General features: G+C 68.8%; 56 protein-coding genes. 32 read left to right on the top strand and 24 right to left on the bottom strand.

Annotation, left to right across the window (positions count from 1 at the left end; all coding sequences use genetic code 11):
• Positions 1-93: 93 nt before the first annotated feature.
• From E0H73_RS37865 to E0H73_RS37880, 4 genes are read left to right on the top strand one after another with little or no spacing between them, the layout of a single operon-like run.
• The gene (locus E0H73_RS37865) at positions 94-1,560 is read left to right on the top strand and encodes an NAD-dependent succinate-semialdehyde dehydrogenase (RefSeq protein WP_131364786.1); all 1,467 of its coding nucleotides are present in this window, start codon (positions 94-96) and stop codon (positions 1,558-1,560) included.
• Between the two features lie 49 nt (positions 1,561-1,609).
• Positions 1,610-2,458 carry a phosphotransferase gene (locus E0H73_RS37870; protein ID WP_165555973.1) on the top strand — a complete coding sequence of 283 codons (849 nt, stop codon included), beginning with the start codon at positions 1,610-1,612 and terminating at the stop codon, positions 2,456-2,458.
• A 5-nt stretch (positions 2,459-2,463) separates the two neighbouring features.
• Positions 2,464-3,225 (top strand): class I SAM-dependent methyltransferase, encoded by a 762-nt coding sequence (locus tag E0H73_RS37875; RefSeq protein WP_131364791.1) that lies wholly within the window; start codon positions 2,464-2,466, stop codon positions 3,223-3,225.
• Positions 3,226-3,234: 9 nt separating this feature from the next.
• Positions 3,235-3,924, top strand: a complete 690-nt coding sequence (locus E0H73_RS37880; RefSeq protein WP_131364793.1) for a dienelactone hydrolase family protein — start codon at positions 3,235-3,237, stop codon at positions 3,922-3,924.
• A 1-nt stretch (position 3,925) separates the two neighbouring features.
• Here E0H73_RS37880 and E0H73_RS37885 read toward each other — a convergent pair whose 3' ends face one another.
• Positions 3,926-4,858 carry an AraC family transcriptional regulator gene (locus E0H73_RS37885; RefSeq protein ID WP_131364795.1) on the bottom strand — a complete coding sequence of 311 codons (933 nt, stop codon included), beginning with the start codon at positions 4,856-4,858 and terminating at the stop codon, positions 3,926-3,928.
• A 90-nt stretch (positions 4,859-4,948) separates the two neighbouring features.
• Between E0H73_RS37885 and E0H73_RS37890 the strand changes: the two genes are divergently transcribed.
• A complete protein-coding gene (locus tag E0H73_RS37890; protein ID WP_131364797.1) occupies positions 4,949-5,794 on the top strand; it encodes an NAD(P)H-binding protein in 846 nt (281 codons plus the stop codon).
• A 91-nt stretch (positions 5,795-5,885) separates the two neighbouring features.
• Here E0H73_RS37890 and E0H73_RS37895 read toward each other — a convergent pair whose 3' ends face one another.
• From E0H73_RS37895 to E0H73_RS37905, 3 genes are all read right to left on the bottom strand, one after another.
• Positions 5,886-7,049, bottom strand: a complete 1,164-nt coding sequence (locus E0H73_RS37895) for a zinc metalloprotease (RefSeq protein WP_131364799.1) — start codon at positions 7,047-7,049, stop codon at positions 5,886-5,888.
• 93 nt (positions 7,050-7,142) lie between these two features.
• Positions 7,143-7,958, bottom strand: a complete 816-nt coding sequence (locus E0H73_RS37900) for an ABC transporter permease (protein ID WP_131364801.1) — start codon at positions 7,956-7,958, stop codon at positions 7,143-7,145.
• Positions 7,958-8,929, bottom strand: a complete 972-nt coding sequence (locus tag E0H73_RS37905; protein WP_131364803.1) for an ATP-binding cassette domain-containing protein — start codon at positions 8,927-8,929, stop codon at positions 7,958-7,960. Before E0H73_RS37905 ends, E0H73_RS37900 begins: the two co-directional genes overlap by 1 nt.
• 88 nt (positions 8,930-9,017) lie before the next feature.
• On the opposite strand from E0H73_RS37905, the gene E0H73_RS37910 reads away from it, so the two are divergent.
• Together E0H73_RS37910 and E0H73_RS37915 are read left to right on the top strand one after the other, a co-directional pair.
• Positions 9,018-9,983: a helix-turn-helix transcriptional regulator gene (locus E0H73_RS37910; protein WP_131364805.1), complete on the top strand. Its 966-nt coding sequence runs from the start codon at positions 9,018-9,020 to the stop codon at positions 9,981-9,983.
• Complete coding sequence (locus E0H73_RS37915; protein WP_131364807.1) at positions 9,980-10,564, top strand: YdeI/OmpD-associated family protein; 585 nt, start codon at positions 9,980-9,982, stop codon at positions 10,562-10,564. The genes E0H73_RS37910 and E0H73_RS37915 overlap by 4 nt, the downstream gene beginning before the upstream one ends.
• Here E0H73_RS37915 and E0H73_RS37920 read toward each other — a convergent pair.
• The 3 genes from E0H73_RS37920 to pip all read right to left on the bottom strand — a co-directional run bounded on the left by E0H73_RS37920 (position 10,561) and on the right by pip (position 13,341).
• On the bottom strand, positions 10,561-11,280 hold the full coding sequence (locus E0H73_RS37920; RefSeq protein WP_131364809.1) for a cupin domain-containing protein: 720 nt from the start codon (positions 11,278-11,280) through the stop codon (positions 10,561-10,563). The genes E0H73_RS37915 and E0H73_RS37920 overlap by 4 nt on opposite strands.
• Positions 11,281-11,348: 68 nt before the next feature.
• Positions 11,349-12,158 (bottom strand): phytanoyl-CoA dioxygenase family protein, encoded by an 810-nt coding sequence (locus E0H73_RS37925; RefSeq protein ID WP_131364811.1) that lies wholly within the window; start codon positions 12,156-12,158, stop codon positions 11,349-11,351.
• Positions 12,159-12,390: 232 nt separating this feature from the next.
• Entirely contained in the window at positions 12,391-13,341 is a 951-nt protein-coding gene (pip, locus tag E0H73_RS37930) for a prolyl aminopeptidase (protein WP_131364813.1), read from the bottom strand.
• Between the two features lie 419 nt (positions 13,342-13,760).
• Here pip and E0H73_RS37935 point away from each other — a divergent pair, with 419 nt between their 5' ends.
• Positions 13,761-14,588 (top strand): UbiA prenyltransferase family protein, encoded by an 828-nt coding sequence (locus E0H73_RS37935; RefSeq protein ID WP_238164539.1) that lies wholly within the window; start codon positions 13,761-13,763, stop codon positions 14,586-14,588.
• Here E0H73_RS37935 and E0H73_RS37940 read toward each other — a convergent pair.
• On the bottom strand, positions 14,570-15,433 hold the full coding sequence (locus tag E0H73_RS37940; protein ID WP_131364817.1) for a Vgb family protein: 864 nt from the start codon (positions 15,431-15,433) through the stop codon (positions 14,570-14,572). The genes E0H73_RS37935 and E0H73_RS37940 overlap by 19 nt on opposite strands.
• Positions 15,420-16,997: an ABC-F family ATP-binding cassette domain-containing protein gene (locus E0H73_RS37945; RefSeq protein WP_131364819.1), complete on the bottom strand. Its 1,578-nt coding sequence runs from the start codon at positions 16,995-16,997 to the stop codon at positions 15,420-15,422. The genes E0H73_RS37940 and E0H73_RS37945 overlap by 14 nt, the downstream gene beginning before the upstream one ends.
• A gap of 105 nt (positions 16,998-17,102) precedes the next feature.
• Between E0H73_RS37945 and E0H73_RS37950 the strand changes: the two genes are divergently transcribed.
• Both E0H73_RS37950 and E0H73_RS37955 read left to right on the top strand, forming a co-directional pair.
• Positions 17,103-17,690 (top strand): TetR/AcrR family transcriptional regulator, encoded by a 588-nt coding sequence (locus tag E0H73_RS37950; RefSeq protein WP_131364821.1) that lies wholly within the window; start codon positions 17,103-17,105, stop codon positions 17,688-17,690.
• Positions 17,691-17,720: 30 nt separating this feature from the next.
• Positions 17,721-18,491, top strand: a complete 771-nt coding sequence (locus E0H73_RS37955; protein ID WP_238164540.1) for an SDR family NAD(P)-dependent oxidoreductase — start codon at positions 17,721-17,723, stop codon at positions 18,489-18,491.
• Positions 18,492-18,500: 9 nt separating this feature from the next.
• Here E0H73_RS37955 and E0H73_RS37960 read toward each other — a convergent pair whose 3' ends face one another.
• Positions 18,501-20,024 (bottom strand): LCP family protein, encoded by a 1,524-nt coding sequence (locus E0H73_RS37960; protein WP_131364825.1) that lies wholly within the window; start codon positions 20,022-20,024, stop codon positions 18,501-18,503.
• Between the two features lie 104 nt (positions 20,025-20,128).
• On the opposite strand from E0H73_RS37960, the gene E0H73_RS37965 reads away from it, so the two are divergent.
• The gene (locus E0H73_RS37965; RefSeq protein WP_238164541.1) at positions 20,129-20,611 is read left to right on the top strand and encodes a GNAT family N-acetyltransferase; all 483 of its coding nucleotides are present in this window, start codon (positions 20,129-20,131) and stop codon (positions 20,609-20,611) included.
• Here the strand turns inward: E0H73_RS37965 and E0H73_RS37970 are convergent.
• Positions 20,565-22,385 carry a protein-arginine deiminase family protein gene (locus E0H73_RS37970; protein ID WP_165555974.1) on the bottom strand — a complete coding sequence of 607 codons (1,821 nt, stop codon included), beginning with the start codon at positions 22,383-22,385 and terminating at the stop codon, positions 20,565-20,567. The two genes, E0H73_RS37965 and E0H73_RS37970, sit on opposite strands and share 47 nt — an antisense overlap.
• Positions 22,386-22,557: 172 nt before the next feature.
• Between E0H73_RS37970 and E0H73_RS37975 the strand changes: the two genes are divergently transcribed.
• Positions 22,558-23,373 carry a DUF3152 domain-containing protein gene (locus E0H73_RS37975; RefSeq protein WP_238164542.1) on the top strand — a complete coding sequence of 272 codons (816 nt, stop codon included), beginning with the start codon at positions 22,558-22,560 and terminating at the stop codon, positions 23,371-23,373.
• Here the strand turns inward: E0H73_RS37975 and E0H73_RS37980 are convergent.
• Positions 23,364-23,729 carry a VOC family protein gene (locus E0H73_RS37980; protein WP_131364830.1) on the bottom strand — a complete coding sequence of 122 codons (366 nt, stop codon included), beginning with the start codon at positions 23,727-23,729 and terminating at the stop codon, positions 23,364-23,366. The two genes, E0H73_RS37975 and E0H73_RS37980, sit on opposite strands and share 10 nt — an antisense overlap.
• A 74-nt stretch (positions 23,730-23,803) precedes the next feature.
• Positions 23,804-24,385 (bottom strand): MarR family transcriptional regulator, encoded by a 582-nt coding sequence (locus E0H73_RS37985; RefSeq protein WP_131364832.1) that lies wholly within the window; start codon positions 24,383-24,385, stop codon positions 23,804-23,806.
• A 94-nt stretch (positions 24,386-24,479) separates the two neighbouring features.
• Here E0H73_RS37985 and E0H73_RS37990 point away from each other — a divergent pair, with 94 nt between their 5' ends.
• Both E0H73_RS37990 and E0H73_RS37995 read left to right on the top strand, forming a co-directional pair.
• Positions 24,480-25,244 carry an SDR family NAD(P)-dependent oxidoreductase gene (locus tag E0H73_RS37990; RefSeq protein ID WP_131364834.1) on the top strand — a complete coding sequence of 255 codons (765 nt, stop codon included), beginning with the start codon at positions 24,480-24,482 and terminating at the stop codon, positions 25,242-25,244.
• 211 nt (positions 25,245-25,455) lie between these two features.
• Positions 25,456-25,686: a hypothetical protein gene (locus E0H73_RS37995; protein ID WP_012924486.1), complete on the top strand. Its 231-nt coding sequence runs from the start codon at positions 25,456-25,458 to the stop codon at positions 25,684-25,686.
• Between the two features lie 410 nt (positions 25,687-26,096).
• Here the strand turns inward: E0H73_RS37995 and E0H73_RS38000 are convergent, their stop codons facing one another.
• Entirely contained in the window at positions 26,097-26,462 is a 366-nt protein-coding gene (locus tag E0H73_RS38000) for a VOC family protein (RefSeq protein ID WP_238164543.1), read from the bottom strand.
• A gap of 34 nt (positions 26,463-26,496) precedes the next feature.
• Entirely contained in the window at positions 26,497-29,181 is a 2,685-nt protein-coding gene (locus tag E0H73_RS38005; RefSeq protein WP_131364836.1) for an alpha/beta fold hydrolase, read from the bottom strand.
• A gap of 59 nt (positions 29,182-29,240) precedes the next feature.
• Between E0H73_RS38005 and E0H73_RS38010 the strand changes: the two genes are divergently transcribed.
• From E0H73_RS38010 to E0H73_RS38040, 7 genes are all read left to right on the top strand, one after another.
• Positions 29,241-29,882 carry a DUF998 domain-containing protein gene (locus tag E0H73_RS38010; RefSeq protein ID WP_131364838.1) on the top strand — a complete coding sequence of 214 codons (642 nt, stop codon included), beginning with the start codon at positions 29,241-29,243 and terminating at the stop codon, positions 29,880-29,882.
• The gene (locus E0H73_RS38015; RefSeq protein ID WP_131364840.1) at positions 29,879-30,328 is read left to right on the top strand and encodes a YdeI/OmpD-associated family protein; all 450 of its coding nucleotides are present in this window, start codon (positions 29,879-29,881) and stop codon (positions 30,326-30,328) included. The genes E0H73_RS38010 and E0H73_RS38015 overlap by 4 nt, the downstream gene beginning before the upstream one ends.
• Positions 30,328-30,684, top strand: a complete 357-nt coding sequence (locus E0H73_RS38020) for a YciI family protein (protein WP_131364842.1) — start codon at positions 30,328-30,330, stop codon at positions 30,682-30,684. Before E0H73_RS38015 ends, E0H73_RS38020 begins: the two co-directional genes overlap by 1 nt.
• A 17-nt stretch (positions 30,685-30,701) precedes the next feature.
• A complete protein-coding gene (locus tag E0H73_RS38025; protein WP_131364844.1) occupies positions 30,702-31,658 on the top strand; it encodes a GNAT family N-acetyltransferase in 957 nt (318 codons plus the stop codon).
• Between the two features lie 52 nt (positions 31,659-31,710).
• Positions 31,711-32,823 (top strand): sensor histidine kinase, encoded by a 1,113-nt coding sequence (locus E0H73_RS38030; RefSeq protein WP_131364846.1) that lies wholly within the window; start codon positions 31,711-31,713, stop codon positions 32,821-32,823.
• The gene (locus E0H73_RS38035) at positions 32,820-33,473 is read left to right on the top strand and encodes a response regulator (RefSeq protein WP_131364848.1); all 654 of its coding nucleotides are present in this window, start codon (positions 32,820-32,822) and stop codon (positions 33,471-33,473) included. The genes E0H73_RS38030 and E0H73_RS38035 overlap by 4 nt, the downstream gene beginning before the upstream one ends.
• Before the next feature lie 61 nt (positions 33,474-33,534).
• The gene (locus tag E0H73_RS38040; RefSeq protein WP_131364850.1) at positions 33,535-34,143 is read left to right on the top strand and encodes a hypothetical protein; all 609 of its coding nucleotides are present in this window, start codon (positions 33,535-33,537) and stop codon (positions 34,141-34,143) included.
• On the opposite strand, the gene E0H73_RS48490 is transcribed toward E0H73_RS38040, so the two are convergent.
• From E0H73_RS48490 to E0H73_RS38055, 3 genes are all read right to left on the bottom strand, one after another.
• On the bottom strand, positions 34,072-34,959 hold the full coding sequence (locus E0H73_RS48490; protein WP_420323447.1) for a M23 family metallopeptidase: 888 nt from the start codon (positions 34,957-34,959) through the stop codon (positions 34,072-34,074). The two genes, E0H73_RS38040 and E0H73_RS48490, sit on opposite strands and share 72 nt — an antisense overlap.
• A complete protein-coding gene (locus E0H73_RS38050; protein ID WP_131364852.1) occupies positions 34,857-35,528 on the bottom strand; it encodes an excalibur calcium-binding domain-containing protein in 672 nt (223 codons plus the stop codon). The genes E0H73_RS48490 and E0H73_RS38050 overlap by 103 nt, the downstream gene beginning before the upstream one ends.
• A gap of 331 nt (positions 35,529-35,859) precedes the next feature.
• Positions 35,860-38,109, bottom strand: coding sequence for a HelD family protein (locus E0H73_RS38055; RefSeq protein ID WP_131364854.1), 2,250 nt, complete (start codon positions 38,107-38,109; stop codon positions 35,860-35,862).
• Positions 38,110-38,280: 171 nt separating this feature from the next.
• Between E0H73_RS38055 and E0H73_RS38060 the strand changes: the two genes are divergently transcribed.
• The 3 genes from E0H73_RS38060 to E0H73_RS38070 are packed head-to-tail and all read left to right on the top strand — an operon-like array spanning position 38,281 to position 41,079.
• On the top strand, positions 38,281-39,456 hold the full coding sequence (locus tag E0H73_RS38060) for a M4 family metallopeptidase (RefSeq protein ID WP_131364856.1): 1,176 nt from the start codon (positions 38,281-38,283) through the stop codon (positions 39,454-39,456).
• 46 nt (positions 39,457-39,502) lie between these two features.
• Complete coding sequence (locus E0H73_RS38065; protein ID WP_131364858.1) at positions 39,503-40,030, top strand: NADPH-dependent FMN reductase; 528 nt, start codon at positions 39,503-39,505, stop codon at positions 40,028-40,030.
• A 44-nt stretch (positions 40,031-40,074) separates the two neighbouring features.
• Entirely contained in the window at positions 40,075-41,079 is a 1,005-nt protein-coding gene (locus E0H73_RS38070; protein ID WP_131364860.1) for an LLM class flavin-dependent oxidoreductase, read from the top strand.
• A 31-nt stretch (positions 41,080-41,110) separates the two neighbouring features.
• On the opposite strand, the gene E0H73_RS38075 is transcribed toward E0H73_RS38070, so the two are convergent.
• Positions 41,111-41,686 (bottom strand): Lrp/AsnC family transcriptional regulator, encoded by a 576-nt coding sequence (locus E0H73_RS38075; protein ID WP_131364862.1) that lies wholly within the window; start codon positions 41,684-41,686, stop codon positions 41,111-41,113.
• Between the two features lie 132 nt (positions 41,687-41,818).
• On the opposite strand from E0H73_RS38075, the gene E0H73_RS38080 reads away from it, so the two are divergent.
• Complete coding sequence (locus tag E0H73_RS38080; RefSeq protein ID WP_131364864.1) at positions 41,819-42,988, top strand: trans-sulfuration enzyme family protein; 1,170 nt, start codon at positions 41,819-41,821, stop codon at positions 42,986-42,988.
• Here the strand turns inward: E0H73_RS38080 and E0H73_RS38085 are convergent.
• The gene (locus E0H73_RS38085) at positions 42,960-43,538 is read right to left on the bottom strand and encodes a ClpP family protease (protein WP_131364866.1); all 579 of its coding nucleotides are present in this window, start codon (positions 43,536-43,538) and stop codon (positions 42,960-42,962) included. The genes E0H73_RS38080 and E0H73_RS38085 overlap by 29 nt on opposite strands.
• Before the next feature lie 126 nt (positions 43,539-43,664).
• Here E0H73_RS38085 and E0H73_RS38090 point away from each other — a divergent pair, with 126 nt between their 5' ends.
• The 4 genes from E0H73_RS38090 to E0H73_RS38105 are packed head-to-tail and all read left to right on the top strand — an operon-like array spanning position 43,665 to position 46,220.
• Positions 43,665-44,021, top strand: coding sequence for a helix-turn-helix domain-containing protein (locus E0H73_RS38090; protein WP_131364868.1), 357 nt, complete (start codon positions 43,665-43,667; stop codon positions 44,019-44,021).
• 3 nt (positions 44,022-44,024) lie between these two features.
• Complete coding sequence (locus E0H73_RS38095; RefSeq protein ID WP_238164544.1) at positions 44,025-45,008, top strand: pyridoxal-phosphate dependent enzyme; 984 nt, start codon at positions 44,025-44,027, stop codon at positions 45,006-45,008.
• A 40-nt stretch (positions 45,009-45,048) separates the two neighbouring features.
• Positions 45,049-45,822: a phosphotransferase family protein gene (locus E0H73_RS38100; protein WP_131364870.1), complete on the top strand. Its 774-nt coding sequence runs from the start codon at positions 45,049-45,051 to the stop codon at positions 45,820-45,822.
• Positions 45,823-45,833: 11 nt separating this feature from the next.
• Positions 45,834-46,220 (top strand): GNAT family N-acetyltransferase, encoded by a 387-nt coding sequence (locus tag E0H73_RS38105; protein ID WP_202867759.1) that lies wholly within the window; start codon positions 45,834-45,836, stop codon positions 46,218-46,220.
• Here E0H73_RS38105 and E0H73_RS38110 read toward each other — a convergent pair.
• Positions 46,204-47,085, bottom strand: a complete 882-nt coding sequence (locus tag E0H73_RS38110; RefSeq protein ID WP_238164545.1) for a hypothetical protein — start codon at positions 47,083-47,085, stop codon at positions 46,204-46,206. The genes E0H73_RS38105 and E0H73_RS38110 overlap by 17 nt on opposite strands.
• Before the next feature lie 222 nt (positions 47,086-47,307).
• Between E0H73_RS38110 and E0H73_RS38115 the strand changes: the two genes are divergently transcribed.
• Both E0H73_RS38115 and E0H73_RS38120 read left to right on the top strand, forming a co-directional pair.
• Positions 47,308-48,462: an MFS transporter gene (locus E0H73_RS38115; RefSeq protein ID WP_272949184.1), complete on the top strand. Its 1,155-nt coding sequence runs from the start codon at positions 47,308-47,310 to the stop codon at positions 48,460-48,462.
• Between the two features lie 10 nt (positions 48,463-48,472).
• Positions 48,473-49,399, top strand: a complete 927-nt coding sequence (locus E0H73_RS38120; protein WP_131364876.1) for a DMT family transporter — start codon at positions 48,473-48,475, stop codon at positions 49,397-49,399.
• On the opposite strand, the gene E0H73_RS38125 is transcribed toward E0H73_RS38120, so the two are convergent.
• Entirely contained in the window at positions 49,324-50,013 is a 690-nt protein-coding gene (locus E0H73_RS38125; protein ID WP_131364878.1) for a TetR/AcrR family transcriptional regulator C-terminal domain-containing protein, read from the bottom strand. The two genes, E0H73_RS38120 and E0H73_RS38125, sit on opposite strands and share 76 nt — an antisense overlap.
• Positions 50,014-50,063: 50 nt before the next feature.
• Here E0H73_RS38125 and E0H73_RS38130 point away from each other — a divergent pair, with 50 nt between their 5' ends.
• Positions 50,064-50,975, top strand: coding sequence for an SDR family oxidoreductase (locus E0H73_RS38130; RefSeq protein WP_131364880.1), 912 nt, complete (start codon positions 50,064-50,066; stop codon positions 50,973-50,975).
• On the opposite strand, the gene E0H73_RS38135 is transcribed toward E0H73_RS38130, so the two are convergent.
• Both E0H73_RS38135 and E0H73_RS38140 read right to left on the bottom strand, forming a co-directional pair.
• Positions 50,972-51,772: an MBL fold metallo-hydrolase gene (locus E0H73_RS38135; protein ID WP_131364882.1), complete on the bottom strand. Its 801-nt coding sequence runs from the start codon at positions 51,770-51,772 to the stop codon at positions 50,972-50,974. The two genes, E0H73_RS38130 and E0H73_RS38135, sit on opposite strands and share 4 nt — an antisense overlap.
• A gap of 41 nt (positions 51,773-51,813) precedes the next feature.
• Positions 51,814-55,071, bottom strand: a complete 3,258-nt coding sequence (locus tag E0H73_RS38140; protein ID WP_131364884.1) for a S8 family serine peptidase — start codon at positions 55,069-55,071, stop codon at positions 51,814-51,816.
• Between the last annotated feature and the right edge of the window lie 13 nt (positions 55,072-55,084).

Consider the following 55,084-nt stretch of genomic DNA (forward strand, 5'->3'; position numbering starts at 1 on the left):
GCGCCCTCGGCGGTCAGCCACCGGCCAGCGGTTCAACAAGAAGCCTCACCACACACTCCCCGAACTGGCTACTACTGAGGGGATGGTGCACCAGTGAGCTCACTGACGAACCACGAGCGGTCTGTCGTTTCGGCCGTACCGACCGGGCTGTGGATCGGCGGCGACGTCGAACCGGGGTCGCGCGGCACTCTCGACGTACACGACCCGGCGACTGGCGACGTACTCGCGGAGGTCGCCGACGCGGGCGTGGACGACGCCGTGGCTGCACTCTCCTCGGCCGTCGCGGTGCAGACCGACTGGGCGCGGACCTCTCCCCGGGAGCGCGGTGAGATCTTGCGGCGGGCGTACGAGTTGATGACAGCGCGGGCCGATGCGCTGGCGCTGTTGATGACGGTGGAGATGGGCAAGCCGCTGGCCGATGCCCGGGCGGAGGTGGCGTACGCGGCCGAGTTCCTGCGCTGGTACAGCGAGGAGGCGGTGCGCATCGCCGGTCGTTGGTCGGTGGCGCCCGATGGGAACAGCCGGTTGCTGACCATGAAGCAGCCGGTCGGTCCTTGTCTGATGATCACGCCGTGGAACTTCCCGTTGGCGATGGGCACCCGCAAGGTCGGGCCCGCGGTCGCGGCCGGCTGCACGATGGTGGTGAAGCCGGCCGCGCAGACGCCGTTGTCCATGTACGCCTTCGCAGCGCTGATGAAGGAGGCGGGACTACCGGACGGCGTACTGAACGTTGTGACCGCATCGCGTAGCGGTGAGGTGATGGAACCGCTGATCCGGGATCCTCGGCTGCGCAAACTCACCTTCACCGGATCGACTGCCGTCGGACGGCGGTTGGTCGAGCAGTCGGCCACTCAGTTGCTGCGGGTCTCCATGGAGCTGGGCGGCAACGCGCCGTTCCTCGTGCTCGCCGATGCCGACCTCGACGCGGCCGTCGAGGGGGCCATGGTGGCGAAGATGCGCAACATGGGCGAGGCCTGCACCGCCGCCAACCGTTTCCTCGTCCACGAGTCCGTCGCCGACGAATTCGCCGGCCGACTGGCGAACCGGATGGCGGCGCTCCGCGTTGGCCGCGGCACCGAGCCCGGCGTACAGGTCGGACCGTTGATCGACGAACCCGCGCAGGACAAGGTCGATGAGCTTGTCCAGGAAGCCGTCGACGGCGGCGCGAAGGTCCTCACCGGCGGCGGCCCGACGACACCACCCGGCTGGTTCTACCAACCGACCGTCCTCACCGACGTGGCGCCAGACGCGCTCTGCCTCCGCGAGGAGATCTTCGGTCCCGTTGCTCCGGTCACCCGCTTCGCCACCACCGACGAAGCGCTCGCCTTGGCCAACGACACGGAGTACGGCCTGGTCGCCTACGCCTGCACCCGCGACCTGTCCACCGCCCTTCGCCTCTCCGAGGAACTGGACACCGGCATGGTCGGCATCAACCGCGGCGTCATCTCGAACGCCGCCGCCCCCTTCGGCGGCGTCAAACACTCCGGCTACGGCCGAGAAGGAGGCCCCGAAGGAATCCACGAATACCTCGAAACCAAATACGTCGGCCTGGACACCTGAGCGAAAAAGTCGGCTGACAGGTGGGTGTCGGGGCTGCATGCTTTGGGGCATGGTGCGGGTGGCGGATGTGGAGAGGGACTACGGGGTCGTGGTCTCTGGGCTGCGGCCGCATGAGGGTGGGTTCGAGAGTGACTGCTGGGTGGCGGACGACACCTGGTTTGTCAAGATGTGGAAGCAGGCGGGCGTACCTACAGGATTGAGGATGCTGCATGAGCTGCGCGGGCTCGGGCTGCCGGTGCCGGAGGCGATTCCGGCGGTGTCGGGGGAGCTGTACGCAGTCTGCGCGGGCCGGCCGTACGCCGTGTTTCCCTACGTCCACGGTCGAGTCGGGACGGTGGACGATTGGCAGACGACCGCGCAGGCGCTGCGGCAGCTCCATGAGCTTGACGTTCGGGTGGAGCTGCCGCCGTTCAGCATGGACGAGCGACACGTCCGGAAGCTCGCCCAGCGGCTCGATCACCCATGGATCGCGGATCGGCGGGACGAGGTGGCTGCGGCCGTACGCCGGATGGACGCCGCGGTCGAGCGGGCGCAGGCCAAGACGGTGCCCGAGATCATCTGCCACCTCGACTTCGGTGTGCACAACCTGATCCTGGACGACGACGGTCAGGTCGCGGCCGTCCTCGACTGGGAACAGGCCGTCATCGGTCCCCGGGAACACGACCTGTGGATCGCGGGCGACCTGCCGGAGCTCGAGTCCTTCCTCGACGAGTACGGCGCGTACGACCTCGACATCGATCACCTCGAGTACGCCCTCCTGGCCCGCGGCCTCCGGGACATGGCCGCCCGCGTCCTCAACGACGTCGACCGGCCGGGAGTCGACACGTGGGGGTTCGACCGAATCGCCAGGCTGGACAGCGATCTGAAGCGCTTCCGCCCGTACTGCAGAGCAGCTTGAGAGACATGAGCGTCGACCGGGAGGAGCTGCTGGCGGCGTGGCGCGTCGAGGAGGAGCGGCACCGCGAGGGCTGGGATTTCTCCTACCTGCAAGGGCGGCTCACCGAAGAGGAACCGCCGTGGGACTTCGACACCTCCTGCCGTACGGCGCTGAGGGAAGCCGAACACGTTCTGGACCTGGGGACGGGCGGTGGTGAGCGCCTGCTGAGTCTGGCGGACGATCTGCCGGCGGATGTGATCGCGACCGAGGGATGGGAGCCGAACGTCCCGATCGCGGCCGCCCGGTTGGCGCCGCGCGGGATCCCGGTGGTGCGGTATGACCCGGAGACGCCCGACGAGGCGATGCCGTTCGAGGCCGGCCAGTTCGACCTGGTGCTCAACCGGCACGAGGCCCTCGATGCGCGCGAGCTGTACCGCGTGCTCGCACCCGGCGGCGTCTTCCTCACCCAGCAGGTCGGTGGCGACGACTTCACCGAAGCACACGAGATCTTCGGTAGCCCAGCGTCGTACCCGGACCACACCCTCGACAACATCGCGACCAGCCTCCGCGAAGCAGGCTTCCTGATCGAGGACAGCGCCGAGTGGAAGGGCCGCATGGTCTTCCACGACATCGGCGCCCTCGTCTACTACTTCAACCTCGTCCCCTGGGACGTCCCCAACGACTTCGCGGTCGACCGGTACGCCGACACTCTCCTCGATCTCCACCAGCGCCCACCCACGTTCACCAAATCCCGCTTCTGGCTCCGAGCGGTGAAGCCAGAGCCCTAGAATCCGCGCATGGGTGTCAGCGTGGAGGTTGGCGAGCAGAGCGCGTATCTGGCTCGGGTGGGGCACGCCGGGATGTTGTTGCTGCCAATGATCACCGGGATCGGGGAGCAGGTCCGGGCCTGGGCGGACGAGTTGGCGGGGGAGGGGATCACCGCGCTGGCGTGGGATCCGTTCAAAGGGCGCAGTACGGACAACTCGACCCGGCCGGAGCTCAGTGCGCTGTTGCAGGAGATGGACGACGACCAAGCGTTGGCCGAGCAGCGGGAGTTGCTCGACTACCTGTTCGGGGAGCTCGGCTGCACCAAGGTCGGCGTGATCGGCTGGTGCCTGGGTGGGCGGTTCGCGTTCCTGCTGGCTGCGCGGGACCAGCGGGTGGCGAGTGTGGTCGCGTTCCACCCGACGGTCCCGTCGGACATGCCGCCGCATCACACGTACGACGCGATCGCCGAAGCCGGTGGGATCACGGCGCCGGTGCTGGTGAGCTACCCGAGCGCGGACACCGCCGTACCGAATGCTGACTTCGAGGCGTTGCAGACGGTCCTGCAGGCGCGACCGGCCGGCGCGACCTTCGCGCAGTACTTCCCGGGCGCGGACCACGGCTTCTCGGACAAGGGCCGCCACGACAAACCCGTCAACGCCGACGCGTTCCGGCTGGCCTGGCCACAGGCCCTCGCCTTCATGCGAACGACGACCAGCTGACTCAAGCCGCGCGGCGGTGCGCGGTCGGCGTCGTACCGCGGACGCGTTTGAAGGCGACGCTCAGAGCGAATGCGTTCGCGTAGCCGACTCGCCGGGCGATGGTCTCGACCGTGTCCTTGGTCGCGCGCAGCTGATCGGCGGCCAGCGTGATGCGCCACCCGGTCAGGTAGCTCATCGGCGCCTCACCCACGAGTGCGGTGAACCGTCGAGCCAGCGAGGCCCGCGACACCCCGACCCGATCCGCGAGCTCGGTGACGTTCCACGGGTACGCCGGATCCTCGTGCAGTAACCGCAACGCCGTACCGGCCACCGGATCGGTCTGCGCCTGGTACCACCCCGGCGCATGGGACTCCGGCCGCGCGAACCACGCGCGCAACGTGGTGATCAGCGCAAGGTCGAGCCACCGATCCAGCACACTCTGCTGGCCTGGCGCATCCCGCTGGATCTCCCCGATCACCATGTCCGTGACGGGACCCGCGATCTCGGCGGCCGGTACGACGAGCACCGGCGGAAGCGCCGTGACGAGCCGCCGACTGACATCCCCCGCCAGCTGGTAGGTGCCGCTAGCAACCATCACCGCACCGGACGCGCGACTGCCGTACGTCCGCACGCCAAGCCGGGCGGAGTAGTCAGCCGGTGCCCCAGGCAACGGTTCGCACACGCCGCCGGGATGGATCCGCAACTGTGGCGCGGTCTCGACAGTGTCGCCCACGACGTACGGTGATGATCCGGTGAAGATCGCGACATCGCCCTCGTCCATCCGCACCGGCTCGACCCCGTTGCGCGTGACCCAACCCGACCCGCGAACCAGGGTGGCCAGCGCGAGCGGAGCCTCGTCGCGGATCTCGATCGCCCACGGCGGATCCAGGATCGTCAGGTTGAACACCCCGTCCCGGGCGCGGGTCCCGGCCAGCAGGTCGTCGAGCACGTCCATGTCCGCAGCGTACGGCATGTGAGCGTCTCGGACATTGAATTGCGCCGAACAACCATGGTTCGTCTCATCGAATCCGGCTGAACTAGAGCCATGACAACAACACCGATTCTCATCCTGGGTGGTAAGGGCAAGACCGGTCGCCGCGTCGTCGAGCAACTCGAGGCCCGTGGCGTCCCGTACCGGCTGGCGTCCCGGTCGAGCGAGCAGCGCTTCGACTGGTACGACGACAGCACCTGGCCGGCAACGATCGCCGGTGCCGACACGGCGTACCTGGCGCCGCCCGTCGGCCCGACCGGACTTGCGCAGGCCGGCCGGTTCATCAAGGAAGCTGCGGCCCAAGGTCTTCGCCGAGTGGTCCTGCTGTCCGGCCGCGGCGTCGGCAGCCCCGGTCGCGACTTCGCCGTGTACGACGGACAGCTCGACCTGGAGCACGCGGTGCAGGCGAGCGGCGCGGACTGGACCATCGTCCAGCCGGCCTGGTTCGCGCAGGGCTTCAGCGAGGACTTCCTCCGGGCTCACGTCCAGGCCAGCGAGATCCGCGTCTCCGCGGGCACTGGTGGCGAGGCCTGGATCGACACCAACGACGTCGGCGACGTGATGGCCGCCGCGCTGCTCGACGAGGCGTACACGGGCCAGGTGATCGCGGTGTCGGGCCCGCGCCCGCTCACCATGACCGAGGTTGCCGCCGAGATCTCGGCCGCCGTCGGCCGCACGATCGAGTACGTCGATGTCGAGCCGGAGGTCCACGTCGAGGAACTCCGCGAAGACGGTCTGCCCCAGGAGGAGGCCGAGGCTGTTCGCGACCTGTTCGCCGTGATCCGCAACCACCGCTCGGAGTACGTCTCCGACGGAGTCCAGCGGGTCCTCGGCCGGCCGCCGCGCGACTTCGCCGACTGGGCCCGCGAGACCGCCGCGACCGGCGTCTGGGCGGAGTGAACCTCAGGCACTCAACAACCCATGCTTCGCGGGTGGTCGCACGCTCACGCGACCACCCGCGAAGTCAGTTGATGAGTGCCGGCGGTCCGGGTCAGTGCTGCATCGCGGTCCACTCGTCGTGGGTCAGATCCTTGATCTCGCCCGTGCCGGCCTTGGGTTGGACCGTCGTACCACCACCGACGGCTCCGCCGCCGAAGATGAGGCTGGCCCAGTTGTTCTGGGCGGTCAGCGACGTCCTGGCGTTGTCGTCGTTGATGTCGGCCCTGGCTGTGTCCGCGGTGTCACCGTCACAGTTCCAGTCGATCGGGCCGCTGGCCGCACCGGACGTCGTACGGTTCGAACCGTTCGGGCACTTCCACATCGTCTTGAAGGCCGCCGCTGAGCTGCCGAGACCGGCGGACTCCTTCAGGCCGGCCTCGTTCAGCGCCGGCGGGGCGACGTTCGAATAGCCCCAGTAGAGGCTGCCGTCGGACTTCAGTACGCCGCCGAGCTGGAAGAAGTAGTTCATCACGCTCAGGTAGTTCGGCTTGTAGTTCACGTTGTCGGTGCCGCCGTGCTTCAGGCCGATGTTGTGGCCGAACTCGTGCACGAACGTGCCGACGTTGTAGTTGTCGGTCGCGTTCCAGCTGCACTTCGGGCCGACCGTGACGATGAACGTGTCGTTCGGGATGTTGAAGGCCTGGCCGCTGCTGCAGCCGCCGTCGTAGCTGTCGCCCCAGATCATGTAGTAGAAGACGGCCTTGCGCACCGAGGCGAAGTTGGCGGCCTTGATCGCGTTGGTCTGGGTGGCCGACGGGTTGAGGTCGGCGTCGTACGGGACCTGGTTGCCGCCGCCGAGGTCGTACTTCGTTCCGCGGGCGGAGCCGGCGTCGAGGTGGACCCGGATGCCGGTGCTGCCGTCCGGGTTACTGACGGGGGCGGTGGCGTAGACCTGCACGATCCGGTCGAGCGCGGCGGTGCTGGCGAGCCGGCCGTCCATGTAGTCCATCTCGACGAACAGGTCCTTCTTGTTCGGCGTCGCGCCCATCGCGGGCAGGTCCACGTCGACCACGCCGTCGCCGTTGGCGTCGTACCCGTTGGTCTCCCAGGCGTCGGGGAGTGCGTCCCCGTCGGAGTCGGTCGCGGCCACGACCTGAGGGCTGCGGGCAGACGGTTCGTCGGAAGACCGGGGTACGGCCGCCGCCGCGCTCGTGGCGGCGAGCGCGGCGACGGCCAGGGAACTGAACAGGGTGAGAAGCGCAGGGCGGGGCCTCATCAGATCTCCTTGTGGGCGGTGGGTGATCTGCCCGCTACCGTAGGTGATCCACTTCGCCTTGCGCGGCCCAGCAGAGCCAGTGGCCCAATTGGGTCAGCCGGCCGAGCGGAGCATCGACCGGATGCCGACGCTCAGCCCGAGGGCGGCTGTGACGATCGCCGCGACCCAGCCCCAGAGCACCGCGGTGGTCAGTACGTCGCCGGAGAACAGCGCTCGTTCCGCGTCGACGACGTACGAGAGCGGGTCGAACTTCGCCGCGACCTTCATCCAGCCCGGCCCGGTCTCCAGCGGCAGCAGCATCCCCGACAGGATCATCACCGGGAACAGGAACGTCTGCTGCACCACCCAGAACATCCAGTCCTGCTTGCGGACCGCGATCGCCAGCGCATAGCTGAACGAGCCAAGGCCGATGCCGAACAGCGCGAGCAACGCCATCCCGACCACCGCGCCACCGAGGTGCAGGTCGAACGCGAACGGCGTCATCACCGCGATCACGATGACCGCCTGGCCGAACAGCGGCACCATCTCCTTCAGTGCCCGTCCGATCAGCAGCGAGGACCGCGACAGCGGCGTGACCAGCATCCGTTCGTGCGCGCCGGTCTGGAACTCGAACAACAGGTTCGCGCCGGTGGTCGACGTACCGAACAGCGTCGTCATCACCAGGATCGACGGGACGAACCACTGCCAGACGCCGTCGCCGAACGCACCGCCCATCGATCCGGACAGCAGCGGCCCGAACAGGACCAGGAACACCAGCGGCTGGATCATCCCGAACAGCAACGAGAACGGATCCCGCAATACCGGCTTGAGCTCGCGCATCATCACGATCTTGATGTCGCGCACCAGACTGCGCCTCGGCTGGTCCTGGGTCGCGGTGAGGTTGACGGGGGACAGGGTGAGCGTGGTCATCAGGCGGCCTTTCCGTTGGTGTCGGCCTCGCGCAGGCTGCGGCCGGTCAGGTTCAGGAACACGTCGTCGAGGGTCGGGCGATGCACCTGCGCCGCCGCGACCGGTAGGCCGTACTGCTGGGCTGCGGTGATCAGTTCGGGCAGTGCTGCCGGTCCGTCCGCGACCCGGACACTGAGCTCGTCGCCGACGGCAACCACTTCACGGGCACCGGGCAACTTCTCGGCGAGCTCGGCCAGCTTCGGAAGGTTGCTTGGAGCAACGGCGATGGCGAGCCGGTCGCCGGCCAGCTTGGCCTTGAGCGCGTTCGCGGTGTCGTCCGCGATCACCTCGCCGTGGTCCACCACGACCACCCGCTCGGCCATCGAGTCGGCCTCGTCCAGGTAGTGCGTGGTCAGCACGATCGTCATCGAGTACTGCTCGCGCATCCGCAGGATGTGGTCCCACAGGTTGGCCCGGTTCTGTGGGTCGAGACCGGTCGATGGCTCGTCCAGGAACAGCAGCTTCGGAGCGTGCACGAGTCCCATTGCGACATCGAGCCGGCGACGCTGACCTCCGGACAGTTCGGACACCTTGCGGCCGGCGAGTTCGGTCAGCTCGAGCGCATCCAGCAGTTCGCCCGTACGCCGCTTGGCTGCGCGCCGGTCGAGTCCGTAGATGACGCCTTGACCGACCAGTTCGTCGCCGGCCCGCTGGTTGTGGCCCGCGCCGTTGCCCTGGCCGACGTACCCGATCCGGCGGCGTACGTGGCTGGGGTCCGCGGTCACGTCGTACCCGGCGACCGTCGCCGTCCCCGACGTCGGGGTGATCAGGGTGGTGAGCATCCGCAGCGTGGTGGTCTTGCCGGCGCCGTTCGGGCCGAGGACGGCGACGAGCTCGCCGGGCTCGACGTCCAGGCTGATGCCGCGGACCGCGTGCACTGTCTCGGTACGGCTCACCACGAAGTCGCGGGTGAGATGTCGGGTGCTGATCACGATGTCTCCTTCGGTCTTGGCTTGATGCCTCAGACATTTCCAGCAGTAGCGGACAGATTCTGGCCGCTTCTTCTGGCAATCTGGAGTCATGTCCGAAACCTCGGCCCGACTCCTCTCGCTGCTGTCTCTGCTACAGGCTCGCCGCGACTGGCCGGGCGCACTGCTGGCCGAACGACTCGAGGTCAGCCCGCGCACGGTCCGCCGTGACGTCGACCGGTTGCGCGACCTCGGCTACCCCGTGCGCGCCTCCAAGGGACCGGACGGCGGCTATCGCCTCGATGCGGGGGCGGATCTGCCTCCGCTGCTGTTCGACGACGACCAGGCGATCGCCGTCGCGGTCGCACTACAGACCGCGACCACCACGGTCACCGGGATCGAGGAGGGCGCGTTGCGCGCACTGGCCACGGTCCGCCAGGTGATGCCGGCCCGGCTGCGCCAACGGGTCGACGCACTCCAGGTCACGACGGTCGACAAGTACGCCGACAGACGTCGTACTGCGGTTGATTCGGACCAGTTGATCGCGATCGGGATGGCGGTCCGGGCGCACGAGGTACTGCGCTTCGACTATGCCTCACCGGGTGCGTCGGACGAGTTCGTCCCGCCGCGGAAGGTCGAGCCGCATCATCTCGTGACGTGGGGTGGGCGGTGGTACCTGGTCGGCTGGGACCTCGACCGGAAGGACTGGCGGACGTTCCGGGTGGATCGGATGACGCCGAAGACGCCGACCGGTCCGCGGTTCACCCCGCGTGAGCTGCCCGCGCCGGACGTCGCGACGTACATCTCCAGCAAGTTCAAGGGCCGGGATCAGTTGCCGTGCACGGGCCAGGCGATCCTGCAGGCGAAGGCGTCCGACATCGTCCAGTGGGCCGGCGGTGGGGCGATCGTCGAGGAGGTCACGGCGTCGAGTTGCCGGCTGACCCTGAGCAGCTGGTCGTGGACCGGCCTGGCCGCAACCTTCGGCATGTTCGAGCGCGACCTCGAGTTCGTCGGGCCGCAGGAGCTGATCGACGCCGCCCACCACCTCGCCGCCCGCTACACCGCGGCCGCCTCATGACGGCCGAGCTGATCGTCGCGGACGCGGCCGGGTGGCATGCGTGGCTCGTCGAACATCATCGGGAACCCGAGGGCGTCTGGCTGGTGCTGGCGAAGAAGAACGTGACCACGCCGACGAGCCTCACCTACGACCAGGCGCTCGAGGAGGCGCTGTGCCACGGCTGGATCGACGGTCAGCGCAAGGGTCGCGACGAGCACACGTTCATCCAGCGGTACACGCCCCGGCGGTCGCGCAGCATGTGGTCGCAGCGGAACGTCGACCTCGTCGCCCGGATGGAACGCGATGGTCGAATGCTTCCAGCGGGCCGCGCCGAGGTCGAGCGAGCGAAGACGGACGGGCGCTGGGACAAGGCGTACGGCGGTTCGAGCGCGCTGGAGATCCCCGCGGACCTGGTCGAGGCGTTGGCCGCGGAGCCCCGGGCGCAGGCGATGTTCGAGATCCTCACCAGTGCGAACCGGTTCGCGGTCGTCCACCGGGTCAACGAGGCGAAGCGGGCCGACACCAGGGCGAAGCGGATCGCGCTGTACGTCGAGCAGTTGGCGCGTGGCGAGACGATCTATCCGCAGAAGCGGACGCTCTAGAGCATGTCGAGCGTTGCCTCCTGGCCGGAGGCGAGTGGGAAGTAGGCCAGGAACGTCACGCCCTGCTCTTGGGCGTCGAAGTGAGAGATGCGGTCACGAGCCGGCTCGTAGAACACGTCGCCCGGCTGGAGAATGCGCGGTTCGTCGTCGTCGCCGGCCTGGTACTTGACCGAGCCGGTCTCGATGCTGCCGAACACCGGTCCGTTGTGGACGTGCGCGCCCGCGACGCCGTTCGGCTCGATGGTGATCCGGCGTACCTCGACCCGCCGTACGGCGAGATCGTCCGGCAACTCCTGGTCGAGCACGATGACCCGGCTGACCGGTGCCACCTCGCCTGACAGTTCTACTGGTTCACCCAACTCCGCGCAGTCGCCCTCGTGCGGGAGCTGCTCGATCGCGAGATGGGTCATCGAGGTCGTCGTGCCTGCGCCATGCCAGTGCCACTCGCCGGGCTTGATCCGGACGCGATCGCCCGTCCGGATCGCCTCCACGGGGCCGCCTTCGCACTGCACGAGCCCTACGCCTGCGGTCACCACCAGCACCTGCTCGCCGTCGTGGCGATGCCAGCGGGTGCGCGCGCCCGGGGCGAACGTGACGCTGTCGATCTGCGTCGACGGCGACGGGCCGGGTGGTACGACGCTCTCGATCCAGGCCGGGCCGGTGGTCCAGGCGTCGGAGGCGACGGTGCGGGCGAATGGTGGGCGATCGATGTCCATGCCGGGATCGTACATACCAATAGGTACAGAGCGCACGCGCTTTCTCCGGCCGGCTTCCGAGGGACCTGTCAGTACAGGACGGGGTTCAGGGGTGAGGAGACCGGTTCACCGGGTTCGTTGCCGGGCATCCAGGTGGCGAGGTCGGCCTCCTGGAAGCTGTTGACCGGCGGCGCGATCTCCATGGCGGCATCGACGTAGATGATCGTCATCACCCGTCGCGGCACGTCGGTCGTGTTCGGCGGAGCGTGGTGGAAAGTCCAGCCGAGGTGGTAGCTGACCTCGCCCAGCTCGTACGGCTCGGAGACCTCGGTGAAGTCCTGCTCGGCCAGTGCCTGCTGCAGAACCTGCTCGGACTCGTCGCTGATCGGCAGGTCCCGGCCGTGCTCGAACACATGACTGCCCGCGGCGAACGACAGCGGGCCCATCTCCATCGGCGTCTCCTGCAGCGGCACCCACACCGTCACGCACCGGTCGGTCGCGAACGGCCAGTAGTACTGATCCGCATGCCAGGGCGTGACCCCACCGCCGGACTCCTTGTAGAGCGCCTGGTCGTGGTACAGCCGGACCGACTGCACACCCAGCAGTTGCGCCGCGATCCGCGCCAGCCGCGGTGACGACACGAAGTCCAGCACCTGTTCGCTGTCCTGCCACAGGTTCATCACCTGCAGGAACGCCTTGCCGTAGGTGTCGCGCTCGTCCAGCGGCAGGTCCTGCGTGTTCAGTTCGATCACCTTGCCGGTGATCTCCGGCTCGTACGCCGCGATGGTCTCGGGGCTGACCACGTTCTTCAGCTTGACGAAGCCGTGCTCGGCGAAGTGCGCGATGTCGGACCGGCTGAGGGTGTAGTCGGTCACGAGCTCCGGGCGGGTCAGAGTCATGCCACCCAAGGGTTCCGGGGCGAGTAATCGTTGTAAAGATCAGTGATCAAATCTTTGCCCTGTCGTGTTAGCGACCCAGCGGGGTGCTGCACGCTCGGCGGCGGTACTGAGGAGAGCGGCTCGCGCTGATCGGTCACGGCGCCGAGGAGAGCGGCTCGCGCTGATCGGTGGCGGCGGTCTGGCGAGCTCGATGCCGACTCCGATTGCGGACCGGCTGCTGTCCCGACCGCGGTCAGGATTGGGCAAACCGGTCCAGCGCCGCCAGGATCAGCTCCCGCATGCCCACTCCGCCGGCGCCATGGCCGGCTTGTTCGAGCAGGTGCAGCTCGGCGTCCCGCCAGGCTTGCGCCATCCGCCAGGCGATGTCCGGCGGGCTGCTGATGTCGAGCCGCCCATGGATCAGCACCCCGGGAATACCGGCCAGCTTCCCCGCCTTGCGAACCAGCACATCCTCCTCCAACCAGGCCGCATGACCCCAGTAGTGGGTAACGAGCCGAGCAAACCGCATCCGGAAGACAGGGTCGTCGTACCGCGAGTCCGGCTTGTAGTTCGGATGCGTCGCGATGTGGGTGTCCTCCCAGTCGCACCACGCCCGGGCGGCCCTTTCCCGTATGGCGGGATCTGCGTCGTGCAGCATCCGGCTGTAGGCGAGCGCAAGGTTCCCGTCCCGCTGGTCCGCAGGTACGACGTCGCGGAACCTCTCCCACTCCTCCGGGAAGACGCGGCCCATGTTGCGGGTAACCCAGTCGACCTCACGCCGGGTCGTGTTCGTGACGCTGAACAACACGATCTCGGACACCGCCTCCGGGTGCTGCTCGGCGTACGCGAGCCCGAGCGTCGCACCCCAGGACGCACCGAGCAGCAGCCACTTCCCGATCCCGAGCTGTTGCCGGAGCTGCTCGAGGTCCGCGATCAGGTGCGCGGTGGTGTTGGTGCTGAGGTCCACGTCCGGCTCAGCAGCGTCCGGCGTACTGCGACCGCAGTTCCGCTGGTCCATGAGCACGACCTTGTACTTGGCCGGGTCGAAGTACCGCCGCCACCAGGACCCGGCACCGGAGCCTGGACCGCCGTGGATAACGACCGCCGGCTTGCCGTCCGGATTGCCGCAGACCTCCCAGTAGACGCGATGCCCGTCGCCAACGTCGAGCATCCCTTCGTCGTAGGGGTCCGTCTCGGGATACATGCACGCGTTCCTTCCCCAGATACAACAGCACTGTTGTATCAAACATCACCGGCTCTCAGGTCATAGCTGCCGGTGGTCTGAGCGCGGCCCGCGATGCCAGGACCGGACGGGTGGGCATTTGGACAGGAGGTGTCGGGCAGTCCGCAGTACACCTGAGCCCGAAACGCCCGCGCGTACGGTGTATCGCCGGTGCACTACCTGTCCGTGTGCACATCAACGGCCACGGTCGGCTGCGTGGGGAAGAACCGCGTGGGATCCGACACAGTCACCCGTAGGCGTGAGGGGGTTCACTCCTCGGGTGGAGGTGTGGTGGGCCGGGGTGGGTGGACAGTGAAGGTGTGACCACGTCGGTGGCGGTTCGGACGGTTGGGCCCAGGGTTCGGGATGTCATTGCGGTGGGCCGGCCCGCCTTCTGGGCGGTGTCAGTGGTTCCGTACTACGTGGGCATCCTGCTCGCGACCCACCGCCTGGTGCCACCGCTCGAGGAATGGCCGCGCCTGATCGTCGGTGCGGTGGTCATGGGCCCGCTGGTCTGGCTGGCAGTGCTCGCGGTGAACGATGCGTACGACCTCCCCAGCGACCGCCTCAACCCACGCAAGGCGAACTCCCCACTCCTCAACGGACGCATCACGCTGCGAGCGGCCAAGCGTCTCGCCTTCGCCGCCGCGGTCGCGGCCGTTGGGGTCAGCCTGCATGTCGGCATCGTGTTCGCGCTCGGGGTCCTGCTCGCAGTGCTCCTCGGGTACGCCTACAGCGTCCCGCCGATCCGGCTGAAGACCCGCGCCGGCTTCGACGTCGCGGTCAACGCCCTCGCCCTCGGCGCGTTCGGGCCGCTCGCCGGCTGGGCCGCGATCAACCCCGACCTCGGCGACTTCCCCTGGCTGATGGGCCTGCAGGGAACACTTGCCGCGGTCGGCCTCTACCTCCCCACGACCCTCGCCGACCTGGACGCGGACCGAGCCGCCGGCTATCACACGATCGCGGTCCGCTTCGGCGCGCGGACGACGTACCTGATCGGGTACGGCGCCTGGATCGCAGCCGCGTCGCTCTCGGTGGTGCTGGCCGCGACCGGCACGATCATTCCGCGCAGCATGCTTCCGCTGGAGTTGGTGATGGTGCCGGTCCTGGTGGCGGCGTACCCGAAGCTGATCGGCCCGCGGCAGTCGTTCAAGGGGATCATCGTGCTCGCGTCACTGTTCCTCTTCCCGTGCGGCGCATTCGCCCTGACCTACACAGGCGTTCTCTGAAAGTGGGCGAGCGCGCCCGTCTCCAGAGCTGTCCAGACCGAGCCGTCGTCATCGACTGCCAAACCGTGCGGCTCGGAGCCCTCACTTAAAGGGACCTGAGCGATGAGGTTGCCGTTGGCATCGAGTTGGGCCAGGGCGGATGCACCCCACAGGGTGATCCAGCAACCGCCGTCGTCGGTCGCCACGACTGCATGGGGCTTGGATCCTTCGGGGAGCGGGAACTCCTCGATCGTCCCGTCGGCTGAGATCCGCCCGGCCTGGTCGGCGAGGATCTCGACGAACCACACTGCGTCGGGTCCGGCACTGATCCCGACCGGTCCAGCCGCGGTGGTGGGCAGGGGATACGTGGTGACGGAGCCATCCGTGGTCATCCGGCCGATCGCGTTGCCTTGGTTGAGCGTGAACCACAGCTCGTCGTTCGCGGTGATCATCGCCGGGAATCCGCCACTGCTTCCGATCGGGTGCGTCGTGACGTCGCCGTCGACCGTGATGCGCGCCAGCTGATCCGTGTTCATCAACGTGCACCACAAGGCGTCGTCCGGTCCCACACACAGCCCGTACGGCGCTCCGCCAGCCGCGACTGCCGAAATGTTGCCCACAGCATCAATCCGGCCGATCTGGTCGTCGCCGTTGCGAGTGAACCAGACCGCGCCGTCAGGCCCCGGCACGATCACACTCGGCCGCGACCCAGGTGCATCGAGATCGAATCTGGCCGGTGCCTGTTCCGAAGAAAGACGCGCGACCACGCCGGCGTGGACCAGCGTCGTCCACACCGCGCCGTCGACGACAGCGACGCCGTACGGGCCCTCGTTCGGGCCGGCGACGGTGACCTCAGTGAGTGACAAGGCAGGTCTCCTTCAGGTCGAGGACGGCTCCGCGCCAGCGCGAGATGAACCGGCGGTCGTGACTGACCACGACGAGCGCGCCGGCGTACCGGTCGAGTGCCGCCTCCAGCTCCTCCACCAGCACGAGCGACAGGTGGTTGGTGGGTTCGTCGAGCAGCAGTACGTCGTACGGCGTGGTCAGCAGGCGGGCCAGCGCCAGTCGGCGGCGTTGACCGGTCGACAGGGCGTCGATCCGGGTCTGCAACTGGTCCTGGCGGAACAATCCCAGGCCGGCGGAGCCCGGGTGGCGAGCCAATGCGGACCGGAGGGTGTCGTCGGGCCGCGGCTCGATGACCTCTTGGCGGAGGTAGCCAATCCGGCCGTGGCGTTCGACGTACCCGGAGTCCGGCTGCAGCTCCCCGGCGAGGACGTCGAGCAAGGTGGACTTGCCGACGCCGTTCGGGCCGGTGATCAGCAAGCGCCCGCCGGCCGGGACCTCTGCCGACATGGGCAGCAGCCGGTCCTCGACCGAGGCACCGACCGCGTCCAGACCGGCGGCCGAACCCGTCGTACGGACGGATGCGGTGAACCTCAACGGTTTCGCCGGCACGGGTGGCGGAGCCTCTTCCAGGCGCCGTAGGCGTTCCTTGGCGTTGCGGATCTTGCTCCGCTCGGCCTCGTTCACCCGGCCGGTTGCCCGGTCGTACGCGACCTTGTTGTTGTCCTTGATCGCGCCGTGGTGTGAGACCCGGTCGGCCGTGGTACGGACGGTGACGCGCATCGCCGCGACCTCGTCCTCCCACTGCTGGCGGGCCTGCTCGAGGCGGGCTCGCTCCGCCGCCTTCTCCGTGAGGTAGCCCTGGTAGCCGTTGCCGTACCGCGTGACCTGATGCGTATCGCCGTCGACCTCGAACAGCGTCGACGCGACCCGCTCGAGGAAGGCGCGGTCGTGAGAGACGACGACCGTCGTACTGCGTCTCGCTCGGAGGTGGTCTTCCAGCCAAGTGGCGGCCGAGACGTCCAGGTGGTTCGTCGGCTCGTCCAGCAGGAGGATCTCCGGTGAGGAGGCGAGTACTGCGGCCAGGTGCAGCCGGGCGAGTTCGCCGCCGGACAGCTCCGACAGGCGGCGATCGCCTGGGATCGTGCTCAGCCCGAGGCCGTGGGTCGCGCGGGCGAATCGCGCATCCGCGTCGTACCCCTCGCGGAGCTCGAACACGGTCTGGAGTTCGCCGTACTCGTCCAGGACGCCGGTGCGGCCCTCGGCGAGGAGGTGCTCCAGTTCGCGCAAGCGTGACTCGATCCGGCGCAGGTCGGCCAGGGCGTGGTCGGCGAGCGCGTTCACGTCGAGGTCGAGCGGGAGCGGGTTGTCCTGGGCCAGGTAGCCGATGCTGCCGGCCGCGGTGACCGTGCCGTCCGTGGGCGGCTCGAGGCCGGCCAGGATCCGCAGCATCGTCGACTTGCCGGAACCGTTCTCGCCGATCAGGCCGCTGACCTGGCCCGGTGGGAACGCGCAGGTCACCTGGTCGAGCACGACTCGGTGGTCGTAGGACTTGGTGACGTCGTGCAGGGACAGTTGGGTAGACATAAGGATCTCCTGACGTTCTCGCGGGTTCGTTGGACTGCGAACGGCGGGTCAGAAGATCACTGGCGTCCTCCACTAATGCGACGGATGTTGCATTAAGATGATGCCATGACGGATGCGGAACGCGCAAGCAGGCCGGGTGGGCGGACGGCGCGGGTGCGGGCCGACGTGCTCGCGGCGGTCGAGATCGAGCTGGCCGAGCACGGGTACGACGGGTTGACGATCGATGCGGTCGCGGCGCGGTCCGGCGTACACCGGACGACCGTCTATCGCCGCTGGAAGACCGTCGCGGGCCTGCTCGTCGATCTGCTCGAAGCCGGCGCGGACGATGCGTGGGCGCCGGCCGACACAGGCTCACTCGAGGGCGATCTGATCGCGATCAACCGCGAGGTGTTCGCCGCGCTCACCGCCCGACCGTCCGTCACTCAAGCGGTGATCGCAGCCTCCTTCCGTACGTCGGAAGCCGCCGAAGCGCTCACCAACTTCTGGATCGACCGCTACATCCGCACGGAGACCGTCGTACGCCGAGCCATCACCCGAGGCGAGATCCCCCCATCAACCGACCCCCACCAGGTCGTCATGACCGCAACCGCCCCCCTCTACCACCAACTGGTCCTCCTCCGGCAACCCATGCGCCAACCCATGGCTGTCCACTATGCGCAGGTAGCCGCCGCGTCCGCCCGGCGCGCGGATTAGGGTCGGGGGACGGGACAGCGTGAGGAGACTGTGTTGACTGGACGGTTGGCGAACGAAGTTGTGCTGGTGACGGGGGCTGCTCGGGGGATCGGGCGGGCTGTGGCCGTGAAGGCGGCTGCGGAGGGTGCGGCCGTGGGGCTGGTCGACGTACTGGCGGATCAGTTGACCGCGACCACGGCGGAGTTGCAGGAGTCCGGGGCGAAGGCCGCGGCCGCGGTCGGGGACATCACCGACGAGGCCTCCGTGCGCCAAGCGGTGGACAAGTTGACGAACGACCTCGGGCAGCCGGTCACCGTGCTGGTCAACAACGCGGGCAAGAACGCGTACGCCGATGCGACCAAGATGACAGTGGACGAGTGGGACAGCGTGTTCGACGTGGACCTGAAGGGCGCCTGGCTGATGGCGCGACAGGTGCTGCCGGCAATGATCGCGGACCGGCACGGGTCGATCGTCAACATCGCGTCGATCCACTCGCAGCTCACCACCGCGGGGATGTTCCCGTACGCCGCGGCGAAGTCCGGTCTGGTCGGGATGACCCGGTCACTCGCGCTGGATGTTGCCGAGCACAACGTCCGGGTGAACGCGGTCAGCCCGGGCTACATCGGCACCGACCTGCTCGAGGAGTTCTTCGACACGATCCCGGGCGAACGCGAGAAGGCTCTCGGCGTCCACCCGCTCGGCCGGATCGGTACGCCGGAGAACGTCGCCGAGGTGGTCTGCTTCCTCGCCTCCGAAGCCGCCGCCTTCGTCACCGGCGCCAACTGGGCCGTCGACGGCGGTCTCGGCGTCCGCTACGCCTGACCCCCGGCCTCAGTTGGTCGGGTGGTAGGCGCAGTCGTCCGCCAGATCCCCAGGAGTGGTCTTGGTGGTCGTCGGCTTGCCGGTCGGCTTGCGAGTCGTTGCCGTGGTCGTCGGCAGCGGCTTGGGCACCGCCGCCGGGTTCAGGGCGCGCTTGATGATCTCGCGCATCCCGGCGTAGTTCGGGTTGCGCCCGTTCGGGAAGTTCTTCTTCTTGTCCAGGTCGATGTTGGTGATCTTCGCCGACTTCACCCGCTGGCCGAGGGTGACGAACGCCGGCAGCAGGTTCTGCGGAATGTCGGTCCGGATCAACTGCTCGCCGGCCTTCGCGATCGACTGGTAGTTGGCGAGCACGTTCTGCGGGGTCGCCCGCTCGACGATCGCCTTGATCGTGCAGCGCTGCCGGGCCTGCCGGGCGAGGTCCGCGCCCGGCACCCGGTAGCGGCCGCGGGCGAACCACATCGCGTCGAAGCCGCTCAGCTCGCGGTCCGGGCCGGGCTGCAGGTAGCGGCTCGGCGGGATGTCCTTGTCGTCGTCGCCCCCGACCGGGACCGGGTAGTTGATGTTGACCTTGATCCCACCGAGCGCCTGCACGAGTTGCGAGAACCCGATCACGTTGATCTGCACGTAGTAGTGCAGCTTCAGCCCGACCGCCTCGCCCACCGACACCTTCAGGATGTCGGCTCCTTCGTTGTCCGACGGACCGAGGATGCCGGGGTACTTCTGCGGGATCATCCGGTACATCGCGTCCAGGTAGAAGTTCGGCTGCTCCTTGTCGGGGCTGACCTTCGGATCCCAGAACCCGGTCGGATACTTCTCGTGCAGCGGCGAGTCTTCCGGGAACGGCATCCGCATGAAGTTCCGGGTCAGCGAGATCAGCGCGGTGTCACCGGTCTTGGTGTCGATGCTGGCCACGATGACGGTGTCGGTCCGCGCGCCGTCGCGGTCCGCGCCGTCGTCCGCGCCGAGCAGCAGTACGTTCAGCCGCGGCAACTGGTCCCAGACGTCCTTCTTCGCGGTGATCGTCGGCCGGGTCTGACTCTTCGACTCCTCCCCGCCGAACACCTTCTGGACCAGGCTGCGCTGCGCCATCAGTGTCTCCGCGCCCATCGCCGTGCTGGCCGCCATCCCGAAGCACACCAGCCCGATCACCAGCGACCCGAACATCCGCGCACCCGGTCCCGCGGCCAGCGGGCGCAACATCTTGTACGACGTGACCAGGACAAGGACCCACAGCAGCGCGACTGCAGCCAGGCCGACGACCATCCACAACAGCAGGGTCGGGTCGAGCGCCCACGCGATCACGTCGTCCCGGCGCTTCAGGCCGACGTACGCCGCTGCGGCGTACCCGGCGAGGCTGAGCATCGTCACCGCGGTGCCGAGGCGGTACCGGCGGGCGACCAGGTACGCCGTCCCTGGCAGGAGCGCGCCGAGGACCGCCAGACAAGCAGCGGCAACCGAGGTGTGCCGGCGGGGCTTGGCCCTGCGGGCTCGGGTGGAACCAGAGGCGCGGCGGGCTCTGCTGCTCGCGGACATGGGCTCCACTCGGCGGTCGACGGCAGGACAGGTGGATGCGTCCCCGGTGCGCGTCCACTTCCTTCGATTCACCCGGGCGGCAAAAAGTTGGCATGATCGTCCAGGTGACCGACATTCAGGTACGACGGGCGAAGCCGGACGACGCGGCGGCGCTGGTCCGGCTCCGTGGACTGATGCTCGCCGCGATGGGCACCGACATCGGCGGACCGGACGCTCCCTGGCGGCCGATCGCGCTGGCCTGGTTCGCCGAGCGGCTCGCGGCGCCGGACACGTTCGCGGCGTACGTCGTGGACGACCCGGCGGCCGGCGTGGTCGCGGGGGCGGCGGGCGACGTGCTCGTCCACCCGCCGGGCCCGAAGGACCTCAGCACGTACCGCGGTCACCTGTACAACGTCAGCACCGAGCCGGACTTCCGGCGCCGCGGCCTGGCGCGGGCCTGCGTCGGCGCGCTGATGGACTGGTTCCGCGACGAGACTCCCGTCGGCGTGGTCGAACTGCACGCGACCGACCTGGGCATCGAGCTCTACCGAGAGCTCGGCTTCACCGAGTCCCGTTACCCGGCACTGCGCCTGCACCTGACCCGTTGACCCACCACGGCGTCGCCCGGCTGGTGTCGCGAAGTGCGTTCGTGGAGCAGTGCACCTCACCGCCGCCGAGGTGTGCCCAGAAGAAGTCCTCGACCCACCGCACCCGTACGCCGTTCTGCCCGAGTGCCTGTTCGGTCGCGTGCCGGAAGACGTCCCGCCCGCCGAGCTTGGGCCCGTGCGGGTCCGGTGCGGCGAACTGCCGGTCGGTCAGCGACAGCCCGTTGACCAGGCCCGGCGTCATGGCCCGCAGCAGTCCGAACCCCGGAACTCGCTCGAACATCACCGGTAGGCGGACCAGTTCATCAGCACGCAGACCGGTTGCCTTCAGCAAGATCTTCAGCTGCTCGTCGATGTGCTCGGCCGCAGCCTCGTTGTCCGCCAGCCCGGTGCTGAGGACCTGGTCGACCGTCGGCTTCGACGGCGAGTTCGTGTCCGCGAACAGCCGTTGGCCGCCGCCACCCTGGCGTTGCACATCCCGCAACAGCTTCACCGCGAGTCGTGGATCCGCGACCGCAAGTGTCCAGCCGCGCTCGTTGTTCGCGCGGACCACATGAGTCGTCTCGTCCGCGTGCCCGACGATCAGCCAGGACGTGTCGATCACCACCGGCGGTTGGTACCCTTGGCTCGTCACCATCGTGATGAACCCCGGATCCGGGTGCCGCTCGCCCGACCCGTAGACGATCCGCCCGTGCGGATACCCGTCGTACGGCGGTAGTGACTCGAGGTTGCCGCCCGTGTTCAGCAGGTCGTCGAGGCCGGGGGATGCGGTCTTGCTCAGTTCCTGGACGATGCCGACGTCCGGTCCACGCAGGTCGCGGTAGAGCAACCGGCCGGCCGGGCGCGGAGTGTCGACGCCGCCGACCTCCCAGACGTTGCCGGAGCGGATCAGGATGCGGATCGTGTGCGGCCCACCGACCGCCGGCATGCTCGCCGTGGCCGGCTCGAAGGTGTCCTGCAGCCACATGTCCTTCCAGCCCTTTGGCGTACCTTCCACGAACCGCAGTTGCGCGGCCGTCGATGCCGTTGCCTTGCGCAAGCTCGTCGCGAACGGTTGCCACTCGCCCGGAACGCCGTCCGGGTACGGCAGATTGCCGTCCCACCACCCGGGTCCGTCGGTCGGTTGACCGGCCAGGACCGTCTCGGCCGGCTGAAGATCGTTCTGGAACATCAGCGGCGCGACGCGCATCCGGACCGTATCGGTGCTGGTCCGGTCGCGATCGGTGACGGTCAAGGTGACGGTGATCTTCCCGTCCCACCGGGCTGGATCGCGAACGATGTCGCGGCCTTCGAGTGCAAGCCGGACACCACGACGGAGCTCGGCGGCGGTCAGCGTGTTCGTCGCGCGGCCGTTGGCGAACACCCGTGCTTTGCCCGCCGGAGCGATCGTGATGCTCGCGGTCGCAGCGCCGGACAGGTTGCGCTGGGCATCGACTCGCAGTGGTGCCAGGTCGGCCGCATCGCGCGCACCGTTGATCCGGTCGTCGGCGCCATCGTTGCAGGCGGCAAGTTTCTCGTCGACCGCCCGGCCGGGCTTCTCCAGGTCGGCTGGGTCCACCGTGCAGCGGCGCTGGTCGTCGTCGAGGTTGGGCAGGAAGATCGCGCCGCGCGTGTCGGTCCAGGTTTCCTCGCCGGCGTCGTCGGCGCGGGTCAGCAGTCCGTCGCGGTTCACGTCTGCGGTCAGTTGGGCGCCGGGTGGCGCTCCCCAGGCGGCCATCACCGGCGTGGCGGTGGCCAGCAGGGTCGCGGCGGCGAGGCCTGCGGTCCAGCGTCTCATCGAAAGCTCCTTTTTGATACGCATGTGCTTCTTCAGGACAAGCTAACACGGCTGTATCAAAACCGGCATCCGATATCCCGGCCGCACCCCGTGGATTGAGAAGGGTTTCGGGGCACAGTGGCAAGAGGAAAGTGAGAAGACGCCCACCGGGGTGTCGTGAGGAGCTCACCGGATGCGCCGCTGGAGTGTTGTCAGGACGATCGGGTTGGCCGCCGCTGTGGTGGTCGCCATCGGGGCCCTGTACGAGTTGCCGGCCAGCCCGTTCGCCCGCCACGGCTACCCGTCCAAGCCGGGTACCGAGACCGCACAGTCGTCCGCGCAGGGCGTCGTACCGCACCTGTCCACAACAGCCGCACCTGGTGAGAAGCCGGTGCCGGCCAAGCCGAAGGCGGTGATCACCTACCTGATGCGCGGGACGCAGTCGTACGCCGTTCTGCCGGCGAATCCGGCGGTGATCGGGCGGGCCGGGACTTTGCTGACATTCCAGATCGCGATCGAGGGCGGTATCAAGGAGATCGATCGCGCTGAGCTGGCGCAGTTCGTGCGGGCGACGTACGGCGCTCCGCAGGGATGGGCGTCGCAGGGGAAATGGCGGTTCCGGCAGGTCGGGCCAGGCGAGACGCCGGACTTCAAGCTGATGGTGGTCACGCCGGAGACGCGCGACACGATCTGTGGCGCCGCGCCGGACCGCTACACCAGTTGCCGGATCGGGGATCGCGTTGTCCTCAACGTCGCCCGCTGGGTGCACGGCGTACCGAACTTCGGTGCACCGCTGACGACGTACCGGCAGTACATGATCAACCACGAGACCGGGCACCGGCTCGGCCAAGGTCACGAGCTCTGCCCGCGCCCGGGCAAGCCGGCACCGGTCATGCAACAGCAAACCCTTGGTCTACACGGCTGTACGGCGTACGCCTGGCCATACCTCAACGGCACCCGCTACAAGGGCCGCCTGGGTCAGTACGACGACCCGGTACCTCACTCCTGAATGATCGAGAGCACGTTGCCGGCCGGGTCCTTGAACCAGGCGATGAGTGGGCCGACGCCGCGGTAGATGCCGAGCTCGTCCTGGTCGTCGTTGTACCGCTCGAACGTGACGCCGCGATTCGTCAGCTCACGTGCGGTCGCCGTGATGTCCTCGACCGGGAAGTTGAGGACGGTGTACTCGGCCGGTACGTGATCCTGCTTCGGGTAGACGAGGATCGGGATGCCGCCTGAGATCTGCAGCTGCAGCATCCCGTTCTCCTCGCCGACGGTGAGTCCCAGCGTGCTGCCGTAGAACTCCTTCGCGGTCGCGATGTCGTCCACGGAGAATCCGCTGAACGCCTTGGTGTCCTTGAACATCTCGAACCTCCTTGTTGACTCCCTGATATCAGGTACGTCGAGGCTGTCGACGGCTCTTCGACACCGCGGCGAACTCAGTTGTGCAGAGCCATCTGCGGGATCGCCTGCGTGACGGTGGCTGTGACGGCGGCGGATTCGAGGCCGTCGGCAACGGTGTGCAGGAGACGAACCAAGTGGGCGGCGTCGGTCGGGCCGAGAATCCCTGTGATCACGTCGAGAACGCGGACCGTCAGGCCGTCCAGCTGGGACAGCCGCGCCTGACCCAGCGACGTCACCGCGAGCTGCGGATTGGTCCGGACCATGCCGAGGGCCTCGAGCTCGGCGATCGCCAGCTCCGCCTCGCCCGGCGTCGTCCCGACCTGCTCCGCCACGTCGTCGGCGGTGTGGCGGCCGTTCGCGATCGCGTTCAGCATCAGCGCGGCCGGCATCTTCATCCCGACCGCGTCCTGCAGGCCGAGGATGAGTGGATGCGCGTGGCCGCGGACTCGCTCGACCGCGTCGAGCAGACGGAGCGCATCGCCGACATTGCCGATCAAGTGCTCGGTCTGGACAGCCTCGAGGCCGGTGGGTTGGACCCGATCGGATGGTTGCACGACTCCGTCGGTCACTCTTTCAGGGACCGCCAGTGCCTTCGTTCCAGCGTCTTCGATGGTCACGTCTCCAGCGTACGGAGTCGTTCCGACAGCCCGGCGTGTCGTTCCTGAGGAAACCCTGTGAATCTGGACGCTTCGATCATCTACGCTCGCGGGCATGCAGTTGAACGGCAAACGAGCGCTGGTGATCGGTGGAGGCGGCGGAGGAATCGGACGCGCCGTCAGTGCGGCCTTCGGGGCGGAGGGAGCTGCGGTGGCCGTCGCGGACATCGACCTCGGCAGGGCCGAAGAGGCGGCCGAGGCGCTGCTGCAGCGCGGCGCGACGGCGTACGCCGTGAGTGGGGATGTCCGTTCGCTGCAGGACATCGAGGCGATGGTTGCCGCAGCGGTCGAAAATCTCGGCGGACTCGACGTCCTCGTCACGGTGGTGGGCGGGCAGGTCGCGTTCGTGCCGGCGGTCAAGTTGCACGAGATGGCCGATGAGGACTGGGACACCATCTATGAGGTCAACCTCCGGTACGTCGCGCGCGCAGTCCGGGCGGTGTTGCGCGTGTTCCTCGACCAGGGCAGCGGTGGTGCGATCGTCAGCGTCGGCTCGGTGACCGGATTCATGGCTGCACCGCAACAGGCGGCGTACGGCGTGATGAAGGCGGGACTGCTCAGCCTGGCCCGGACGGTCGCTGCCGAGTACGCCGGCGACGGCATCCGGATGAACGTCGCGGCGGCTGGTGCGATCGCGACCGCGGTGGCCAACGCGAACGTGGACGCAGAGGTCGTTGAGGAGATCCCGGTGGGCCGGTTCGGCAGATCGGAAGAGGTGGCTACGGCCGTCGTCTACCTGGCCTCGGACGCGTCGTCGTACATGACCGGCCAGCAGGTCGTGCTGGACGGCGGCGTCTCCGTACGCGGGCCGTTCGACTGACGATCACGACAGTCGAAAACCTGCTCGAAGAATTGGGTCCTGCCCGGTCTCGAAAAAGTTTTGCCCGCAGCCGGACAAATCGCAGTCGAGGCGTGACTTAGCGTCCGCGTCCTCCGTTGGATCTGACGTGACGGTGAACACACGGCGCACCGGCACCGCGCTCGCTCCGCGTTCCCAGGCCGCACATCTCGAAAGACAGCCAGGAGGACCAGTGACAACCGCCACCGCCACCCAGACGTCTGAGCGCCGACGCGTCCGAGTCTGGTTCGGTGAGCACGTGATCGCCGACTACAACGCCGAGCCGGCGTTGGCCGAACGGTACGCACACGCCATGAGCCGTCGCTTCGCCGGACTTCGGGTCACCAACGACCCGATGCCCGCCGTGGACCGACTCCCCGACCCCCTGCCCGGCGAGCGCATGTGGGACGTAGCACCCCGCTGAGAAAGCCCCCGGTACCTTCTCGCGTTCCGTTTCTCACCAGACAACCCACCCGGAAACGCGGCCCGGTCGAGAACCTCACCTCGATCACCCTGAAGGCATCGGTGAAGTGCTCCGCACCGGGTGTGCTTCGGCACCAGCGGCGCCCAGGCACGCACCTCGCGGCACTGGCGAGACATCCACGATGCTCCGCATCGAGGACGCCTCTCCAGGACCCCGATGCACGCACCTGGACACCGCTGGCACTCGAACCACACCCGGTGCGGAGCACTAGGCGGCAAGCGAGCGTGGGCAGTCTGCCCCTCGCTTGCCGCCGTTTCTCCCCTGCACACATGCGCCTGACAGCACCACCTGAAACCGAAGAACCACGTCCGCACCGGGATCCCCAAGCTCCGGTGCGGACGTTTCTCGTGTCAGAGGTTGGCGTAGTACTCCGGCCGCATCTGGATCAGCTGAACGTAGTTGCCGTCCGGATCGATCAATGTCGCGAACCAGCCGATGCCGCGGTCCTCCGGCTGCACCAGCCACTCCACTTCGAGCGTGCGCAGGTGCGCGGCGGTCGCCTCGATGTCGTCGACGGCGAAGTTCACGATGCACCGGCCGGGCTCGGCGGTCTTCACGGCGACGTCGTCGCGGTGCTCGATGACCAGGCCGAACCCGCCGAGGTTCAGGTTGCCGTAGCCGTCGACCTCCGCGTGGAAGCCGTCGCGGTACCAGGCCTTCAGCCGGTCGGGGTCGGCACTGCCGAGCAACATGCTGTTGAGAACGGGCTGAGCCACAGTGTCTCCTGTGTCCGTCGAGCTGCCGATCAGCTCACACGTCCGGTACGTCGGAGCCGCCCCGGCCCTCTCGACACCCTGCGATGAACTCCGCCACGATCGGGCCGAGCACCTCCGGGTCGACATCGTGCGGCTGGCCGACCATCGTCAGCCGCCGGCCGCGCGGCAGCAGGTCCGCCACGATCTGCGCGGTGTTGCGCCGCCACTCCCGGCTCTCGCCGCCATCGATCACGAGCGTCGGCACGGTGATCGCGGTGGCCCAGTGCGGCGGGATCGTGAAGTCGTCCATCAGCAGGGTGTCGTACGCCAGCGTCGGAGCCAGGGCCTCCAGGTCCTTCCACAGCGGCGCATTCCGCAACGGCGCGACCACCTCGGCCGGCATCTCCACCGCCGTGACCAGGAAGAGTTCGGTCGCATCGCCGTACCGGTCCTGCGCGACCAGTTCCTGCAGCCGGATCGCGAGGTCGATCGGCACGGTTCGGGTGTCGTCGAGGATGAACGGCGGTTCGATCAGCAGCAGCCCGAGGATCGGCACACCCTGCGCGGCCGCCTCCGCCGCGAACACGGCACCCGTCGAGACACCGAGCGCGTACGCCGAACCTCCCACGACGTCGACGACCGCGGCCAGGTCCTCCAACTCGCGCTCGACCGCCCACGGCTGTACGTCGCCACTGTCTCCGCGCCCGCGCCGGTCATACGTCGCGACCGTGAATCCGCTGGCCAGCCGCTTCGCCAGCGGTATGAAAGTCCGCCGGTCGTTCAGCGCCCCACCGACGAGCACGACGGCCGGACCGCTGTCGCCGTACACCTCGACCACAATCGGTGTGCCGTCGCGCGACACCACGGTCTCGAGCCGAGGCCGCAACGCTGCGGTGGACGGAGATCGCTGCGGGGCGGACTCGCCGTACAGACCGCCCAAGTACGCGAACAGGTCGCTGTGTCCGTAAAGCCGCGGCTCGGTGTGCTGGGCCAACCCCTCGAAGTACCGCTCGTACCGCCGCCGCGTCGCCTCCAGCTCGCCGGCCTCTTCCAACCGCTGCAGGCAGAACGCGCGGACCGTCTCCAGCAACCGATAGCGCGACCCCGACGTTCCATCCACACGGACGACGAGCGACCGGTCGACCAGCCGGGTCAGAAGCTCGGCGACCTCAGCCACCGATACGTCGTCGCCCGCGCACACTGCCTCGGCCGCGGCCAGCGTGCATCCGCCGGGGTGTGGTGCGAGCCGGCGCAGTACGGCGCGTTCGGGTTCGCCGAGCAGGTCCCAGCTCCACTCGACCATCGCCGACAACGTCTGCTGCCGACCGGGCAGACCGCGCTGGCGGTACCGATCGTCGAAGCGGTCGACCAGGCCGCGGACATCCATCGCGCCCACTCGGCTCGCGGCGAGCTCCAGCGCTAGTGGCAGACCATCCAGCCTCTGGCACAACGCCACGACCGCATCGGTGTTGTCAGCGGTCAGTCGGAAGCGTGGATCGACAGCCGCGGCACGGGCGACGAAGAGCTGGACCGCCGGGCTGTCGGCCGCGTCGTTGCCAGTCGTCGGCAGCTCCAACGGAGGAACCGGGCGCCGGTGCTCGCCCGCGATGCCGAGAGGTTCCCGACTAGTGGCGAGGATCCGCAGACCCGGCGCGCGCAGGAGGTCGGTCGCAACCTCCGCGGCGGATTCGATCACGTGCTCACAGTTGTCGAGGACAACAAGTACGTCGCCACCGGGCTCAACGGTGTCCCGGACCAGTGTCGATACCTCCGCGCCCGGTTCAAGTGCGGCCAACTCGACGAGCCAGACCCCATCGGGTGAGTCGACGCGGCGAGCGGCCGCGAGCGCGAGGCTCGTCTTGCCGACCCCACCCGCGCCGGTCAGCGTCACCAGCCGCGCCGACTCGAGCTGCTCCACCACGTCGGCGACCGCCGCATCCCGGCCTATCAACTCCGTGAGCTCAGCCGGAAGATTGCTCTTCGCCGAGGCCTTCGCCGACGGCTCCTCGGTGAGGATCTCCTGATGCAGCGCGACGAGCTCCGCACTCGGATCGAGCCCGAGCTCGTCCCGCAATCGATCCCGCAGGTCGGCGTAACTCTCCAGCGCCTCAGCCTGCCGTCCAGACCGATGCAGCGCCTTCATCTGTACGGCGCGCAGCCGCTGCCGCAACGGGTGACGCGCGACGAGCTCGGCCAGCTCGGCGACCAGTTCCTCGTGCTCACCCAGCACGAACCGCGCTTCGGCGTACGCCTCCTGAACTGCGAGCCGTTCCTCGTCGAGCCGGTCGATCGTCGCCCGGGCGAAGGCCTCCTGGGCCACATCGGCGTACGCCGGACCGCGCCACAGCGTGAGCGCGTCGGCGAGGGTGGCGGCGCGCATCCGAGCGCTGCCGGTCTGCCGGGCGCGAGTGGCGAGGGCCCGGAACCGGCCCGAGTCGACCGCCTCGGGTGCCACCGCGATCAAGTAGCCGGCCGGTCCGGTCTGCACGAGCTCGCGAGCACCCGGCTCGGCATCCTCCAGCGCGCGACGCAACTGGGAGACCCGGGTCTGCAGCGTCGCGGTTGGGTTGCCGGGCAGCTCATCGCCCCACAGATCGTCGATGAGCGTCGCCACCGCGACCGGACGACCGGCGTACAGCAGCAGGTCGGCCAGCAGCCCCCGCACCTTGCGATCAGGGAGGCGCACCGCCTGGCCGTCGTCGGTCCACGCGGTGACCGGGCCCAGCACGCCGAAACGCATGCCGCTCAGACTAGGTGCTCCAAAGGTTTTCTGAAGTGGTTCGCTCCAGGCTTGCCGCCATGACGACCATGACGAAGCAATCCGCACCACCACTCCTGCTCGCCGGCGCGATCGCCGGCCCGCTGTACGTCGGCATCGGCACCATCGAGGCGATCGTCCGCGACGGCTTCGACATCCGCAGGCACTCGCTGAGCATCCTCGCGAACGGCACCGGCGGCTGGATCCACTCGACGATGATGGTCGTGACCGGCCTGCTCACCGTCGTCGGCGCTCTCGCACTGCGTCGCGCCGGACTGCAATCACGCTGGGCCGTCGGCGGCATCCTCGTGTACGGCGCAGGGGTCGCCGCGGCCGGCCTGATGCGGGCCGACCCGGCCGACGGCTTCCCGATCGGTACCCCGGCCGGGGTCCCGGACAGCGTCAGCTGGCACGGGTTCGGTCACCTGATCGCCGGGTTCATCGGCTTCATCGGCCTGATCGTCGCCTGCCTCGTGCTCAGCCGGAGGTTCGCCCGCCAGAACGAGCGCGGCTGGTCCCGCTTCTCCCTGGTCACCGGTGTCCTCTACTTCCTCAGCCTCGTCGGCCTCTCCGCCGGCGCCGGCTCCACCGTCGGCAACCTCGGTTTCACCGTCGCCGTGATCCTCGGCTGGACCTGGTTGACCCTCCTGATGCTCCACGCTCGGACGGAGGAGGTCCGATGAAGTTCACTGCCGAACTCTTGTCCACGGGCAAGAACACCGCCGGTTTCGAGGTACCCACCGACGTCGTCGAGGGGCTCGGCGGCGGCGGCCACCCGAAGGTCAGCGTCACCGTCAACGGCTACACCTTCCGTACCTCGATCGCCCGGATGGGTGGCCGCTATCTGCTGGGTTTCAGCGCTGAACGTCGCACCGAGGCCGGCGTCGTACCCGGCGGGGTGATGGAGGTCGACGTGGAGCTCGACACGGCCGAGCGGGTGCTCGACGTACCCGAGGAGCTTGCTGCCGCATTGGCGGCGGACGCGAAGGCCAAGGAGTTCTGGGAGACGCTGAGCTACAGCAAGCAGCAGTGGCACGTGGTGCAGGTGACGTCCGCGAAGACCGACGCGACCCGGGACCGGCGGATCGAGAAGTCGATCGCGAGGTTGCGCGAGGGCCGGGCCCGCTGATGCGGTTCATCGCCGTACTGCGTGCCGCCGAGGACTACGGGTTTCCGCCGCCGGAGCTCGCGGAAGGGATCGCCGCACTTGGTGCGGAGGCGGTCCGGAGTGGGGTGCTGGTCGACACGGCCGGTCTGTTGCCGGTGGCAACCGCTACCCGGGTCGCCGTCTCCGCCGGGACGCTGACCGTCAGTGAAGGGCCGCGAGACGACGCGCTGCCGCTCGGCGCGTACGCGGTCTACGACGTCGCCACCCGCGACGAGGTCGTCCACTGGACCAAACGTTTCATGGATCTCCATCGCCGGGCCTGGCCGGGCTGGGAAGGCGAGTCCGAGATCCGCCAGGTCTTCGGCCCGGAGTCCTGACCCTCTACTGTTGCGGCGTGGACTGGCCGGCTGGGGTGACGACGGGACCGATCCGGACTGAGGATGTGCCGGCCGTGGTCGAGGTGGCGAACGCGATCGCGGCGGCCGACGAGACCGGCGAATACATGACCGTCGAAGGCATCACGGAGGCCCTCGACGACGCACCTGACTCGCTGGTCGTGTGGCTCGGCGGACGGCCGGCTGGTTACGGCCTTGTGCCCGAGTCGTCCGTGCGCGACGGCCAGGCCATCGTGAAGGCGCGGGGCGGCGTACATCCGGAATCGCGGCGGAGAGGTCTCGGTGGTCCGCTGCTCGATTGGCAGGTGGGACGTGCTCGTGAGCGCGGCGCCGACCTGGTCGACGTCGAGGTCCAGGCCGCCAACTCCGGTGCACTCGCCCTGGTGGCGAGCCGCGGCTTCGAACCGGTCCGCTACTTCCGCTTGATGCAGCGCTGGTACGACGACCAGCCGGTGACGGTCACGCCCTTGCCCGACGGTTGTGCGGTGATCGGATTCGATCCGCGCGACGACGAGAAACTGCGGCTCGCGCACAACGAGATCTTCGTGGACCACTGGGGATTCGCGCCGAAGAGCGAGGACGAGTGGAAGAAGTGGTTCACCGGCAGCCGTCACTTCCGGTCCGCACTGTCGCGGATCGTCGTCGACGGGGACCGGATCGCGGCGTACGCGCTGGGGTACGAGTTCTTGGTCGACACCGAGAAGACCGGTGTACGCGAGGTGTGGATCGGGCAGGTCGGGACTCGGCGGGAGTATCGCGGCCGTGGGCTGGCCCGCGCGGCGGTGAGCGCCGTACTGCAGGTTGGCCAGGAGTCCGGCTTCCAGCGGTCCTCGCTCGGCGTGGATGCGGACAGCCCGACCGGCGCCGGCCGGCTGTACGAGTCCCTCGGCTACACGGCCATCTCGACCGAGATCCTGCACCGGCTCTCACTCGTACGACGGAGGACGCCGGACTGATCTCCGTCGTGGGAGCCAGGTCCGCGGGACCCGGGTGAGACAGACTGAGGTGATGGGCGGACTCGAGCGGCTGGGCATCCCCGGTCCACGTACGCGGGATCGGGTGATCGACGTCGCCGTCGTTCTCGCGGTCGGCGTCGCGTCCTCGGTGCCGTTCATCAACCGTGAACCCGGAGCCGTCACCGCGCTCGGCGTCGTCGCCAACCTGGCCACCGTGCTCCCGCTGCTCTGGCGGCGCCGCTGGCCGTTCGGGGTGATGGTCGTGGTCGGCGCGGCGGCGATGGTTGTCTCGCTCCACCATCGGCCCGGGCAGAACCTGCAGTACGCCGGCCTGGTCGCGATCTACACGCTCGCCAGCCTCGGCCACAAACGGTGGCAGCGGATCGGGCTGCTCGTCGTCATCCTGGTCACGTTCCCGCCGGCGTCGCTGCTGCTGAAGCACAACGACCTGGACGAGTTCATGTTCACCTTCCTGCTTCCGGTCGCCGCCTTCCTGGCCGGATCGCTCGAACGCAGTCACCGCGAACGCGCCGCTCAACTCGAGCGGGAGCGCGTGTCGGAGGCTGCCCGGGCCGCGGCCGAGGAAAGGGCGCGGGTTGCCCGCGACATGCACGACATCCTGGCCCACGCGGTCGCGCTGATGGTCGTCCAGGCCGAGGCAGGGCCGGTCGTCGTACGCACCGACCCGGACCGGGCCGAACGGGCCTTCGACGCGATCGCGGACGCCGGCCGGGACGCGATGGTGCAGCTGCGGCGGCTGCTCGGCGTACTCAAGGCGGGCGAGGACCGGGCGCCGCAGCCGACGCTGGCCTCGCTGCCAGAGTTGGTGACGGGTACGGCGTTGTTGGAGGAGACCGGCGTACGACGTGCGATGGCGCCGGACACCGAGGTTGCGGTGTATCGGATCGTCCAGGAGGCGCTGACGAACACGGTCAAACATGCGCACGCCACGCGGGTCGCCGTACTCCTGGACTGGTCGGACTCGGGTCTGGAGTTGTCGATCAGGGACGACGGCATTGGTGGGGATGTTTCCGCGGGCGGGCATGGGCTGGTCGGGCTTCGCGAACGGGCCGCTGCCTGTGGTGGGATCGCGGAAGCCGGGCCGTTGGATGGTGGTGGGTTCGAGGTTCGGGCCAGCTTGCCCTATCTGGAAGGGGTTTCATGATCCGGGTGGTGCTGGCCGACGACCAGGAACTGGTACGCAGCGGCTTCGCGATGATCCTGGATGCGCAACCCGATTTCGAGGTCGTCGGTGAGGCGGCCGATGGTGCCGAGGCGGTCGAGCTTGTCCGGGCTCTCACGCCGGACGTGGCGCTGCTCGACGTACGGATGCCGCGCGTCGACGGCCTCGCCGCGGCTCGCACGATCTGCACCAACACCTCGACGAAGGTGGTCATGCTCACCACCTTCGACTCGGACGACTACGTGTACGACGCGCTGTATGCCGGGGCGAGCGGGTTCCTGCTGAAGGACGTCAGGCGGGACGATCTGGTGCACGCCGTACGCGTTGTGGTGGCCGGCGAGTCATTGCTCGCGCCGAGCGTCACCCGCCGTCTGATTGCCGATCTGACCCGGAGCCGTCCCCGCAGTACACCGGCTGCCGCGCTCGACGTACTCACCAGCCGCGAGCGCGAGACACTCGTCCTGCTCGCCCGCGGCCTGTCGAACGCTGAGATCGCTACTGCGCTGACCGTCAGCGAACACACCGTCAAGACGCACGTCAGCAACACCCTCACCAAGCTCAACCTCCGCGACCGGGTCCAGGCCGTCATCGCGGCGTACGAGACGGGTCTGGTCACTCCCACGAACCAGTAGTTGCCGGAAGCTCCCTCTTGTCGGCGATGTGGCGGACCGTTGCGGTGACGACGCTGGAGGTATGAAGAGACTCGGAATGGTGGCGGCCGGACTGCTGGTTGCCTATGGCATCGTTCGGTTGATCGACGGGTTGGACGGCTCGCATGGACCGGGACTGGCGTGGACGATCGGACACCTGCTGTTCCTTGCCGGGATGCTGCTGTTCGCCGTTGTGCTTGTCCTCGCTCGGGGTGAGCTGGTCCGACGGCGGGGAGTTGGAGCCGCGGCTGTCGTAGTCGGACTGCTGGGTGTGGCGGCGTTCGTCCGGGTGATCCTGGTCGATCTCATGGTCGGCTTCCGCGCCGAGGACCGGGCCGGGATGTCGCGGATCAGCGACGAATACGAACGCTGGCCCGGCAACCTGGGCATCTACGAACCGCTGTCCACCGTCGGCCCCGCGTTGTTCCTGATCGGACTGCTCGCGTTGGCGGTACTCCTCGTGCTCGACCGCCGCCTGCCGGTCTGGTCCCCGATCCTGCTGGCCGCCGGCTTCGTCGTCATCACCGTCAACCTGGACCTGATGCCCCTCGGCGGTCTCCTCCTGGGCGCCGCCTTCGCGCTAGCAGTACGACCGGCACCCACGGTCGACGCCGTACGCACGCCGGACCCTGGCAACCGACGAGACAGGTGACAACTGCCCTCCGCCAAGCCAACTGGCCAGAAACGCCTGCGGCGGCACGGCCCCACGCCGGATCCACCATTTACCCGGACTCGTCGGCCAACTGATCCCGAAGTGCAGGTGTGGTGGCGTCCCGCGAGCACTTCCGGTCTTGCCCGTCAGCCCCAACGTCTGCCCCGCCCGCACGATCAACCCCGGCCGGATCCCACCCGCGATCGCCGACAAGTGCGACCCGTAGTACCGAACCCCGTCAACCCCCACCACAGAAACCGACAACCCACCCCGATCCCGCCCCACATTCGTCGTCCCATCCCACCCGTCCACCCGCGTCACCTCATCCACCCACCCATCAACCGGCGACACAAACCGGCATCCAGCCTTCGCAAAGATGTCCGACGCCGGGTAATCGTGATGACTCTCGGACGCATCCCCCCGACACCCGCCAACTGGAAACACATACCTGGTCCGTCCAACGGGGGACTGCACCGGTGCGCTCACCGATGTCCGCTGGCCTGGCGTCGCAGCCGGCGCCGAAGTCGCCGAAGTCGTTGGAGCCGCGACTGTTGTCGTAGTCGTCGGTCCGGCAGGCTTGGTGGTCGGGAGACTGCTCGTCGGCGCCTGACCGGACTGGGCCTCGTCGAACACGCCGGTCGCAGACAGCGCGAAGAGTCCGGTGGCCGTGACAGCCACCGCAGCCACCAGGAATACCGCCCAGATGGGCCGCGTCACGAGTACCAGAAGGCGTTGACCGTTGCGGCCGAATACACCGTCTCGCAGGGAATCCCGTTCTTGTCCGCATCCATCCGCTGCGGCATGTCGTAGTACCACCAGTAGGCGACAGCCTGTGCGTACGTCGCTCCGCGCGCGGCGAGGTCACGGCACAGCAGTCCGGATCCCAGTGGAGCGGCCCCACCGATCTCCCGGCCGTTCCAGTACGCGCCGACGTCGCTGCGCGGATAGACCGTCTCGCACGGGATTCCGTTGCGGTCGGCATCCATCTGGTTCGGTTGACCATGCAGCCGCCAGTAGTCGATCGCCGCCACGTAGCTGAAGCCCTTGGCCTTCAGGTCACGGCAGAACAGCCCTGCAGGCAACGACCGTACGTCGCCGACCACCTTCGGTGGCGCAGGCACGGATGAGGTCGTGGCTTTGGCGGACGGAGCGACGGTCAGTGTCGTGACCGGCGCGGGTGCCGCGGTGGTCGGCTGCTGCGGCGTAGTGGCCGCGTCCCGCACCGGGTCGTCCTTGTTCGTCATCAGCACCACCAGCCAGATGAGCAGGACCACGATGACCCCGACGGCGACTCCGCCGATCGCGGCCAGGGTGGCGTTGCCGTGCTCGTGACCGAGGTGGCCGGTCTGGTGACGACGCGTTCGTGAATACGGTTCTCCGTTCATGATTCCCCCCGCGGCCCATTGAAGCTTCGCTACTTTGCGTTGTCCATGGGTCGGGGTTCACCAGGAGAACATCTGATGGTCCTCGGGGTGGGTGATGATCCGGCCAGATCCCTGACAAGTACTGCGGGACCTCGCGCAACCGGTCCGGGACGCCTGGTCCTCCAGCTCCAGCCCGCTGCCGGCAACGTCCTCATCCCGTTCGAGCTCCAGCACCAGCAACAGTGCTGCGCCGACCACTGAACGGCGAGCTACCGTCGGATGTGCTCGGCTGGGGCTTCGACGTCAACTTCGCGCGCCTGTTCGGCCGCCACCCGAAGCGGGGCTGACGGGCTCAGCGCCGTACGTCCCACGCGTCGGAATCCCGGAGTACCTCGGGAAGCTCGCCGATCACCCCGAGCCGCTGGGTGCACCGGGTCAGAGCGACGTACAGGTCACGCAGACCCCGCGGGGACTCGATCACGATGCCGTCGGGGTCGACGACCAGGACCGAGTCGAACTCGAGGCCCTTGGCTTCGCGGGCGCTCAGGACGGTGACGTCGAGGTCGGCGACCGCCTCCTGCACGAGCTCGACCCGGCTGCGTGACGTGATGATCCCGACCTGCCCGTACGCCGACTCCTCGGCGGCGACCTTGTGGACGTACAAGGCCTGGTCCGAGGCCGAGATGTCGGCGTGCCACGGTTTGATGTCGGTCGAGCGCACCGACTGCGGTGCCTTCGCCGACGGGTCGACCTCGTGCAGGACGTCACTGGCCAGGTCCATCACCTCGGCCGGCGTGCGGTAGTTGAGGGTCAGCTCGGCCAGCCGCCAGCGATCGCCGAACGTCTCGCCGAGCGCTGCCGACCAACTCGTCCCGCCACCGATCGACCCGGTCTGCGCGACATCGCCGACCACGGTCATCGAACGCAGCGGGCAGCGACGCGCGATCGCCCGCCACGCCATCGGCGAGAGCTCCTGCGCCTCGTCCACGATCACGTGCCCGTACGTCCAGCGCCGGTCGGCCGCGGCCCGGTCCGCGAGCGTGCGATCGTCGTCCGCCTCGTAGCGTTCGGCGAGCGCCTCGGCGTCGAGGATGTCCTTGGCGGTCAGGATCTCCGCGTCATCGTCGTCGTCGAAGTCGGTCGACCCCGAGCCGCTGAGAACGTCCAGCGCCCCTTGCGCGTAAGAGATCGCGCGCGCCCGGGCCGCCCGTTCGCGAGCCGCCTCGCTCCCGTCATCGCCGAGCAACTCGGCGGCCTCGTCGAGCAGGGGTACGTCGGACGGACTCCAGTCGGCGCCGTACCGCAGCAGATGCTCGCGCTCGAGCGCGCTCAGTTGCGGCGCGGCCAGCGCCAGCCGGTCCTCGTCGCCGTACAGGTCCTCGAGCAGCTTCTGTGGGCTGAGCAGCGGCCAAAGTTGGTCGAGCAACGCCTGCACCGCCGGCTCGGCCAGGACTTCCTTGCGCAGCTCGGACAGTTCGTACTCGTCGAGCAGGTTCTCTCCGTCGTACGGGTCGGTGGCGACCAGGTCGGCGTACTGATTCGTCAGGTGGTCGACCATCTCGGTCAGGAAGAACGGACGGGCCTGGTTGTGGGTGAGGTTCCGCGCGCGAGCCCGCTCGCGGATCTCCAGGCACACCTGCGGATCGAGACGCAGCACGGTCCGGTCGACGGTGACGTGGATGGGACGCTCCGGGATCCACTCGCGGTCGTCGACCGCCTTCGCGATCACGTCGGCCATCACCGGCCGGCCCTTCACCTCGGCGCTCTCGGCCGTCTCCGGGCGGGTCGCGGTCACGCCCGGGTAAAGCTCGGCGACGGTGACGAGACGTACGCCGTCCTCTCCGAGCGACGGCAGCACCTGACCGATGAAGCGCAGGAACGCCGCATTCGGCCCGACCACCAGAATTCCGCGCTTTTCCAGCTGTTCCCGGTGGGTGTAAAGGAGAAATGCCGCGCGGTGCAGCGCGATCGCGGTCTTGCCGGTGCCGGGACCGCCCTGGACGACCAGGATTCCGGGCAGTTCGGAGCGGATGATCCGGTCCTGGTCGGCCTGGATCGTCTGCACGATCGACTCCATCTGGCCGGTCCGCCGCGCGTCCAGCGCCTTCAGCAGGACGGCCTCGCCGATCACGCCGGTGCCGGGTTTGGACGCGTCGGCCGCGGTCCGGGCCAGGTCGAGTTGCTCGTCCTGGACGTCGATCACCTTGCGCAGCCGGGTCTGGATGTGCCGGCGCCGGACGACGCCCTCGTTCGCCACCGCGGTCGCGATGTAGAACGGGCGGGCCGCGGGCGCACGCCAGTCCACCAGCAGGGATTCGTAGTCGTCGTCATGCAACCCGATCCGGCCGAGGTGCAGGATCTCACCGTCGGCCGCGTCCAGCCGGCCGAAGTACAGACCCTCCTCGGCCGCGTTCAGCCTGGCCAGCCGCGCGTTCAGGTCGCGGATCCGGCCGTCGCGCTGGTGGAGTGCCTGCGCGTTGCGGGTCTGGACCAGTTGCTCGTCCTGCTTGCGCTCCTCGGCCCGCTCGCGCTCGGTGTCGAGCGCGGCGTAGAACGTCGTCAGGTGACCCTGTTCGGCCTGCACCGGATTCGGCAATTCCATCCCCTTGTGATAAACTACGCGCGTTGGTTCCCAGAGGTCATTTCTGACGCATTCTCTGGTAGCAGCCATACAAATCCTTGAGTTTATCCTCCTTCCCGCAGTTTTTGTACTGCCGCAGTTTTTCCGGCCCGTCCCCTGTCCCCGGATCGGCCGGTCGGGCACGATCGGAGGATGGTGTTCCACTACATCGTCCCGCCGTACCTGCTCGAGCAGCTCGAGCAAGCCGTGGACGACCCCAGCCTCCGCGCCCGCTTTCGCCAGTCGCTGCAGCACGACGCCGTACTGCGAACACGCCCGGCGGCCGGAGCCGCTGCCGCCGAGCCTGCGGCCGAAGCGGGTGGTCTGCAACGCGCCGTGTACGACGCGGAGAACCGGACGGACCTCCCGGGTACGCCGGTGCGCGCCGAGGGCGAGGACCCGGTCCAGGACGAGGCCGTCAACCAGGCGTACGACGGGACCGGCGCGACCTGGAAGATGTACAGCGAGTGCTTCGGGCGTGACTCGATCGACGGTGCCGGGCTGCCGCTGACGTCGACGGTGCACTACGACCGCGGCTACGCGAACGCATTCTGGGACGGCGCCCAGATGGTCTTCGGCGACGGCGACGGCGAGATCTTCGGCGGGTTCACCGAGTCGGTCGACGTCACCGGACACGAGCTGACCCACGGCGTCACGCAGTACACCGCGAACCTTGCGTACGAAGGGCAGTCGGGCGCACTGAACGAGAGCATCTCCGACGTGTTCGGCTCGCTCGCCAAGCAGCACAACCTCGGCCAGAGCGCCGAGGAGGCCGACTGGCTGATCGGCGCCGGACTCTTCCGGCCGGGCGTGCAGGGCGTCGCGCTGCGCTCGATGAAGGCACCTGGCACGGCGTACGACGACCCGCGGCTCGGCCGCGATCCGCAGCCGGCGCACATGTCGGACTACATCGAGACCGAGGACGACAACGGCGGCGTCCACCTCAACTCGGGCATCCCGAACCGGGCGTTCTACCTGACCGCGGCGGCGATCGGCGGCAACGCGTACGACGACGCCGGGAAGATCTGGTACACCGCGCTCACGTCGGGCACGCTCTCCGAGACGGCGACGTTCGCCGAGTTCGCCGAGGCCACGCAGGCGGCCGCGAGCGAGCTCTTCGGTGACGACTCCAGCCAGCTCGCCGCGGTCACGGGGGCCTGGCAGACCGTCGGAGTCCTCACCGCAGACACCACTCCCGCGGAGCCGCCCGGCTCCAAGCAGCCCGAGTCGGGGGTGCGCACCGAGTCCGAGTCGGAGGAGCTCATGCGCGCGGCCAAGTCGGGCCTGCCCTCCAGCAGCCCGCCCGCGCCACCTCCTTCCAAGGACTGAACGCGCGTTTGACCTCAAGCGAAGTTGAGGTATTAGCGTCCTCAGCGTGACTGTTCATCCGCTGCGGCTCGCGCTGCTCACGCGCAATGTGGACGCCGGGCGGTTCGGGACGCTGGTCACGCAGTGGTTCGCGCGGGAGATCGAACGCACCGACGAGTTCAAGCTCGACCTGATCGACCTCAGCGCCGTACCGCTCACCGAGTTGCCGCAGCGGATCGAGGACGCGGACGCTGTGGTGATCGTCACGGCCGAGTACAACCACGCCTACCCGGGCGATCTGAAGGTCGCGATCGACGCGGTCCGCCGACCTTGGTACGCCAAGCCGATCGCGTTCGTCGTGTACGGCGGCCGATCGGGCGGACTGCGCGCCGCCGAGCAGCTGCGACTGGTCTTCGCCGAACTTCATGCGGTGACGATCCGCGACTCGCTCGGTTTCCACGAGGACGACTTCACCCCGGCCGGCGAACCCACCGACGCGACCGCCCCGGCCGCTGCGTCTGCGCTGCTTCGGCAGCTGGCCTGGTGGTCCCGCTGTCTGCGCGACGCCCGCGCTGACACGCCGTACCCGGAATAGGTCGCGACGGACGGCGGTTGCGACCTGAGGTGAGCTCCGAACCGATGCCCCTGTCCGTGCTCGACCTTTCGCCGGTACCGACGGGATCGCTTCCGTCGCAGGCGCTGCACGAGACGCTCGAACTCGCCCGGACCGCTGAGGCCGCCGGGTTCCACCGCTTCTGGCTGGCGGAGCACCACAACATCCCGAGCGTGGTCAGCACGAGCCCGGAGGTGATGATCGCGGCCGTCGCCGCGGCCACCTCCACCATCCGCGTCGGCTCCGGCGGAATCATGCTGCCGAACCACTCACCGCTCAAGGTCGCCGAGACCTTCCGCGTCCTCGGCGGGCTGTACCCCGACCGCATCGACCTCGGCATCGGTCGCGCGCCCGGCACCGACCAGCGCACCGCGCTCGCACTCCGCCGCAGCCGCGAGGCGCTCGGCGCCGACGACTTCCCGGAGCAGTACGCCGAACTCCGCGCGTACGCCGAGGGCTTCCCGGCCGGCCACCCGTTCGCGCCGATCTCCGCCCAACCGAGCGACGTACCGCTGCCGCCGGTCTGGATCCTCGGCTCCAGCACGTACGGCGGTCAGGCCGCGGCGGCGCTCGGGACCGGGTTCGCGTACGCCGGTCACTTCGGGACGCTGGATCCGGCCGGCGTGATCGCGTCGTACCGGGAGATGTTCCAGCCGTCGGACCAGCAGACCGAGCCGCACGCCATCCTCGCGCTCGCCGCGATCGTGGCCGACACCGAGGAGCGCGCACAGCAGCTGGCCCGGGCCAACGCCCTCTCCATGCTCCGGCTCCGCTCCGGCCGACCGGGTCCGCTGCCGTCGCCGGAGGAGGCCGAGGCCTACCCGTGGTCGGACGCCGAACTCGCCGCGGTCGAGGAGTGGGCCGGCCTCGTCTCGGTCGGCACCCCCGATCAGGTCGCCGCCGATCTCTCCCGTCGAGCCACCTCCGCCGGCGCCGACGAACTCATCATCACCACCAACATCCACAACCCCGCGGAACGCCGCCACTCGTTCGACATGCTCGCAACCGCCTGGGGCCTGAAACCCCGCTGATTGCGGACCGCCAGCACTCAACAACGCGTGCCTAGCGGCGTCGCGCACCGCTGTCTGAGCGTGAGCCGGTCGGTTCGGGCGCAATTGATGAGTGCTGCACGTCCGGCTCCCCGCGGACGTGCTCGAAGATCAGGCTGGTTTCGGCGTGGACAACCGCAGGATCTGCGGTCAGGTGGTCGAGCACGAACTCGCGGAGGGCGTCCGGCGAGGGCGCGGACACGTGCAGCAGGTAGTCGTTCGCGCCGCTGACGTGGAAGAGCGACAGGACGCCCGGTAGCGCCGGGACCTTGCTGCGGAAGCGGTTGATCTCGTCCCGGGAGTGGGCGCCGATCCGGATCGCGATCAGCGCCTGTAGCGGCTGACCGAGCGCCGCCAGATCCACGTCGGCGTGGAAGCCGCGGATCACCCCGCGCTCGCGCAGCGACCGTACGCGGGTCAGGCACGTCGACGGCGCGATCCCGGTCGCCTCCGCCAGCGCGTTGTTCGGCATCCGCCCGTCGGCGGTGAGCAGCCGGACCAGCTCCCGATCAACCTCGTCCAGCCCGCCAGGCCCGGACCCGGGCGCGGCCCGCGGCGCCGGTCCGGGGCTCCGACGATCCTTCGGCATGGCACCACTGTAGGGGCCCTCCACAGAATCCACAGCGTGTGGATGAGCCTGTGGATGAATTTTCTTCGGAACTCTTGCGATGAATCTGCAGAAGATTCCATCCTCGGTCATCCCAGCGTCCGAGGAGGCTCGATGACCCAGCTCGACACCCGGTCAGTCCACGCCGGCCGCGACGACCTGACCGCTCTCGGCGTCCACGTGCCGCCGATCGACCTCTCCACGACTTATCCACTGCCGGATGTGGACAGCGGCGGGACGTCGTACGACGCGCTGGCGCAGGGGAACGGCCCGGACGGCGGCAGCCTCGTGTATCAGCGGCTGTGGAACCCGACCGTCGCGCGCTTCGAGAGCGCCTTGGCGGAGCTCGAGCAGACCGACGGTGCGGTCGCGTTCGGCAGCGGCATGGCGGCGCTCACCGCCTGCCTCCTCGCCACCGTCGCGGCCGGCAAGCCGCACGTGGTCGCCGTACGCCCGCTGTACGGCGGCTCCGACCACCTGTTATCCACAGGCCTCCTGGGGACAACGGTCAGCTGGGTCGACGTTCCCGGGATCGGGACGGCGATCCGGCCGGACACCGGACTGGTGATCGTGGAGACGCCGGCGAACCCGACCGTGGACTTGGTGGACATCGCCGCGGTGGTCCGTTCGGCGGGCGACGTACCGGTGCTGGTGGACAGCACCTTCGCGACCCCGGTGCTGCAGCAGCCGGCTCGGCACGGGGCGAGCCTGGTGTTGCACTCGGCAACGAAGTACCTCGGCGGGCACGGCGACGTGATGGGTGGCGTCGTCGCGGCCGGCGTGGAGTGGATCGGCCGGCTACGGCAGATCCGCGCAGTGACTGGTGGCCTGCTGCACCCGTTGGCGGCGTACGAACTGCACAGGGGACTGCAGACGTTGCCGGTGCGAGTGCGGGCGCAGCAGGCGACCGCTGCCAAGGTGGCGGACTGGCTCACCGCCCAGCCCGCCATCGAGAAGGTCCACTACCCCGGCCTCTCCGACCCCCAGGAACTCATCGGCCGCCAGCAATCGGGCCCCGGCGCCGTCCTGGCCTTCACCCTGACCGGCGGCTACGCGGCCGCCGCGCAGGTAGCCGCCTCGCTCCGCCTGATCACCCACGCCGTCTCACTAGGCGGCGTAGACACCCTCATCCAGCACCCCGCCGCCCTCACCCACCGCCTGGTCCCACCAGACGCGAAGCCTCCAGCCGGCCTGCTACGACTAAGCCTCGGCCTCGAAGACCCCGAAGACCTCACCGCGGATCTTCAGCAGGCCTTCAACTCACTACCGCAACGGGACGCGTGAGGACTCGGTCGATGATTCCGTAGTCTCGGGCTGCGTCCGGGGTGAACCAGCGGTCTCGGTCGAAGTCGGTTTCGATCCGGGGGAGTGGCTGCCCGGTCCGGTCGGAGATCAGCCGCGCCAGGTCCTCGCGCGCCTTGATCGCCTGCTCCGCCTGGGTCTTGATGTCGCTCGCCGTACCACCCATGCCCCCGGTCGGCTGATGCATCATGATCCGCGCGTGCGGCAGCGAGAACCGCTTCCCCGGCGTACCGCAGGTCAGCAGCACCTGACCCATCGACGCGACCATCCCCATCGCGTACGTCGCGACGTCGTTGGTGATGAAGTTCATCGTGTCCAGGATCGCCAGCCCGGCCGAGACCGAGCCGCCGGGCGAGTTGATGTAAAGCGAGATGTCAGCCTTCGGATCCTCCGCGTTCAGCAGGATCAGCTGAGCGCACAGCGCGTTGGCGTTCTCGTCCTTGATCTCGTCCCCGAGGACGAGGATGCGCTGCCACAGCAGCCGCTCGTAGATGTGGCTGTCCAGGTTGTTCGGAAGCTGAAACTGACTCATGCGTCCAGCCTGCGGCGAACCGTCCGGAACCGCCCGGGAATCTGCCCGTGGCAGATCTGCCCGCCGCAGACCTCGCCGAGATGGCACACTCGGTACAGGACTTCATGATGCGAGGAGGGCCACGACGTGTTGCTACGCCAGGTGATAGGGAACGTCTTCCGCCGGTTGCGGCGCGAGCGGGGCATCACCCTGCGTGAGCTCGCCGAGCTGGCCCAGGTGTCGGTGCCCTACCTGTCCGAGATCGAGCGCGGCCGCAAGGAGCCCTCCTCGGAGATCCTTGCCGCGATCTGCCGGGCACTGGACCTCGATCTGACCGACCTGCTGGCCGAGGTGCAGTTCGACCTGGCCACGGCGGTCCGGTCCACGCTGCCGGTCCGCCTGCAGACGGCCGCGATCCGGGTCGAGCAGTCCTCCCCGCAGCGCATCACCTCGTCCCCGCAGGCCTACTCCAGCACGGCACAGGCGTTCGCACTGGTCGCCTAGCTGGTGCGCTGGTACAGCAACCCGTCTGCGCAGGCCTGGCGTACGACGCCTGCACCGGCTGAGGTGCAGGCGTTCCACCAGAGCCTGCCCGGCTACCGCCCGACTCCGCTGACGCCGGTCCCCTCACTGGCGTCGGAGCTAGGAGTCGGACAGGTTCTCGTGAAGGACGAGTCGCAGCGACTCGGCCTGCCCGCGTTCAAGGCGCTCGGCGCGTGGTGGGCGATCCATCGTGCGCTGCAGGAGCGCCCTGGTCCGGTGGAACTCGTCACCGCCACCGACGGCAACCACGGCCGTGCGGTCGCGCGCCGTGCCGCAATGCTCGGTCTGCCGTCACACGTGTTCGTTCCGGACGTCGTCGATGACAAGGCGATCGACGCCATCCGGGCCGAGGGCGCGACCGTGACCGTCGTACCTGACACGTACGACGCTGCGGTCGCCGAGGCAGCGGCGTACGCGGGAGATGAGCGGCTGCTGATCCAGGACTCTGCGTGGCCCGGGTACGAGGATGTGCCTCAGCACGTGGTTGATGGCTACTCGACTCTGTTCCGTGAGATCGAGGTCGAGCCCGATCTGGTCGTCGTACCGATGGGTGTGGGGTCGATCGCCCAGGCGGCGGTCACGCACTACCGCAGTGGGTCGTCTGCTGCGGCCGTGCTCGGTGTGGAGCCCGCCAGCGCGTCTTGCGTCACCACCAGTCTGCTGGCCGGTGAGCTGGTGACGGTGCCGACCGGCAAGACAGTGATGGCCGGCCTGAACTGCGGTACGGCGTCAACTCTCGCCTGGCCTGTACTACGTGCAGGCCTCGACCACGCGGTGACAGTCGACGACGACGCCGCCCTGCAAGCAGCGGCTGACCTGCGCGGAGCCGGCATCTCGTCCGGTCCGAGTGGAGCCGCGACACTGGCCGGCCTCCGCGCGGCGCGAGAGCACCTGGACCTGAGGCCTGACAGCACGGTCGTCCTCATCAGCACGGAGGCGGCGCACTAAATCAGGTTCGTCCGGGGACGATCCCGCCTAGCCTGACGTGGTGCCGAACCATGTGAAGCGCCGGTCACCGGCGGAACCGGGGTCGATCCCGGCGGTCCTGAACATGTTCGAGTCCGAGGTCCGGTTCTATCGGGAGATCGCGCCGGTCGTCGGTGTCCGGGTGCCTGCCTGCTACGAGTCCGAGGCCAACGCCGAGGGGACGCTGCTCGTTCTTGAGGACCTGTCCGGCTGGGCACCCGGCGCGGAGCCCGTGGCGGGTGCCAAGGCTCTGCGCGACTTGCACGATCGGTGGATCGGGCGTGCGCACTTGGAGTGGCCTTGGCTGCGGCCGCTGGAAGCCGGTGCGGACCTGGTCGCCGCCCTGTTCGATCGGACCTGGCCCAGATTGGCCACGCGCTCCGACTTGTCCACTCCGGTGCGTGAGGTGGGGGAGCGGCTGGTGGGTCGTGTCCTCGACGCTGAGCGCGATGTAGCGCGAGCCGGTGAGCTCACCCTCGCCCACGGCGATGCATCGGCCCAGAACCTGCGGACCGCACCGGACGGCGTGGTCGCGTTCCTGGACTGGGAGGACGTGTCAGCGGCGCCGGGCGCGCTGGACCTGGCGTGGTTCCTGCTGTCGTCGGTGGAGCCCGAGCGCTGGAGTGAGGCGGTGGACGCCTACCGGACGAGCCAGGGATTGGCGGAGGCCATGCCGTCGACCATGGTCCAGGGCTACCTCACCATGGCGGACTACCCGGACGGCTCGGAGCCGGCCGCCGGCTGGAACGCCCGCCTGGAAGCGGCCGCTGCGCTGCTCGCCCGGGGTCGCGTGTGACCGTTCGCTACGTGGGGCGGTTCCCGGTCGACGATCAAGAGCTGTCGACCCTGCACGCCCTCGCCTTCGGGAGTGAGGTCACCGTGCAGCCGTGGGCCGCGCGGCTGGAGCGGCACGCACTCACCTGGGTAGGGGCCTTCAGCAACGACCAGCTGATCGGGTTCGTGCAGGTGTGCTGGGACGGCGGCGCTCACGCGTTCGTGCTGGACACCGCCGTCCATCCGGAGCACGGCCGGCAAGGCATCGGCAAGCAGTTGGTGCTGACTGCCGCTGCGGAGGCGAAGGCCGCCGGGTGTGAATGGCTCCATGTCGACTTCGAGCCACACCTGACGGCCTTCTACCTGGACGCGTGCGGGTTCCGCCCGACGGACGCTGGACTGCTCAAGCTGCGGGGCTGATCGCGGTCAGGCGCTCGGTCGACACGCACGACGTCAGGCAGCGTTCCTTCTGGTCGCCGAGCAGGTCCGCGGTCCAGGTGGTGAAGCCGCCATCACCCAGGCCTTCGCCGTCGCAGCCGATGCCGAGCGCCGTACCGGAGTAGTAGTTCTCGCTCTTGGTCCGCTCGGTGTCCTCGGTGAGGCTGATCTTCAGCGCCGGCCGGACCGTGTCGTCGATCCGCTCCCGCACCACGGACGGCTTGAACATGGTGAAGGTCAGGTCGGCCGTGTCACCCAGTACGTCGTGCCAGAACCGCAGGTGGTCGATCAGCAGCTCGGCCTCGGTCCGGCCCGAACCGGTGTCCCGCGCGCTCGAGACCAGCACGAACAGCTGGAAGTGCGCGAACATGCCCGGCCCCTCGAACGGCTGCGCACGGAGTACCCGCTGGCACGCGGCAAGGTCCACTCGCGCCTGCCCCGCACGACGTCGTACGGCGGCCTCGATCGCGAGCTCGTTCGTCGGGTCGCTGGCGACCTCGGTCCCGCGGATGGTGCTGACTACCTGGTTCTGGTTGATGGTCGACATCGCGGAACACGTGCCGAGTGGAGTGACCGGGGACAGCTCGATGCCCTCGAATCGGTCCGGCAGGCGCTCCCACAGGCGCTGCTGGGTCTTCACCAGCTGCCGCGGGTCGGCGGGTCCCGGTCGCACGAACCGGTCCTGCTGCCACCGCTGCAGCAGGCGGGCCGGCGTTACCTTGGCGGCTCGCCGGCGGTTCACATCCAGCAGGACCGACTGCAGTTCGGACTGGCTCAGCCCGTCGACGAGGGCGTCCCGGCTGCCGTCCGGCAGCTTCCCCCAGAACCGTTCGCTGACATCTACCATCGCTCTACTCTGACGGATTCGTGTCCCGGACCGCTCCTCATTTTGCGGGGCGGGTTGTCCACAGCTCGCGAAATCACCTGCCCGGTGCGGTGATTTCGCCGTATCTTTCAAGACATGAGATTCACGAGCCCGCACCTTTGACGTACTGACCGCCCCGACCGCCTGCCGACCAGCCTCTCCGCGCGGATTGTCGCGTTCGAGGCGCTGCAGGACTTCATCCCGCTGTATCCGCTGTACCAGTTGCTGTTCGCCGATCACGGCCTGTCGGCTGCCCAGATCTCGACGCTGTTCGTCATCTGGTCGACGACCGGGTTCGTGCTCGAGGTGCCGTCAGGCGCCTGGGCGGACACGTATTCGCGGCGCAAGCTGCTGGTGCTCGGTGCGCTGATCAGCGCGCTGGGTTACGCCGCCTGGATCACGCTGCCGTCGTTCACTGGCTTCGCCCTGGGATTCGTGCTGTGGGGAACCTCCTCGGCACTGATCTCCGGCACCTTCGAAGCCTTCGTGTACGACGAACTGGTCGCGCGGGATCGCGCAGGTCGATACGCGAGTCTGTTGGGTCGGGCCAGGTCGGCCTCCTTCCTGGCGAACCTCGCGGCCACCGCCCTGGCGACACCGCTGTTCGCTCTTGGCGGCTACACCTTGGCCGGCATCTTCAGTGTGCTCAGCTGCCTGGTTCAGGCCGTTGTCGCCCTGACACTGCCGGAGGCACCGCCGGCGGAAGCAGCCGCCGACGATGGCTCCGAATCGACGGGCGCGGCGTTCGCGTCCTACCTGGCCATGCTGCGGTCGGGCGTGACGGAGGTGCTGACCGGCCGGACGGTACGCCGGGCGGCAGGCCTGGTCGCCGTGCTGCTGGGCTTCATGGCGTTCGACGAGTACTTTCCGTTGCTCGCCCGTGACGCCGGTGCGGCCACCGGCGTGGTCCCGTTGCTGATCGCCGGAACGGTCGCCGCCCAAGCCATCGGCGGTGCGCTGGCGGGAGCGGCGTACAAGTTGCCCGAAGCAACCTTTGCGATCGGTCTGGGCCTGACCGCGGTGCTGATCGCCTGGGGTGCGCTGAGCCGGTCGGCCTGGGGCTTCATCCCGATCGCGATCGGGTACGGCGTGATGCAGTTGGTCATCGTGGTCTCGGAGGCACGCCTGCAGGACTCCATCACGGGACCGGCGCGCGCCACGATCACCTCGGTGTCCGGCTTCTTCTCGGAGGTGTTCGCCATCGCAGTGTTCGCGGGGTTCGCGCTCGGTTCGCTCTGGTTCAGCATGGCGGTCCTGGTCGCCGCTCTCACCGTGCCGGTCCTGCTGACGGCGTTCGTCGTACCGCTGGCCCTGCCGGCGCCCGTCAATTCGGTGTCCGCCGAAGCAAGGGAGACCTAGTGTCACAGTCATGAGGAAGCAGGGTGTGCTGGCCGCGGGTGCGGCGGCGGTCACGGTGGTGTTGTGGGCATCGGCGTTCGTCGCGATCCGCCATGTCGGCCAGGAGATCTCGGCGGGCGCGTTGTCGCTGGGCAGGTTGCTGGTCGGCAGCGTGCTGCTGGGTGCCTTCGTGTTCACCCGGCCGCGCCGCTGGCCGGCCAAGGGGGACTGGAAGCTGCTGCTGATCTGCGGGCTGCTCTGGTTCGGTCTCTACAACCTCGCGCTGAACGAGGCCGAGCGCCGCCTCGACGCCGGCACGACCGCGATGCTGGTGAACGTCGGGCCATTGCTGATCGCACTCCTGGCAGGTCTTCTGCTGCACGAAGGATTCCCACGCCAGTTGGTGATCGGCAGCGTCGCGGCATTTGGCGGCGTGGTCCTGATCGGCTTGTCGTCGTCCAGCGGCAGCGCAGAGACCTGGGGCGTCCTGCTGTGTCTGGTAGCTGCGGCGGCGTACGCAATCGCGGTGGTCTCGCAGAAGCCGCTGCTGTCGCGGTTGCCCGCGCTGGAGGTCACCTGGCTGTCGTGCGTGATCGGTGCGGTCGCCTGCCTGCCGTTCGCGCCGACGCTGGCGCGGGAGACCGCCGACGCGCGACCATCGACCATCTGGTGGATCGTGTTCCTCGGTGCGTTCCCGACCGCAATCGCCTTCACCACCTGGGCTTACGCGCTGGCTCGTACGACGGCCGGGCGGATGGGCGCCACGACGTACCTCGTCCCGCCGCTGACGATCTTCCTCGGCTGGCTCCTGCTCGACGAAAGCCCCGCGCCGCTGGCCTACCTCGGCGGCGTGCTGTGTCTGATCGGCGTCGCGATCTCGCGCTACCGGCGCCGGGTGGCGGCGATGCCCGCGGTCAGCGTGGCCAGCCCGGACTCGAAGCCGCTGTCGAAGTCGTAGGCGAGACCCTCGGGCCCCAGCTCACCGACGACGCGCGCGAGTACGGGTGCTTTGCCGGCGGGCAACTGCTCGACCCGGGTGATCAGGTCGGGCGCGAGGTCGAAGTTCTCGGTGCGGACCGACGCCTCGCCGAGCGAGAAGCCGTGGATGAAGTCGACCAGGGTGTTCGCCGCCTCGAAGACCTGCCGCGGCGACAGCCCCGCCCGGTCGAGCGCGCGGTAGAACGGCTCGACGACCACCACCACGACTGCCGACACCGCGGATGTGTCCGACAGCACCTGAAGCGCGAGGTTCGGGTGGGCGCGGAGAGCGTTGCGATAGCCCCGGGCGGCGTCCTTCAGTTGCTCGTCCCACGGCACGGCATCACCAGGATCGGGCTGCTCGAGTCCTGCGAAGACCAGCTCCGCCAGCCCGGCCATCACGGCCGCCTTGTTCGGCAGGTGGTGGTACAGCGACATCGGGTTGACCTCGAGGGTGGCGGCCAGCCTCCGCATGGTCAGCGCGTCGATCCCCTTGTCGTCCACGATCCGCAGGGCCGCGGTCAGGATCGCCTCGCGGCTCAGCCGCTCCTCCCCGGCGCGAGGCCGGCCGGACCGCTTGCCCGCGTTAATCATACGTCGTATGGTACATAATCATACAACGTATGGAAGAAGGAGGCGGGCGGATGAAGCCGTTGGCGGGCAAGGTGGCGCTGGTGACCGGGGCAACCCGGGCGGCCGGACGGGGGATCGCGGTCCAGCTCGGCGCGGCCGGTGCGACCGTGTACGTGACCGGCCGGACCACGCGGGCCGGGCGCTCCGAGATGAACCGGCCGGAGACGATCGAGGACACCGCGGAGCTCGTCGACCAAGCCGGCGGCCACGGCATCGCCGTACCCGTGGACCATCTCGTCCCCGAGCAGGTGCGCGATCTGATCGACCGGATCGAGCGCGAGCAGGGCGCGCTGCACATCCTGGTCAACGACATCTGGGGTCAGCACGGCGAACCCGAGTGGGACAAGACGGTCTGGGAGAGCGACCTCGAGGACGGTCTGCGGTTGCTGCGGCTCGGCATCGACACGCACGTGATCACCAGCCACTACGCGCTCCCGCTGCTGATCAAGTCACCCGGTGGCCTCGTCATCGAGATGACCGACGGCACCAACGACTACAACGCTCACACCTACCGGGTGTCGTTCTTCTACGACGTCGCGAAGGGCGCGGTCGGCCGGATGGCGTTCGCGCTCGCGCACGAACTCGACAAGCACGAGGCAACCGCCGTACTGCTCACTCCCGGGTGGCTGAGGTCCGAGGCGATGCTGGAGGGCTTCGGAGTCACCGAGGAGACCTGGCGCGACGCGACCGAGCGGATCCCGCACTTCGCGATCTCTGAGAGTCCGTCGTACGTCGGCCGCGCGGTGGCGGCGCTCGCTGCGGATCCCGACGTTCGCCGCTGGAACGGGAAGTCTACGTCCAGCGGCGAACTCGCGCAGGTCTACGGCTTCACCGATCTCGATGGCAGTCGGCCGGACGCGTGGCGCTACATCGTCGAGGTCCAGGACCCTGGCAAGCCTGCGGACACCACCGGCTACCGCTAGAGCGTGTACGGCGGACAGACGGTGTCGCCTGCTGTCGGAGTGGCGAGCGGCTGAGCGTTGTCGCCGAGTGGCGCATGTGGATGCGCGGCCGCGATCGGGATCCCCGACGCTGCCGCCAGATCCAGCACCTCCCGGCGTGACGTGACCGCCTGCGCTGGATCGCGCTCGTACACATAGGTCAGCTCAGGCCACTGTGCCTGCGCCGGATGCACCAGCACGTCACCCCCGAGCACGGCCCGCTCGGTCACCACCGACTGATGCCCGGGCGTATGCCCCGGCGTCGGCACCAACCGCATCCCCCGCAGCGCGACCTCCCCGTCCACCATCCGCAACTGACCCGCTTCCACCACCGGCCGGATCATCCGCTCGTACGTCGCCCCGCCGCGCACATGCTCGAGCTCATCACGCTGTACGACGTACTCCGCCCGTGGGAACCGCGGCGCCGACCCCTCCGCACTCCACCCCACGTGATCCAGATGCACATGCGTCAACACCACCGCGTCGACGTCATCCACACCCACCCCGGCCGACTCCAGCAGCCCCGGCAACCGCCCAGCCACCCGCAACCACTCAGCCGCCTCGCCACCAGCCGGCCCGACCCCGGCATCCACCAGCACCACTCCGGCGTCGCCGGTCACCAAGTAGCTGTGGAAGTGCAGGAGCCACCCGCTGCCCGACACATTGCCCGGCATCACGTCCGCGGTCCACGCGGCCTGCTCCTTTCCCCAACCAGGCAACGCATCCGGCACACTCTCGGGGAACACCGCCACCGCGTCGCACAACACAGTCACGTCCACGCTCGATCCCTCCTCCCCGCAGAGGTACCGCAGCGAGGGGGTCAGCGGAACAGGTACGCGTTGACCGTCGTCTCCTCGGTCGTCGTCCCGGCCGCGTCGCGCAACGTGGTCCGCAGCGACACACCCTGCCCCGTCGCCGGCGTCGGGAACGTCGCGCGGTACGTCCCATGCCCGGCCGGTACGACGGCCGCAGCGTGCCACGTGCTCCCACCGTCACCGGAGACCGAGACCGCGACCGTCGTCAGCGCCGGCGCCGACGAACCGGCCTGCGGCACAACGGTCAGCGTCGTCACCGGCGTCCGCTCGGCCAAATTGCGGCTGTCCACGGTCGGCCGGTATCCGACCGTCCACAAGGGCGTTCGACGCCCATTGGCAGACCGGAAGGTGGTCGTGTAGTCCACCCGCTCCGAGAACGCCGACACCGAAGCCCGTGTCAGCGAGGTCTGATACCGGTACGTCGCCGCGCCCCCGGGTGCCTCGATCGACCCGAACTGGTCAGCCTCGGCCACCAAGGTGCCATCGCGATACAGCTGACCGGTCTCCGTGTCAGTCGCCGTGAGTCCAGTGTGTCCTTCCGCGTCCGACATCGGATCCATCGACACGGTCAACCGGCCGTCTGCCTGCGAGGCTCCGGCGCCCGATGGCCCGAAGGCGACCGCATTCCAGCGATTTCGGTAGGTCTCGCCGGCGCGATAGGCCTTCGCCGCAGGGTCCTCGAGCGTAGTCACGGCGATCGGCTCCGGGTCACCCGCCGCGGTTTCGACCAGACCCTCCTGCCAGGGACCAGCGTCCAGATGCTCGACCACTGTGGCCGGCGTACCGAACGCGACGTCGGGATAGAACGGCGCATAGCCGTCGAGGGTCGTCGTGCCGTGCAACAGTACGTCGGTCCCGGCGCCCTGATGGACGCTCGTGTGCACGGTGGCCAGGTCGCGATCGCGCACCGTCCGTTCGTACCCGGTCGGGAAGCGCGAGCCGACCTGTTCCGCAAGCCGGTACAGGTACGGCGTGTTCCGGAAGTCGCCGTCCGCACCGGGCACACCCCACTGCGACGAGACCACAGTCGTCAGTTGGTCGGCCGGCAAGGTCGGTCCTTGGCCCAACGTGGCGAGCGAACCGCCGGGGACGGTGGCGACGTACTGCTCGATCCGGCGCTTCCCGTCGGCCGACGTGCGGAGGTAGTCGGCGCTGAGATAGGCCTGCTGCGCGTCGGTCCGAGGCAGCTTCACGCTGACCTTGCGCGCCTTGCGGGCGTCCAGGACCACAGTCGTGTCGGCGGTCAGGCGTACCGACGGCTGGACCAGCCCGTACAACGTGACGTTCGCGCCGAAGAGCTGCGAGTCGAGGGCGTACTCGCCCGCACGCAGTCGCACGGTGACCGTGCCGCTCGGATCGGTGGTGAATGTCTCGCCCGGGCGGTCGAGTGCGAAGATCGAGACGAAGGCTTCGGTGGCCGGCGTACCGTCCGCAGCGATGGTCTTGATGGTCAGGTCGTGGGCCTCGACGTCCTTCATCACGGTCAGCGGGATCCGCACGGACTGGCCCGTCGTGGTCGCGACCAGTTGACCGACGTACCGGCCGTCGGGGCCGCTGTGGTTGGTCGCGGACGTCACCTGGACCGTCGCGGAGCCACCAGCGGGGATGGTCAGCGCATCGGTGCTCAGGGTCAAGGCCGCCGTGGGTGCGGCGCCGCCGTCCGGATCGGTCAGCTCGCCGGTCAGCTGGAGGGTGACCGCGGCCGTGCCCCTGTTGGAGTACGTCACTTCCTCGGTCACCGGCTCGTCGTCGGTGTGCGGCCAGCTCGCCGTACCGAAGGAGATCGTTGCCGGGGCCGCGACGACGGTCTGGGTGATCGCCCGCGCGACATCGACCCGGCCGGTGCCCTGTTCGAAGACAGTCAGTCCGGGCGTGGGCTTCGCGGAGGCCATCAGCGCGCTCTTCAGGTCGAGAGCCTTCCAGTCCGGGTGCTGCTGGGCCAGGAGAGCTGCGGCTCCGGCGACATGCGGAGTCGCCATCGACGTACCGGACTCGCGCAGGTAGTGGTCGTCGACCGGCTCGCCGATGATGGCCTCGGACCCACGGGCGGCGACGATGCCCACGCCGGGTGCGGTCAGCTCCGGCTTGATGGACGTGCCGTCACGCCCCGGGCCCTTGCTGGAGAACGGCGCAAGCTGGTCCTCGCGGTCCACGGCGCCGACCGTCAGCGCGCCGGCGGCGCTGCCCGGCGACAGCACCGTGCCCTCGCCCTGCTCGCCGTCGTTCCCGGCCGCGACGACGAACAGCGTGCCGGTCTCGGCGGTCAACGTGTTCAGCGCCTGCTCGACCGGGTCGTCCACGGGCCGGCCCGCGTTGCCCAGGCTGATGTTGACGATCTGCGCCTTCACGTCGTTCGCGGCCCACTCCATGCCGGCGATCAGGGTCGAGTCCGAACACACGGTGTACGTGCAGATCTTCCCGTCGTACAGGTCTGCGTCCGGCGCGACACCGCGATAGCGGCCGCCGGACGCGGCGCCCGTTCCGGCGAGGATCGAGGCGACATGGGTGCCGTGACCCAGCTGGTCCCCGGGCTGGCCGTCGACGTTGAAGACGCCCTTGACCCGGTCGGCGAGGTCGGGATGGGTCGCGTCGATCCCGCTGTCGAGGACTGCGATCCGGACGCCCTTGCCGGTGAACCCGGCCTGCCACGCGACCGGCCCACCGATCTGCGGGACGGACTTGTCCAGCAGTGGCTTGCGCTTGCCGTCCAGCCAGATCTTCTCGGGTCCACTGGACCCCAGTACGGCGGCACCGGTCAGGAAGGTCGATGCCGTCCGCTTGTCGACCTTGCCGGCTGTGGCGTCGACGACATCGAGCCGGCGCTGCTGCTGGAGTCCGGTGGTCGCGGCCCGTTGCGTCGCGTGCTGGACGAGGACCGGGATCGTGGTGGTGTGCGCATCGTCGTACCCGGACTCGATCAGGCCGGTGACGTCGAACAGCCGCGGGTCCAATCGGCCGGCGGCGAGCGGTGCGCGGACATCGGCCGGGATCACGGTCAGTCGCCCGTCGACCTTGCTCATGCCGAACCCGAGGTTCTTCCGGCCCGGCCCGGGCTCCACCCCAGGCGCACCACGCTCCGGCACGACCACCCGGTCACCGGTGATCAGAGTGACGTACGTCGTGCGCCCGGCGGCGGCCGGATGCCCGCCGGCCGTCGTACTGGCGGCCGTCGTACTGGCGGATGTCGTCGTAGCCGCTGCCGTCGCCAGTGCGGCGCCGAGCAGAACAGCGACGCCTGCCCATCGCGAAGCCTTGCCTGCCATCGGACCCTCCCGG

Origin of the sequence: Kribbella pittospori (assembly GCF_004331465.1) — a bacterium.
GTDB classification, from domain to species: Bacteria; Actinomycetota; Actinomycetes; order Propionibacteriales; family Kribbellaceae; genus Kribbella; species Kribbella pittospori.

Bases quoted from the DNA above. Each gene is read 5' to 3' on its own strand.
- E0H73_RS37960 (WP_131364825.1), bottom strand. From the start codon at position 20,024: ATGTCCGCGAGCAGCAGAGCCCGCCGCGCCTCTGGTTCCACCCGAGCC.
- E0H73_RS38060 (WP_131364856.1), top strand. From the start codon at position 38,281: ATGGTGTTCCACTACATCGTCCCGCCGTACCTGCTCGAGCAGCTCGAG.
- E0H73_RS38110 (WP_238164545.1), bottom strand. From the start codon at position 47,085: ATGGTAGATGTCAGCGAACGGTTCTGGGGGAAGCTGCCGGACGGCAGC.
- E0H73_RS38120 (WP_131364876.1), top strand. From the start codon at position 48,473: ATGAGGAAGCAGGGTGTGCTGGCCGCGGGTGCGGCGGCGGTCACGGTG.
- E0H73_RS37880 (WP_131364793.1), top strand. From the start codon at position 3,235: ATGGGTGTCAGCGTGGAGGTTGGCGAGCAGAGCGCGTATCTGGCTCGG.
- E0H73_RS38010 (WP_131364838.1), top strand. From the start codon at position 29,241: ATGACGACCATGACGAAGCAATCCGCACCACCACTCCTGCTCGCCGGC.
- E0H73_RS38130 (WP_131364880.1), top strand. From the start codon at position 50,064: ATGAAGCCGTTGGCGGGCAAGGTGGCGCTGGTGACCGGGGCAACCCGG.
- E0H73_RS38020 (WP_131364842.1), top strand. From the start codon at position 30,328: ATGCGGTTCATCGCCGTACTGCGTGCCGCCGAGGACTACGGGTTTCCG.
- E0H73_RS37925 (WP_131364811.1), bottom strand. From the start codon at position 12,158: ATGACTCTGACCCGCCCGGAGCTCGTGACCGACTACACCCTCAGCCGG.
- E0H73_RS37870 (WP_165555973.1), top strand. From the start codon at position 1,610: ATGGTGCGGGTGGCGGATGTGGAGAGGGACTACGGGGTCGTGGTCTCT.
- E0H73_RS38075 (WP_131364862.1), bottom strand. From the start codon at position 41,686: ATGCCGAAGGATCGTCGGAGCCCCGGACCGGCGCCGCGGGCCGCGCCC.
- E0H73_RS37920 (WP_131364809.1), bottom strand. From the start codon at position 11,280: ATGGACATCGATCGCCCACCATTCGCCCGCACCGTCGCCTCCGACGCC.
- E0H73_RS37950 (WP_131364821.1), top strand. From the start codon at position 17,103: ATGACGGATGCGGAACGCGCAAGCAGGCCGGGTGGGCGGACGGCGCGG.
- E0H73_RS37945 (WP_131364819.1), bottom strand. From the start codon at position 16,997: ATGTCTACCCAACTGTCCCTGCACGACGTCACCAAGTCCTACGACCAC.
- E0H73_RS37970 (WP_165555974.1), bottom strand. From the start codon at position 22,385: ATGAGACGCTGGACCGCAGGCCTCGCCGCCGCGACCCTGCTGGCCACC.
- E0H73_RS38040 (WP_131364850.1), top strand. From the start codon at position 33,535: ATGAAGAGACTCGGAATGGTGGCGGCCGGACTGCTGGTTGCCTATGGC.
- E0H73_RS38085 (WP_131364866.1), bottom strand. From the start codon at position 43,538: ATGAGTCAGTTTCAGCTTCCGAACAACCTGGACAGCCACATCTACGAG.
- E0H73_RS37980 (WP_131364830.1), bottom strand. From the start codon at position 23,729: ATGTTCAAGGACACCAAGGCGTTCAGCGGATTCTCCGTGGACGACATC.
- E0H73_RS38030 (WP_131364846.1), top strand. From the start codon at position 31,711: ATGGGCGGACTCGAGCGGCTGGGCATCCCCGGTCCACGTACGCGGGAT.
- E0H73_RS38015 (WP_131364840.1), top strand. From the start codon at position 29,879: ATGAAGTTCACTGCCGAACTCTTGTCCACGGGCAAGAACACCGCCGGT.
- E0H73_RS38050 (WP_131364852.1), bottom strand. From the start codon at position 35,528: ATGAACGGAGAACCGTATTCACGAACGCGTCGTCACCAGACCGGCCAC.
- E0H73_RS37915 (WP_131364807.1), top strand. From the start codon at position 9,980: ATGACGGCCGAGCTGATCGTCGCGGACGCGGCCGGGTGGCATGCGTGG.
- E0H73_RS37900 (WP_131364801.1), bottom strand. From the start codon at position 7,958: ATGACCACGCTCACCCTGTCCCCCGTCAACCTCACCGCGACCCAGGAC.
- E0H73_RS37875 (WP_131364791.1), top strand. From the start codon at position 2,464: ATGAGCGTCGACCGGGAGGAGCTGCTGGCGGCGTGGCGCGTCGAGGAG.
- E0H73_RS38035 (WP_131364848.1), top strand. From the start codon at position 32,820: ATGATCCGGGTGGTGCTGGCCGACGACCAGGAACTGGTACGCAGCGGC.
- E0H73_RS38005 (WP_131364836.1), bottom strand. From the start codon at position 29,181: ATGCGTTTCGGCGTGCTGGGCCCGGTCACCGCGTGGACCGACGACGGC.
- E0H73_RS38125 (WP_131364878.1), bottom strand. From the start codon at position 50,013: ATGATTAACGCGGGCAAGCGGTCCGGCCGGCCTCGCGCCGGGGAGGAG.
- E0H73_RS37885 (WP_131364795.1), bottom strand. From the start codon at position 4,858: ATGGACGTGCTCGACGACCTGCTGGCCGGGACCCGCGCCCGGGACGGG.
- E0H73_RS38055 (WP_131364854.1), bottom strand. From the start codon at position 38,109: ATGGAATTGCCGAATCCGGTGCAGGCCGAACAGGGTCACCTGACGACG.
- E0H73_RS37890 (WP_131364797.1), top strand. From the start codon at position 4,949: ATGACAACAACACCGATTCTCATCCTGGGTGGTAAGGGCAAGACCGGT.
- E0H73_RS38140 (WP_131364884.1), bottom strand. From the start codon at position 55,071: ATGGCAGGCAAGGCTTCGCGATGGGCAGGCGTCGCTGTTCTGCTCGGC.
- E0H73_RS37990 (WP_131364834.1), top strand. From the start codon at position 24,480: ATGCAGTTGAACGGCAAACGAGCGCTGGTGATCGGTGGAGGCGGCGGA.
- E0H73_RS38070 (WP_131364860.1), top strand. From the start codon at position 40,075: ATGCCCCTGTCCGTGCTCGACCTTTCGCCGGTACCGACGGGATCGCTT.
- E0H73_RS37895 (WP_131364799.1), bottom strand. From the start codon at position 7,049: ATGAGGCCCCGCCCTGCGCTTCTCACCCTGTTCAGTTCCCTGGCCGTC.
- pip (WP_131364813.1), bottom strand. From the start codon at position 13,341: ATGTATCCCGAGACGGACCCCTACGACGAAGGGATGCTCGACGTTGGC.
- E0H73_RS37910 (WP_131364805.1), top strand. From the start codon at position 9,018: ATGTCCGAAACCTCGGCCCGACTCCTCTCGCTGCTGTCTCTGCTACAG.
- E0H73_RS37975 (WP_238164542.1), top strand. From the start codon at position 22,558: ATGCGCCGCTGGAGTGTTGTCAGGACGATCGGGTTGGCCGCCGCTGTG.
- E0H73_RS38080 (WP_131364864.1), top strand. From the start codon at position 41,819: ATGACCCAGCTCGACACCCGGTCAGTCCACGCCGGCCGCGACGACCTG.